The sequence below is a fragment of the Rhizobium sp. 42MFCr.1 genome (assembly GCF_000377185.1).
Classification (GTDB): Bacteria; Pseudomonadota; Alphaproteobacteria; order Rhizobiales; family Rhizobiaceae; genus Rhizobium; species Rhizobium altiplani.
Map to the genome: position 1 here is coordinate 1 of NZ_KB897845.1, position 55397 is coordinate 55397.

57 protein-coding genes and 1 other RNA gene (1 of these 58 running past the window's edge) are annotated in these 55397 nt (G+C 60.8%); 32 read left to right on the top strand and 26 right to left on the bottom strand.

What is annotated here, in order from left to right:
* Both C934_RS32380 and C934_RS0122425 read left to right on the top strand, forming a co-directional pair.
* Nucleotides 1-254: integrase core domain-containing protein (locus C934_RS32380; RefSeq protein ID WP_018858833.1), on the top strand; the 254-nt coding region annotated here is incomplete at its 5' end.
* Nucleotides 255-368: 114 nt separating this feature from the next.
* Nucleotides 369-1205 (top strand): MBL fold metallo-hydrolase, encoded by an 837-nt coding sequence (locus C934_RS0122425; protein WP_018858834.1) that lies wholly within the window; start codon nt 369-371, stop codon nt 1203-1205.
* Between the two features lie 30 nt (nt 1206-1235).
* On the opposite strand, the gene C934_RS0122430 is transcribed toward C934_RS0122425, so the two are convergent.
* Nucleotides 1236-1739 carry a pyridoxamine 5'-phosphate oxidase family protein gene (locus tag C934_RS0122430; protein ID WP_018858835.1) on the bottom strand — a complete coding sequence of 168 codons (504 nt, stop codon included), beginning with the start codon at nt 1737-1739 and terminating at the stop codon, nt 1236-1238.
* Between the two features lie 174 nt (nt 1740-1913).
* Here C934_RS0122430 and C934_RS0122435 point away from each other — a divergent pair, with 174 nt between their 5' ends.
* Nucleotides 1914-2660, top strand: coding sequence for a YebC/PmpR family DNA-binding transcriptional regulator (locus tag C934_RS0122435; protein ID WP_018858836.1), 747 nt, complete (start codon nt 1914-1916; stop codon nt 2658-2660).
* 61 nt (nt 2661-2721) lie between these two features.
* Here C934_RS0122435 and C934_RS0122440 read toward each other — a convergent pair whose 3' ends face one another.
* Complete coding sequence (locus C934_RS0122440) at nt 2722-3543, bottom strand: anti-sigma factor family protein (RefSeq protein WP_018858837.1); 822 nt, start codon at nt 3541-3543, stop codon at nt 2722-2724.
* Nucleotides 3540-4295, bottom strand: a complete 756-nt coding sequence (locus C934_RS0122445; protein ID WP_113472030.1) for a sigma-70 family RNA polymerase sigma factor — start codon at nt 4293-4295, stop codon at nt 3540-3542. Before C934_RS0122445 ends, C934_RS0122440 begins: the two co-directional genes overlap by 4 nt.
* 292 nt (nt 4296-4587) lie before the next feature.
* Between C934_RS0122445 and C934_RS0122450 the strand changes: the two genes are divergently transcribed.
* The 4 genes from C934_RS0122450 to C934_RS32385 all read left to right on the top strand — a co-directional run bounded on the left by C934_RS0122450 (nt 4588) and on the right by C934_RS32385 (nt 7151).
* Nucleotides 4588-5562: an MBL fold metallo-hydrolase gene (locus C934_RS0122450; protein WP_018858839.1), complete on the top strand. Its 975-nt coding sequence runs from the start codon at nt 4588-4590 to the stop codon at nt 5560-5562.
* A gap of 21 nt (nt 5563-5583) precedes the next feature.
* Complete coding sequence (locus C934_RS0122455; RefSeq protein ID WP_018858840.1) at nt 5584-6060, top strand: tetratricopeptide repeat protein; 477 nt, start codon at nt 5584-5586, stop codon at nt 6058-6060.
* A gap of 236 nt (nt 6061-6296) precedes the next feature.
* The gene (locus C934_RS0122465; protein WP_018858842.1) at nt 6297-6785 is read left to right on the top strand and encodes an invasion associated locus B family protein; all 489 of its coding nucleotides are present in this window, start codon (nt 6297-6299) and stop codon (nt 6783-6785) included.
* Between the two features lie 3 nt (nt 6786-6788).
* Nucleotides 6789-7151, top strand: a complete 363-nt coding sequence (locus C934_RS32385) for an SH3 domain-containing protein (RefSeq protein WP_018858843.1) — start codon at nt 6789-6791, stop codon at nt 7149-7151.
* Between the two features lie 16 nt (nt 7152-7167).
* Here C934_RS32385 and C934_RS0122475 read toward each other — a convergent pair whose 3' ends face one another.
* The 8 genes from C934_RS0122475 to C934_RS0122510 all read right to left on the bottom strand — a co-directional run bounded on the left by C934_RS0122475 (nt 7168) and on the right by C934_RS0122510 (nt 15759).
* Nucleotides 7168-7503: a cytochrome C oxidase subunit IV family protein gene (locus C934_RS0122475; protein WP_018858844.1), complete on the bottom strand. Its 336-nt coding sequence runs from the start codon at nt 7501-7503 to the stop codon at nt 7168-7170.
* 10 nt (nt 7504-7513) lie between these two features.
* A complete protein-coding gene (locus C934_RS0122480; RefSeq protein ID WP_018858845.1) occupies nt 7514-8239 on the bottom strand; it encodes a heme-copper oxidase subunit III family protein in 726 nt (241 codons plus the stop codon).
* Between the two features lie 10 nt (nt 8240-8249).
* Nucleotides 8250-8960 carry a cytochrome c oxidase subunit 3 gene (locus C934_RS0122485; protein ID WP_018858846.1) on the bottom strand — a complete coding sequence of 237 codons (711 nt, stop codon included), beginning with the start codon at nt 8958-8960 and terminating at the stop codon, nt 8250-8252.
* On the bottom strand, nt 8957-10732 hold the full coding sequence (ctaD, locus tag C934_RS0122490; RefSeq protein WP_018858847.1) for a cytochrome c oxidase subunit I: 1776 nt from the start codon (nt 10730-10732) through the stop codon (nt 8957-8959). Before ctaD ends, C934_RS0122485 begins: the two co-directional genes overlap by 4 nt.
* Before the next feature lie 55 nt (nt 10733-10787).
* Nucleotides 10788-11597 carry a cytochrome c oxidase subunit II gene (locus C934_RS0122495; protein ID WP_018858848.1) on the bottom strand — a complete coding sequence of 270 codons (810 nt, stop codon included), beginning with the start codon at nt 11595-11597 and terminating at the stop codon, nt 10788-10790.
* Nucleotides 11598-11742: 145 nt separating this feature from the next.
* Nucleotides 11743-12129 carry a c-type cytochrome gene (locus C934_RS0122500; RefSeq protein WP_026372005.1) on the bottom strand — a complete coding sequence of 129 codons (387 nt, stop codon included), beginning with the start codon at nt 12127-12129 and terminating at the stop codon, nt 11743-11745.
* Between the two features lie 192 nt (nt 12130-12321).
* On the bottom strand, nt 12322-13323 hold the full coding sequence (locus C934_RS0122505) for an LLM class flavin-dependent oxidoreductase (protein WP_026372006.1): 1002 nt from the start codon (nt 13321-13323) through the stop codon (nt 12322-12324).
* Nucleotides 13324-13443: 120 nt separating this feature from the next.
* Nucleotides 13444-15759 carry a methyl-accepting chemotaxis protein gene (locus C934_RS0122510; RefSeq protein WP_018858851.1) on the bottom strand — a complete coding sequence of 772 codons (2316 nt, stop codon included), beginning with the start codon at nt 15757-15759 and terminating at the stop codon, nt 13444-13446.
* Between the two features lie 241 nt (nt 15760-16000).
* Between C934_RS0122510 and ruvC the strand changes: the two genes are divergently transcribed.
* The 4 genes from ruvC (at nt 16001) to C934_RS0122530 (ending at nt 18885) form a co-directional block, all read left to right on the top strand.
* Nucleotides 16001-16513, top strand: coding sequence for a crossover junction endodeoxyribonuclease RuvC (gene ruvC / locus C934_RS0122515; RefSeq protein WP_018858852.1), 513 nt, complete (start codon nt 16001-16003; stop codon nt 16511-16513).
* Nucleotides 16514-16547: 34 nt separating this feature from the next.
* Nucleotides 16548-17165 (top strand): Holliday junction branch migration protein RuvA, encoded by a 618-nt coding sequence (gene ruvA, locus C934_RS0122520; protein WP_018858853.1) that lies wholly within the window; start codon nt 16548-16550, stop codon nt 17163-17165.
* 79 nt (nt 17166-17244) lie between these two features.
* Nucleotides 17245-18285, top strand: a complete 1041-nt coding sequence (ruvB, locus tag C934_RS0122525; RefSeq protein ID WP_007527359.1) for a Holliday junction branch migration DNA helicase RuvB — start codon at nt 17245-17247, stop codon at nt 18283-18285.
* A gap of 36 nt (nt 18286-18321) precedes the next feature.
* Nucleotides 18322-18885: a DinB family protein gene (locus tag C934_RS0122530; RefSeq protein ID WP_018858854.1), complete on the top strand. Its 564-nt coding sequence runs from the start codon at nt 18322-18324 to the stop codon at nt 18883-18885.
* Between the two features lie 20 nt (nt 18886-18905).
* On the opposite strand, the gene C934_RS0122535 is transcribed toward C934_RS0122530, so the two are convergent.
* From C934_RS0122535 to gnd, 4 genes are all read right to left on the bottom strand, one after another.
* Nucleotides 18906-20288: a virulence factor family protein gene (locus C934_RS0122535; protein ID WP_025660890.1), complete on the bottom strand. Its 1383-nt coding sequence runs from the start codon at nt 20286-20288 to the stop codon at nt 18906-18908.
* The gene (gene mprF, locus C934_RS0122540) at nt 20285-22888 is read right to left on the bottom strand and encodes a bifunctional lysylphosphatidylglycerol flippase/synthetase MprF (RefSeq protein ID WP_018858856.1); all 2604 of its coding nucleotides are present in this window, start codon (nt 22886-22888) and stop codon (nt 20285-20287) included. The genes C934_RS0122535 and mprF overlap by 4 nt, the downstream gene beginning before the upstream one ends.
* Before the next feature lie 251 nt (nt 22889-23139).
* The gene (locus tag C934_RS0122545) at nt 23140-25248 is read right to left on the bottom strand and encodes a mechanosensitive ion channel domain-containing protein (protein ID WP_018858857.1); all 2109 of its coding nucleotides are present in this window, start codon (nt 25246-25248) and stop codon (nt 23140-23142) included.
* Nucleotides 25249-25401: 153 nt separating this feature from the next.
* Entirely contained in the window at nt 25402-26421 is a 1020-nt protein-coding gene (gene gnd, locus C934_RS0122550) for a phosphogluconate dehydrogenase (NAD(+)-dependent, decarboxylating) (protein WP_018858858.1), read from the bottom strand.
* Between the two features lie 534 nt (nt 26422-26955).
* Between gnd and C934_RS0122555 the strand changes: the two genes are divergently transcribed.
* Nucleotides 26956-27192, top strand: coding sequence for a hypothetical protein (locus tag C934_RS0122555; protein WP_156828784.1), 237 nt, complete (start codon nt 26956-26958; stop codon nt 27190-27192).
* Nucleotides 27193-27670: 478 nt separating this feature from the next.
* Here C934_RS0122555 and ssrS read toward each other — a convergent pair.
* The 3 genes from ssrS to C934_RS0122570 form a co-directional block, all read right to left on the bottom strand.
* Nucleotides 27671-27829: non-coding RNA, 6S RNA (gene ssrS, locus C934_RS33960), on the bottom strand.
* 59 nt (nt 27830-27888) lie between these two features.
* A complete protein-coding gene (locus tag C934_RS0122565) occupies nt 27889-28266 on the bottom strand; it encodes a cell division protein ZapA (protein WP_018858861.1) in 378 nt (125 codons plus the stop codon).
* A gap of 13 nt (nt 28267-28279) precedes the next feature.
* Nucleotides 28280-28552: a DUF4164 domain-containing protein gene (locus C934_RS0122570; protein WP_025660886.1), complete on the bottom strand. Its 273-nt coding sequence runs from the start codon at nt 28550-28552 to the stop codon at nt 28280-28282.
* Between the two features lie 335 nt (nt 28553-28887).
* Between C934_RS0122570 and tkt the strand changes: the two genes are divergently transcribed.
* The 8 genes from tkt (at nt 28888) to C934_RS0122610 (ending at nt 38373) form a co-directional block, all read left to right on the top strand.
* The gene (tkt, locus tag C934_RS0122575; protein WP_018858862.1) at nt 28888-30861 is read left to right on the top strand and encodes a transketolase; all 1974 of its coding nucleotides are present in this window, start codon (nt 28888-28890) and stop codon (nt 30859-30861) included.
* A gap of 61 nt (nt 30862-30922) precedes the next feature.
* The gene (gene gap, locus C934_RS0122580; RefSeq protein ID WP_018858863.1) at nt 30923-31933 is read left to right on the top strand and encodes a type I glyceraldehyde-3-phosphate dehydrogenase; all 1011 of its coding nucleotides are present in this window, start codon (nt 30923-30925) and stop codon (nt 31931-31933) included.
* A gap of 133 nt (nt 31934-32066) precedes the next feature.
* On the top strand, nt 32067-32195 hold the full coding sequence (locus C934_RS36220; protein ID WP_018858864.1) for a hypothetical protein: 129 nt from the start codon (nt 32067-32069) through the stop codon (nt 32193-32195).
* Between the two features lie 92 nt (nt 32196-32287).
* Nucleotides 32288-32608 (top strand): hypothetical protein, encoded by a 321-nt coding sequence (locus tag C934_RS0122590; RefSeq protein WP_018858865.1) that lies wholly within the window; start codon nt 32288-32290, stop codon nt 32606-32608.
* 335 nt (nt 32609-32943) lie between these two features.
* Nucleotides 32944-34794 (top strand): potassium/proton antiporter, encoded by a 1851-nt coding sequence (locus C934_RS0122595; RefSeq protein WP_018858866.1) that lies wholly within the window; start codon nt 32944-32946, stop codon nt 34792-34794.
* Between the two features lie 70 nt (nt 34795-34864).
* Nucleotides 34865-36067 (top strand): phosphoglycerate kinase, encoded by a 1203-nt coding sequence (locus C934_RS0122600; RefSeq protein WP_018858867.1) that lies wholly within the window; start codon nt 34865-34867, stop codon nt 36065-36067.
* A gap of 222 nt (nt 36068-36289) precedes the next feature.
* Nucleotides 36290-37315 (top strand): class I fructose-bisphosphate aldolase, encoded by a 1026-nt coding sequence (locus C934_RS0122605; protein ID WP_018858868.1) that lies wholly within the window; start codon nt 36290-36292, stop codon nt 37313-37315.
* Nucleotides 37316-37455: 140 nt separating this feature from the next.
* Nucleotides 37456-38373, top strand: coding sequence for a PhzF family phenazine biosynthesis protein (locus tag C934_RS0122610; RefSeq protein ID WP_018858869.1), 918 nt, complete (start codon nt 37456-37458; stop codon nt 38371-38373).
* Here the strand turns inward: C934_RS0122610 and C934_RS35240 are convergent.
* A complete protein-coding gene (locus C934_RS35240) occupies nt 38370-38534 on the bottom strand; it encodes a hypothetical protein (RefSeq protein WP_018858870.1) in 165 nt (54 codons plus the stop codon). The genes C934_RS0122610 and C934_RS35240 overlap by 4 nt on opposite strands.
* 170 nt (nt 38535-38704) lie before the next feature.
* Between C934_RS35240 and C934_RS0122620 the strand changes: the two genes are divergently transcribed.
* The 3 genes from C934_RS0122620 (at nt 38705) to rcdA (ending at nt 41092) form a co-directional block, all read left to right on the top strand.
* Nucleotides 38705-39985: an MFS transporter gene (locus tag C934_RS0122620; protein WP_018858871.1), complete on the top strand. Its 1281-nt coding sequence runs from the start codon at nt 38705-38707 to the stop codon at nt 39983-39985.
* 22 nt (nt 39986-40007) lie between these two features.
* Nucleotides 40008-40199, top strand: coding sequence for a DUF1192 domain-containing protein (locus tag C934_RS0122625; RefSeq protein ID WP_018858872.1), 192 nt, complete (start codon nt 40008-40010; stop codon nt 40197-40199).
* Nucleotides 40200-40576: 377 nt separating this feature from the next.
* Nucleotides 40577-41092 carry a protease adaptor protein RcdA gene (rcdA, locus tag C934_RS0122630; RefSeq protein WP_018858873.1) on the top strand — a complete coding sequence of 172 codons (516 nt, stop codon included), beginning with the start codon at nt 40577-40579 and terminating at the stop codon, nt 41090-41092.
* 346 nt (nt 41093-41438) lie between these two features.
* Here rcdA and C934_RS0122635 read toward each other — a convergent pair whose 3' ends face one another.
* Complete coding sequence (locus C934_RS0122635) at nt 41439-41921, bottom strand: RidA family protein (RefSeq protein WP_018858874.1); 483 nt, start codon at nt 41919-41921, stop codon at nt 41439-41441.
* A 19-nt stretch (nt 41922-41940) separates the two neighbouring features.
* On the bottom strand, nt 41941-42375 hold the full coding sequence (locus C934_RS0122640; protein WP_025660882.1) for a cupin domain-containing protein: 435 nt from the start codon (nt 42373-42375) through the stop codon (nt 41941-41943).
* Nucleotides 42376-42493: 118 nt separating this feature from the next.
* Here C934_RS0122640 and C934_RS0122645 point away from each other — a divergent pair, with 118 nt between their 5' ends.
* Nucleotides 42494-44068: a winged helix-turn-helix domain-containing tetratricopeptide repeat protein gene (locus C934_RS0122645; protein WP_018858876.1), complete on the top strand. Its 1575-nt coding sequence runs from the start codon at nt 42494-42496 to the stop codon at nt 44066-44068.
* A 4-nt stretch (nt 44069-44072) separates the two neighbouring features.
* Nucleotides 44073-44312, top strand: coding sequence for a hypothetical protein (locus C934_RS0122650; protein ID WP_018858877.1), 240 nt, complete (start codon nt 44073-44075; stop codon nt 44310-44312).
* 62 nt (nt 44313-44374) lie between these two features.
* Here C934_RS0122650 and rpmE read toward each other — a convergent pair whose 3' ends face one another.
* The gene (rpmE, locus tag C934_RS0122655) at nt 44375-44596 is read right to left on the bottom strand and encodes a 50S ribosomal protein L31 (protein ID WP_007527409.1); all 222 of its coding nucleotides are present in this window, start codon (nt 44594-44596) and stop codon (nt 44375-44377) included.
* A gap of 193 nt (nt 44597-44789) precedes the next feature.
* On the opposite strand from rpmE, the gene C934_RS0122660 reads away from it, so the two are divergent.
* From C934_RS0122660 to C934_RS0122675, 3 genes are all read left to right on the top strand, one after another.
* Nucleotides 44790-46592, top strand: coding sequence for an ABC transporter transmembrane domain-containing protein (locus C934_RS0122660; protein WP_026372007.1), 1803 nt, complete (start codon nt 44790-44792; stop codon nt 46590-46592).
* A gap of 149 nt (nt 46593-46741) precedes the next feature.
* Complete coding sequence (locus tag C934_RS0122665) at nt 46742-47089, top strand: hypothetical protein (protein WP_018858879.1); 348 nt, start codon at nt 46742-46744, stop codon at nt 47087-47089.
* Between the two features lie 245 nt (nt 47090-47334).
* Nucleotides 47335-47523: a YegP family protein gene (locus C934_RS0122675; RefSeq protein ID WP_018858881.1), complete on the top strand. Its 189-nt coding sequence runs from the start codon at nt 47335-47337 to the stop codon at nt 47521-47523.
* A gap of 30 nt (nt 47524-47553) precedes the next feature.
* Here the strand turns inward: C934_RS0122675 and C934_RS0122680 are convergent, their stop codons facing one another.
* The gene (locus tag C934_RS0122680) at nt 47554-49194 is read right to left on the bottom strand and encodes an FAD-binding dehydrogenase (protein ID WP_018858882.1); all 1641 of its coding nucleotides are present in this window, start codon (nt 49192-49194) and stop codon (nt 47554-47556) included.
* A gap of 221 nt (nt 49195-49415) precedes the next feature.
* Between C934_RS0122680 and C934_RS0122685 the strand changes: the two genes are divergently transcribed.
* Both C934_RS0122685 and C934_RS0122690 read left to right on the top strand, forming a co-directional pair.
* Nucleotides 49416-49754, top strand: coding sequence for a YciI family protein (locus tag C934_RS0122685; RefSeq protein WP_018858883.1), 339 nt, complete (start codon nt 49416-49418; stop codon nt 49752-49754).
* Between the two features lie 7 nt (nt 49755-49761).
* Nucleotides 49762-51012 carry an RNA polymerase sigma factor gene (locus tag C934_RS0122690; RefSeq protein WP_018858884.1) on the top strand — a complete coding sequence of 417 codons (1251 nt, stop codon included), beginning with the start codon at nt 49762-49764 and terminating at the stop codon, nt 51010-51012.
* A 2-nt stretch (nt 51013-51014) separates the two neighbouring features.
* Here the strand turns inward: C934_RS0122690 and C934_RS0122695 are convergent, their stop codons facing one another.
* The 3 genes from C934_RS0122695 to C934_RS0122705 form a co-directional block, all read right to left on the bottom strand.
* Nucleotides 51015-52046 carry a peptidoglycan -binding protein gene (locus C934_RS0122695; protein WP_018858885.1) on the bottom strand — a complete coding sequence of 344 codons (1032 nt, stop codon included), beginning with the start codon at nt 52044-52046 and terminating at the stop codon, nt 51015-51017.
* A 3-nt stretch (nt 52047-52049) separates the two neighbouring features.
* Nucleotides 52050-53150 (bottom strand): hypothetical protein, encoded by a 1101-nt coding sequence (locus C934_RS0122700; RefSeq protein ID WP_018858886.1) that lies wholly within the window; start codon nt 53148-53150, stop codon nt 52050-52052.
* Between the two features lie 101 nt (nt 53151-53251).
* Complete coding sequence (locus C934_RS0122705) at nt 53252-54052, bottom strand: inositol monophosphatase family protein (RefSeq protein WP_018858887.1); 801 nt, start codon at nt 54050-54052, stop codon at nt 53252-53254.
* 214 nt (nt 54053-54266) lie between these two features.
* Here C934_RS0122705 and C934_RS0122710 point away from each other — a divergent pair, with 214 nt between their 5' ends.
* Complete coding sequence (locus C934_RS0122710; RefSeq protein ID WP_018858888.1) at nt 54267-54845, top strand: TetR/AcrR family transcriptional regulator; 579 nt, start codon at nt 54267-54269, stop codon at nt 54843-54845.
* 71 nt (nt 54846-54916) lie between these two features.
* Nucleotides 54917-55397, top strand: the 5' portion of a protein-coding gene (locus C934_RS0122715; protein ID WP_018858889.1) for a 3-oxoacyl-ACP reductase family protein. It continues 260 nt past the right edge of the window; only the first 481 of its 741 coding nucleotides appear in the window; the start codon lies at nt 54917-54919; its stop codon lies beyond the right edge, outside the window.

The window sequence follows — 55397 nt, forward strand, 5'->3', positions numbered from 1 at the left end:
ATCCTTGGACGAACGGCCAGGCCGAGCGGATGAATCGAACCATCAAGGACGCCACCGTCAAGGTCTACCATTATGACGACCTGGAAAGTCTCAAGGCCCATGTCTTGGCCTTCGTCACTGCTTACAACTTCGCCAAACACCTCAAGGCGCTCCGATGGCGAACGCCCTATCAAGCAATCTGCAACGCCTGGACAAGGGACCCGTCAATCTTCAAAATCAATCCGCACCATCTCATTCCGGGACCACACACCTAGAGCCTTTCCCGCCATGACGCAAACGTGAGAAGCGACTCCGGATTTCAACTGGACCGCTGCTGCGCCTTGCCGCATCCTCCCGAGCCTATCCGTGAGAGCGCTGGAGGAAGTGGCATGAAGCCGCGTTTTCTTGTTTTCGCAATCGCCTGCCTGATGGTCCTGGTTGCCGCGGAAGCCGCCGCCGCTCAGGAGGAACGGCGAAACGTCAGCCAGTGCCAGGCCATCGCCCAATCGATCCCGCAAGCGACCTTTGCCAGCTTCACAGGCCCGTCACCGATCATCGGTGCCGGCGCCACCGACCAATCGGTTGCGCTGACCTACATCGGGCACTCCACCTTCCTCATTGAAACGCCAGGCGGCGTAACGATCGCGACCGATTACAGCGGCTGGTACTCGCCGCCACAGGCGCCAATGGTCGTCACCATGAACCGCGCCCATTCCTCGCACTATACTCTGGTGACCGACCCGGCCATCAAATATGTACTGCATGGATGGAGCGACGTCCCGGGCGAAAAGGCCAAGATCAACCTCGTGGTCGGAGACACCTACATCCGCAACGTCACAACCGATATCAGGGGCGGCTTCGGCGCGCCGCAGCAAGATGGGAACTCGATCTTCATCTTCGAGGTTGCCGGTCTCTGCATCGGTCATCTCGGCCATCTGCATTACGAACTGACGGAGGCCCACTACACGGACATCGGCCGGCTGGATGTCGTGATGGTGCCGGTGGATGGTGGGCTGACGATGGGTTCCGACAGCATGAGCCGCGTCATCAAGCGCCTGCGCGCCTCGCTGATCCTGCCGATGCATCAGCCGCGCCCACTGCAAAGCTTCCTGTCGATGTTCGGACCCGATTTCGACATCAGCTACGCGCCGACGAACACGATCTCCGTCTCGCTGCGCGCCTTGCCGAAAAAGCCGCTGATCTATGTCGCGAAGGGCATGCAGTAAAAGACCCGGACTGCACCGGGCCTATTCTCCTCAGGCGAACTGCAAGTGCTGCCTGATGCCGACATCGGGCATCTTGTCATCGTCGAGGTTGGCCTTGGCGATCTCCCAGCCGAACTTCAGCTTATTGCCTGTCGAAACCCAGATCTCGGCGTCGTCGACATGCATGGCGAGCATCGTGAGCTTCGGATCCTTCTTGCCGTCGTCATACCAGGCGGCGACGAGCGAGTTCCAATACTCGTCTACCTTTGACTGGTCGGGCCGCACCTCGATCTTGCCGGCAAGGCAGGCATGGTAGTCGTGATCCTTGCCGACCACGCAGAAATGCGCCCGAGTCCCCGGCTTGATCGCACGTACGATCGCCGCATCGGATTTCGTATAGAACCAGATCGTGTTGGTCTTCGGATCGGCGTTCGGCGCCATCGGCTGCATGTGCATGTCGGCCCCGTCCACGCCGAGCATACCGGCATGAATGTCGTTCACCTGGTCCCAGAGCTGGCGTGCCGGGTGTTCTCGCGCCTCGTTGAAACTAGCCATAGCACTTCCTTCCATTTCGAGGGTCCGTGGGTGAAACGTCAACTTCCTGGGGTTTGTTCCGCCATTCCGGATACACGGGCGACCGGCGCGACAGAGCCGTTTTCCCTTGAATGCGGCCAATTTCGCTCTTATAAGGCGGCCCATTCCTAACAATACGACGTGAACAGGGGTGCCATGGCTGGCCATTCACAGTTTAAAAACATCATGCATCGCAAGGGCCGTCAGGATGCCGTGCGATCGAAAATGTTCTCCAAGCTCGCACGTGAAATCACGGTTGCGGCCAAGGCCGGTCTGCCCGACCCTGCGATGAACGCCCGCCTGCGTCTGGCAATCCAGAACGCCAAGGCGCAGTCCATGCCGAAGGATAACATCGACCGCGCCATCAAGAAGGCTGCTGGCGCCGACGCCGAGAACTACGATGAAGTCCGTTACGAAGGTTACGGCCCGGGCGGCACGGCGATCATCGTCGAAGCCCTGACCGACAACCGCAACCGCACTGCCTCCAACGTCCGCTCGATCTTTACGAAGGCCGGCGGCGCACTTGGCGAAACGGGCTCGGTATCCTTCTCCTTCGACCACGTTGGCGAGATCACCTACAAGCTGTCCGCTGGCGATGCCGACAAGATGATGGAAGCGGCGATCGAAGCCGGCGCCGACGACGTCGAGACCGACGGAGAAGGCCACTACATCACCTGCGCCTTTGAGTCTCTTGGCGAAGTCGCCAAGGCCCTCGAGACCTCGCTCGGCGAAGCCGAAACCGTCAAGGCCGTCTGGCGCGCCCAGAACAACGTGCCCGTCGACGAAGAACGTGCCCAGTCGCTGCTGAAGCTGATCGACAGCCTGGAAGACGATGACGATGTCCAGAACGTCTACTCGAATTTCGAAGTCGACGAAGAGGTTCTGGCCAAGCTTTCGGCCTGAGACCTGCAAGGAAGCATCATGTTATCGCGCCGGCCGGATTGTTCCCGCCGGCGCTTTCGTTTCAAGGACGCTCTTCCTCGGGCGCCAAGCCGGCCTGCGCTATAAAATTCTTGCGGAATGCGGCAAGATCTTCGGCGCTGGCATCGGTTATCGCCCAGAACACCAGTCCGCCGCTCGACCATCGACTAATATTGTATCCCTCGCGTTCCGCGCTGCCCGGTGCCGTCGACGTACCCGGCCATATAAAGAGATTAATCACGTGTCCGCGGAGCCGATAGATCAGAGCCGCGACGACCCGTCCGCCAACGTAGTCGACCCTGCCCCCGATCAGGGGAAACCCCTGGGCCGCGAGATCGACGACTGGCGGAGAGAAGTCGATCTTGCCGTTGAACCAGGGCTTGACGGTGTGTCGATCCGAGGTCTGCACATCAGCCAGGTGATCGGCAAGCAGCGAGCGGACATGGCTGGCGACGATCTGATCTTGGATATCTATCCCACGCGGCAGATTGACGAACAGGAAGAGACTTGCGGCCAGCGCAGCAAGCGACGGCACAAGGCTCCATTGCCGGATGAACGCGAAGATCCGCGGCCAGATGCCGTTTTCGGCCGCAGCCGCCTTCTCCGGATCCACGGAGGCGGCAGTCGCGAGGGACAGGCTACTTAGGACCCGAGAACGCACTTCTTCCGGCGCGCGCCATTTGACCCCGTTTCCACCGATGACCTTCCGCATGGCAGTCACCCTTGCCAGCGCGGCGCTGCAGGAGGCGCAACCGGCAAGATGCGCCTCGAATTGCGCCGAATGGACCGAATCGAGCTCACCGTCGACGAAACCGTGCAGCATGTCGCTCCATTCGGGACAGGCTCTATGGCTTTCATCGCTCATGGCGCCACCCCGCTCTTTTCCAGGGCCAGCCAGGCTTTGCCGAACTCCTCCCGTGCCCGCGCGAGCCTGGACATGACGGTGCCGATCGGCGCGTCGATGATTTCGGCGATCTGCCGATAGGACAGGCTCTCGAGTTCCCGCAGCACCAGCACCTCCCGCATCGGGTCGGAAAGATCGCCGATGACCCGCCGTACGCGCTCGGACTCGCTCTTGCGGATCACGGACGCTTCCGGCGTGTCGTCGTCGGACGCGATCTGGCAAGTCGCGATATCCGCTTCACCGGTCGAGACGTCCTCGGCCATCGGCACTTCGAAATGCGCCTTCCGGCGGCCGTCGAGTAGCCAGGCGCGGTAGCAATTTCTGACGATCGAAAACATCCAGGCGCGCGGATCGCCGCCGCGATAGCCTTCGAAGCTCCGATAGGCGCGCAGGAAGGCTTCCTGGACGATATCTCCAGCAGCATCGGGATCGCGACTGAGGAAGCGGGCGAAATTGTAGGCGTCGTCCAGCTGCGGAAGGATGGCCTTCTGGAAGCGTTGCATCGTTTCGGCCGATGCGGCAGGCGTCCTCATCGTGGCCGCTTGCGGGTCGAGCAGCGGCCGCGTCATCGCCAACGACATGCCGATCATGGCGGAGAGGGCTTTCAGAAGGCGAGCCGCCATCCGCCCGGTACCGGCAATCGCCCGATCGGCACCTAATGGCGTGCGCTGGCATTCGAATGAAAGGAAATCCGCGATCTCAGCCTCTGTCATCGTCTTCCCCGGGTTCGGCCGACCGCATCGGATCGCCCTTATGCCTTCCGCAAGATAGATCGCCCTGACCGTCATTTTATTCCGTCCCGGCGCGATTTTTTTTCGAGGAAAGGCGTTCACGGGAAGGGTTCTGGATGCCGTCGCGAAAAATCTCTCATCGGTTTCATCGGCTTAGGAAGATTGCCCGGCATGCCGGGAATAACTGCCGGCCGGCCTCGATCTTGTCTGGCAGCGGCGGCACCCATTGTCGGGTTGCCGCTGCATCATAGCACCCGACAAGAGGAGACTTGCGATGTTCACCATGACACGCCGTACCGTTCTCGGCACCGCCGCCGCAGGCGCCGCCTTCGGCCTTGCCTCGAAACTGGAATTCGTTTCACCCGTCTTTGCCGAAACGCCCGACGAGCCGAGCGTCGGCTTCTACAGATATAGGGTCGGATCGGTCGAGGTCACCGCCATCTATGACGGTATCTGGCGAAAGCCGCACGACCCAGGCTTCATCAAGAACGCCTCAATCGAAGACACCAAGGAGGCGCTTGCCAAGGCCGGCCTGCCGACCGGTTTCATGCCGATCCCCCTCACCGTCGTCGTCCTCAAGATGGGCGACCGGCTGATCATGATGGATGCCGGATCGGGCGTCGGCCAGTGGCAGGCGAATGCGACACACCTACCCGCCAACATGGCGGCGGCGGGCATCGACTACAGGAAGATCAACACGGTCATGCTCTCACATTTCCATCCGGACCACGTCTGGGGCCTGATGGACAAGGGCACCAATGCGGCCGTCTTTCCCGATGCCGAACTGATCGTCAACGCAGCCGAGTATAGCTGGTGGACGGAGTCTGGCCGAGTCGAAAAGCTTGCGGAAAGCCGTAAGGCCGCCGGCCAGCGCATCGCCAATGTTTTCCCGAAATGGCAGAACTGGAAACTCGTCGAGGACGGCGCCGAGGTAGCGCCCGGCATCCGCATGATATCAGCGCCGGGACATACGCCCGGCCACTCCGTCTATCTCGTCGACGGCGGAAACGAACAGCTGATGGTGTCGGCCGACATCATGTACGTGCCCGCCTTGCTCGCCCCGCATCCGGAATGGCAGGGCGCCTACGACCAGGACGGGCCGATGGCGATCGAGACGCGCCGCAAGCTGATCGACCGCGTCATCGCAGACAAGATCGCGATCTGCGGCTCGCATTTTCCGTTCCCGGGCTCCGGCACCTTCGTCAAGGACGGCAACGTCTACGGCTTCACCCCCAAGATCCAGGCATGAGAAACTGAAGGAGAAACGATCATGAAGAGACATGTTCTGGCAGGCACGATCGCCTTGATCGCGGCAACCGCTGCCCTTCCCGCGATCCAAGCCGTTCCGGCCTTCGCCATCGACAATATCGAATCCACCAACGCGCCAGATTTGACGTCGGTGCGCGCCAAGATCGCTGCCGGGGATTATCAGGGGGCGCGGGACGAGCTTCGCGGCCTTGCCGAGGATACGCAGCAGGCAGACGTCTACAATCTGCTTGGCTTTACCCTGCGCAAGACCGGAGACTACCGGACCTCGCTGACCTATTACACCAAGGCGCTGGAGCTCGAGCCCGACCACAAGGCCGCCCGCGAATATCTGGGCGAACTCTACGTCGAGACCGGCGACATGGCCAAGGCGAACGACCAGCTCGCACGACTGACGACGCTTTGCCCGAACGGCTGCGAGGAGCGTGACGATCTTGCCAAGGCGATCGCTCAGAAGACGGTGCGGCAGACAGGCAACTGACATCCGGAACATCAGGCGAAGAGGAGCCTTAGGCCTGCGGGCCGGCCATGGAAGACATGACCGGCCTTTCGTTTTGGCCGTCCATTCACATCAGGCGATCGATCGGTCACACGTTCGTTACCCCCAGCCCGCCATTAAGGTCTCGGTAACCCTCGCCGACTTGAATGCGCCGCGTTCGCTCCAGCCGGTCTTTTCCAAGACCAGCGTCTCTCACACTTTCGGCGGGGAAAATGCCCATGAAAAGAATAGCTCTCGTACTCTCCTTCACTCTTGCCGGTGCAATTGCCGCCCATGCGCAGCCGACAATGGTCAAGCAGTTCGAGGACTGGGGCGTCTATTCCTACAGCAAGGGCGGCGAGAGGGTGTGCTATTTGCTGACAGTGCCGACAAGCAAGCAACCGGCAAGCGTCGATCATGGCAGCAATTACTTCGTGATCGGTCGGGCGCCGGGCGCCGGATATGAGCCGCAAGCGATCATGGGCTACGAACTGAAGCCCGGCTCCCGGGCCAAGATCGCAATCGGCGACAAGACGTTTACGATGTTCACCAGGGGCAAGTCCGCCTGGGTGCTTGAAGAATCGCGCGAGCATGACGTCATCAGCGCCATGCGCTCCGGTAGCGACATGACGGTCGAAGCGGTCTCCCAGCGCGGCACGGCGACCACCTATACTTATTCGCTGAACGGGGTGACCGCTGCCCTGAAGCGCATGGCATCCTGCAACTAGGCCATGGCACGCCGTCGATACCGTGCAGCACACCGGCTGGGCGTGCTGGCTGCCGGCTGCTTGCTCGGCATCGTGCTCTCCAGCCAAATGACATCCGCCGATGGCATCTCCGGCTGCATGCATCGCGCGCTGCTATCCAGCCACCGTACTGCGCTGATCGGCCCCTGGATGGCCTCGCCGGTGCCGATCCGCGCTACACCGCGCGCCTCGGCGAATGCCGTTGCAAAGCTCGCGGCGCGCGTCCGGGTCGCCGTCCGCTCATGTGATGGTACATGGTGCAATGTCGAGGTGACCGGCCATGACGTCGGCGGGTTCGTTCGCCAGTCCGCCCTATCGGGCGTCTATCCGAACGAGAAGATCATGTAGCCCTGCAACGGCCGACTCAGGGACCGGCCCCGCCGAGGAAGGCAAGCCGGGTGAAGATCGTGTAGTGCGACTCCGACGCCATCATCGCCACGAAGACGAGGACGAGCAGCGGCGGCAGCAATATCGCGTAGACGAGCGCCAGCCGTTCCCAGGCCATGTGCATGAAAATGGCAACGATCAGTCCGGCCTTTAGCATCATGAACACGATGATGAGCGTCCAGCGGGGATAGCCCTGGATACCGAGATAATCGACGAGATAGGAGAAGGTGCTGAGGACGAACAGCAATCCCCAGACGACGAGGTAGAGCCTGATCGGATGCTGTTGGCCGGAGTGTGCTTGTGCCTGTGCCATGGATGCGACCTCACCACAAATAGAAGAAGGCAAAGATGAAGACCCAGACGAGGTCGACGAAGTGCCAGTACAGGCCCATGATCTCGACGTTCTCATAGCTGCCCCTGCGGCTTGTGAAGAAGCCGCGCTGGCCCGTATCGAAGTCCCCGCGCCATACCTTGCGCGCGGTAACCAGCAGGAAGATTACGCCGAAGGTCACGTGCGTCCCGTGAAAACCGGTGATCATGAAGAAGGATGATCCGAACTGTGCCGCGCCCCACGGGTTTTCCCAGGGGCGCACGCCTTCGGTGATGAGCTTCGTCCATTCGAAAGCCTGCATTCCGACAAAGGTCGCGCCGAGCGCGGCGGTCAGAAGCAGCAAAGCGGCCGTTTTCCCGCGCTCGCGGCGATAACCGAAATTGACAGCCATGGCCATCGTGCCACTGCTGCTGATCAGGATGAAGGTCATGATCGCGATGAGGATCAGCGGGACCTCCTGGCCGCCGATATTGAGCGCGAAGACCTCGCTCGGATTAGGCCACGGAACCGGCGTCGACATCCGCGCGGTCATATAGGCCAGCAGGAAGCAGCCGAAGATAAAAGTATCGCTGAGGAGAAAGATCCACATCATGGCCTTGCCCCAGGAGACGTTCTTGAACGCCCGCTGGTCCGAGGCAAAGTCGGCCGCCACGCCGCGCAGGCCGGCGGGCGGCCCCATGGCGACGTCGTCGGTTTGCATTCGGGTCAGTTCGGCCATCTTCCACCCCTTAAGAAACGAGTTGGCGGCAGAGATCGACGAAGTCGTTTGCCCAGCCGGTAAAAAGCGCGAAGAGAAGCAGCCACACGACGAGCATGAAGTGCCAGTAGGTGGCGCAGAGCTCGACACCGAGGCGCAGCCTGGCGGAAGCGGCGGTGCCGCCTGCGAGCAAGCGCAATCTGGTTCGCGCAAGCACTGCCAGCCCACCGAGGATATGCAGGCCATGCAATCCCGTCAGCATGTAGAAGAAACTGTTTGCCGGGTTATCGGCAAGGACATATCCGGCCGCGACCAGCTGCAGCCAGGCGACGACCTGCCCGGCAAGAAAGAGCACTGCGGTCGCCAGCGCTATATCAAGCGCAAGCCGCAGGCCGTCACCGGCGCCCCGGCGCGCTTCAACCACCGCCCATTGCAGAGCCGCGCAACTGGCGATCAAGACAGCGCTATTCGCCCAAAGAAGCCGAGGAACGGGCATTGCCCACCAATCCGCACCGCTCATTCGCGAAAGATAAGCACTGGCCAACAGGGAAAAGAGCGCGCCGACCACCGCGAGGAAAATGCCGAGGCCGATCTTGGCGGTCGGGATCGGCGGCTTCGCCGGTCCCGCGATATCATCAAGCGTGCCGACCTCCATCCATGGCTTCGACATCATCCTCTGCCCGGACAGCCACCAGATGACGATTGCGGCTATTCCCGCGAGAAAGACAAGAACCACACTCATGTGTGCGCCCTCGACACTCCGGCCATGGGCGGCTGGTTCTGGGGTATGAAGTCTTCGGGAGCGCCGGGTACACTGTAGTCGTAGGCCCAGCGATAGACGATCGGAAGCTCCTTGCCCCAGTTGCCATGGGCGGGCGGCGTCTGAGGAGTCTGCCACTCGAGCGTCGTCGCTCGCCACGGATTGCCACCGGCCTCGCGACCGCGGAACAGACTCCAAATGATATTGAACAGGAACACCATCTGCGCCGCCCCGACGACAAGCGCCGCGACCGAAATGAACATGTTCAGGTCATGCACCGAAGGCGGAATGAAAACCGTGTCGCCAAGCTCGAAATAGCGCCTCGGCACGCCCACCAGGCCTACATAATGCATGGGGAAGAAGATCGCATAGGCGCCGATGAAGGTAACCCAGAAATGGATCCGACCGAGAACCTCGTCGAGCATCCGCCCGGTAATCTTCGGATACCAGTGATAGATTGCGCCGAAGACCACCATGATGGGCGCGACGCCCATCACCATGTGGAAATGCGCTACCACGAACATCGTATCGGACAGTGGCACGTCCACCACGACGTTGCCGAGGAACAGTCCGGTCAGCCCGCCATTGACGAAGGTCACGATGAAACCGATGGCAAACAGCATCGGCAGCGTCAGGTGGATATCACCCCGCCACAGCGTCAGCACCCAATTGTAGACCTTGATCGCGGTCGGCACGGCGATGATCAACGTTGTCGTGGCGAAGAAGAACCCGAAATTCGGGTTCATGCCGCTGACATACATGTGATGCGCCCATACGATGAAGCTCAGCGCCCCGATAATCACGATCGCCCAGACCATCATGCGGTAGCCGAAGATGTTCTTGCGCGCATGCGTGCTGATAAGATCGGAGACGATGCCGAATGCCGGAAGCGCGACGATGTAGACTTCCGGATGCCCAAAGAACCAGAAGAGGTGCTGGAACAGGATCGGGCTACCGCCATCGGATTTCAGCTGCTCTCCCATTTCGACAATCGCAGGCATGAAGAAGCTGGTGCCGAGCAGCCGGTCAAACAGCATCATGACGGCGGCGACGAAGAGCGCCGGGAAAGCCAGCAACGCCATGACGGTTGCTGTGAAAATGCCCCATACTGTCAATGGCATCCGCATCAGCGTCATGCCGCGCGCCCGCCCTTGCAGCACGGTGACGACATAGTTCAAGCCACCCATCGTGAAGCCGATGATGAAGATGATGAGGGACGAGAGCATCAGGATGATACCCCAGTCGCGCCCGCCTGGCGTACCTGACGTCAGTGCCTGCGGCGGGTAAAGCGTCCAGCCGGCCCCCGTCGGTCCGCCAGGGGCGAAGAAGCCCGCAACAAGCACGATCACGGCCAGCAGATAAAGCCAGTAGCTCAGCATGTTCGCATAGGGGAACACCATATCGCGGGCGCCGACCATCAACGGAATCAGGTAATTGCCGAAGCCGCCGAGGAAAAGCGCGGTCAGGAGATAGATCACCATGATCATCCCGTGCATGGTGATGAACTGGTAATAATGATCCGCATCGATGAAGGAAAAATAGCCGGGAAAACCGAGCTGTAGGCGGATCAGCCACGACAGCACCAGCGCCACCAGACCGATCGAAAAGGCCGTCACCGAATACTGAATGGCAATGACCTTGGCATCCTGACTGAAGACGTATTTCGTCCACCAGCTCCTCGGATGATAGAGCTCAACATCCGCCACCTCGGCGGGTGGGATAACATCGCCGGCACTGGTTGGAATATCAACCATCGCATGCCTTCCTTCCTCCTCCCGTTACGGCCGCTCCCCCGGCCGCAACGCCGGCCTACTTGGCCGGTTCAACCGCTGCCATCAGCTGCGAAAACGTCTGCTGCTGCGCGAGCCACGCCTGGTAGGCGTCCGGCTCGTCGACGACGACAGTCCCTCGCATCTGCGGATGTCCGACGCCACAAAGCTCCGCGCACAGCACTTCGAAGGTGCCCGTCCGCGTCGGCGTGAACCAAAAATAGGTGACCGAACCGGGGATCATGTCCATCTTCGCCCGGAACTCGGGAACGTAGAAATCATGCAGCACATCGATCGAGCGCAGGTGTACGCGGACCGACTTGCCGATCGGCAAGTGCAGTTCGGCGCCTGAGATGATGATGTCGTCGAGGCCAGCCGGATCGTTCCTGATCACGCCGAGCGGATTGTCGGCGGTCACCGCTCGATTGTCTGCCCTGCCGAGCTTGCCATCGGCGCCCGGCAACCGGAAATTCCACAGCCACTGCTGCCCTACGACTTCGATTTCGCCAGCATCCGGCGGCACCGTCACGAACTGGTTCCAGACGACGAGACCAGGCGCCAGCATCGCTGCCACACCAAGGGCCGTGCTGCCGGCAAGCCACCATTCCAGACGCTTGTTCTCGGGCTCGTAGGCGGCACGATTGCCCGGCCGATGGCGGAAACGAAAGATGCAGTAGGCCATGAAGGAGATCACCGCGACGAAGACGATGCCGGTGATCCAGAATGTAATGATGATGGTATTGTCGATGTAGTTCCAGTTCGAAGCGATCGGAGTCCACCACCACGGGCTGAGCAGGTGGAAAACCACCGACCCGATGACGATCAGACCGAGAACCAGCACGACAACCATGCGTTCCTCCCAATGCCCGGCCGGCTGTGGAAATTACCCGCAATCCGCTGGCACTTGCGTTAGGACTATCTCATAAACAAAACATCACGGCAATGGCGCGAAATGACGCCAACGAGCCGTCTGCCTCTACATCAATAAGCTGATTTCATTTCGAGAATTGCTTGAGATAAGCTAGCAGATTGGTGATATCGCCGTCGTCCTTCAGCCCGACGAACACCATCTTCGTACCCTTAACCTTCAACTTTGGGTCGTGAAGATAATCGCGCAGAGTCGCTTCGTCCCAGACCAACCCGGCTGTGCCCGCCGCCTTCATCGCCGCTGAATAGGCAAAATCCGGATGCGTCCCGGCTGTTCGGCCGAACAGGTGGTTCAGCGACGGCCCGACCTTGTTCTTGTCGGTGTCGGCAATATGACAGACCGCGCACTTCTTAAAGACCGTTTCCCCGGCCGCCACGTCGCCCTCTTGGGCGATTGCAGACGAGGCGGAAAGACAGATCAGTGAAATCAAAGCAGCAAGACCGTGGTAACGCATAGCAATCCTCATCCTCCAAAGGTTGCTCGAAACCGGCCGCGCGCGCGATTTGCGGCGTGCGCCGTCCATCACACTTGCGTCGCCACAACGCTGTGCAAACGACATGTGTGATCAAGCAAAGCTATGGTCCGGCTGCGTTAAGTCAATTCGCACAAATGGCTGTAGGCCACGAAGCGCCCGCGATGCGCGGCATTAGGCCGCAGCGCGAAGGAAGTTTCCAAGCCCGGCGAAAAGCTCGACCGATTTCAATCTCGCCTCGATATCGTGGATCGGCATGGAGATGATCACTTCATCCGCCTGCGTCTCGGCAAGGAATTCGGTGAGCTTTGCCTCCGCGGTCTTCGGCGACCCGACGACGGCATAGCGCAGCGTGTGCTCGACCGTCAGCTTCTCCATCGGGGACCAGAAGCTCCCCATATCGGCGACCGGCCGCGGAAACTGGCCACGCACATTGCGGCGCAGATTGACGAACTGCTGCTGGGCCGAGGTGAAATGGTATTGCGCCTCCTCATCCGTTGCGGCAACGGACCCCATGACACCAACCATGACATAGGGCTTGTCGAGCATGGCGGAAGGTGTGAAGCGGCTGCGATAGATGTCAATGGCATCAAGCAGCGAGTCCGGCGCAAAATGCGAGGCGAAGGCATAAGGCAGCCCCAACATCGCGGCGAGCTGCGCGCTGTAGAGGCTGGAACCCAGAAGCCAGATCGGAACGTTGGAATTCATGCCGGGAACCGCAAGGATCGCCTGGTTCTCGATCGGCGTGCCCAGCAACTGCTGCAATTCGACCACGTCGTTCGGAAAGCTCTGGGCCCCCGCATCGAGATTGCGCCGCAGGGCCTGGGCGGTCCGCATGTCGGTGCCGGGCGCACGCCCCAGGCCGAGATCGACGCGGCCCGGAAACAGCGCTTCCAGCGTTCCGAATTGCTCTGCAATGACAAGCGGCGAGTGGTTCGGCAGCATGATGCCGCCCGAGCCGATGCGGATCCGCTTGGTTGCCGCGCCGACGTGGCCGATCACGACCGCCGTAGCCGCGCTGGCAATACCCGGCATGCCGTGATGTTCCGCAAGCCAGAAGCGGTTGTACCCGAACCCTTCGGCCTTCTGCGCCATGCGCGCCGAACTCTCGAGCGACTGGCGGATCGTCCCGCCTTCTGGAACAGGAGAGAGATCGAGAATGGAGAAGGGAACCATGACGAAGCCTGTCGGTAATTGGAAGGACAGGTCTATGTAGGTGGCCGCTCGGCCCATTCCAAACGAGCGGGAAAGAAAAAGGGCCGGTCTCCCGGCCCTCGTTCATCTGCCGATCACGGTTCAAGCCCGACGTCGCAGCAGGTGTACCTCGGCGCCCTGGTGATGTTCCGCCTGCGCCAGCGTGAAATTCGCCAGCTGCCGGTCCATTTCGACCGCTTCGGTCGCGAGCCGATGGATCGCAGCCGTCGTTTCCTCGACCATGGCGGCATTCTGCTGCGTCATCGCATCAAGCTCTGAGACCGCGGAGTTGATTTGACGCAGGGTGTCGGCTTCCTCGCGCGTCGTTTCCATGATCTCGCTGATCTGGCCGTTGATTGCCTCCACATGGCTGCCGATCCCCGTCAGCGCGTCGCCGGCACGCTCAACGAGCGACACGCCCATCTCCACTTCATGCGTGGACTTCTGCAAGAGGCTCGATATTTCCTTTGCGGCACTCGATGAACGCTGTGCCAGTTCGCGCACTTCCATGGCGACCACGGCGAAGCCCTTACCGGACTCGCCTGCCCGTGCAGCCTCGACGCCGGCATTGAGCGCCAGCAGGTTGGTCTGGAAGGCGATCGCATCGATAACGGCGATGATCGAATTGATCTGGCGCGACGACGCCTGGATCGCCTCCATCGCGGCAATTGTCTCGCGCATGATCTGGCTGGAGCCGGTCGTCTCCCGCTTGGCGTCGCGGGCGATGCGTTCGGCCTGCTCCGCACGCTCGATCTGAACGCGGACCGACTGGGTGATCGCATCGATCGCATTCGCGGTCTCGGTGATAGAGGCGGCCTGCCGCTCGGTCCGACCGGCAAGCTCATCGGCACCGGTGCGCATTTCCTCGGAACCCGAACGCACGGCCATGGAGTTGCCGCCGATCGCCGTCATCGTTTCGCTGAGGGTAGCCAGCGCCTCGTTGAAGTTGACCCGGAGGCCTTCGAGTTCGTTCGGGAAGCGGGTCTCGATCTGATGGGCAAGATCGCCGTTGGCAAGGTGATGCAGGCCCTCGTCGATCGCCTGGACGACTTCCTGCAGGGTCCGTGCTTCCGCCTCGCGCTCAGCCATGTGCTGCTGGCGATCCCGCTCCGCGCGAGCCCGCGTTTCGTTGCTGGCAGCTTCCAGGTCGCGGCTCTCGACAAGCGACTGCTTGAACCGCGCCAATGCCTTGGCCATCGTGCCGATTTCGTCGCCGCGGTTCTGGCTGCCGATCTCGACTTCGAGGTTGCCGTCGGCGACGTCACGCGTGACGTCCGCGAGCCGGGCAAGCGGCGAGAACAGCAGCTTGGTGATGGCCCAGGTTGCCACGGCCATGATGATCAGAACACCAAACGCAATCATCGTCAGGAGCGTGGCGATCTCCAGCGAGCCAGCATTGAGTTCGCTGATGCGGACGCTTTCCACGACGAGGAAGCGGGAGCCCTGATAATCGATGCCGCGAACATAGGCTCGTGCCGAGCCATCGGCGCGATCGAAGTCGTCGACCGTCATGCCCTTGGCCGACAGCGCGTCCTTCGCGAAGGTGAAAGGCGTGGTATCGAGCGTTGCCAGCTGGCCGGACGAGTTTACGCCGATCGCCGATCCGTCATCCGAGATGATAGCGGCATGCGCCGTGCTACCGGACACGATGCCCTTGGCGAGAATGCTGGTGATGATGTTGTCGCGGACCTTGAAGAGCATCACGCCCTTCGCCGCGCCGAGCTTGACGATCGGCACGGCATAGAAGATTGCCGACTTGCCGTTCGCCGCGTCGACGCGAAGACCGGAAAAGCCGGTGGGGGCGGAATCGTCAGTCGCCTTTGCGGTGTTGGCGATCGCCTTGGCGAAGGCAAGGCCGGCGCCGGTCGCCTTCCATGCATCGGTCTTCAGGTTCTCCGCGAAATCGTCGTTCTTCTTGTAGGAGTAGAGGACGTTGCCATCGAGATCGGCGATCAGCAGGTCGCTGAAGGCGGTATTCTCCAGGTCGCGGGCCACTTCACCCTGCGTCGTTTCATGGTTGGAGTAGTAGAAGCCGCTTGGTGCCTGCGGCTTCACCAGTTTTTCGCGCTGGTCGGCCGGGTTCGGATTGTTGGTGATGAACACCTTCTTCAATTCGGCGCGCGCATCACCCGACGTCTTCTCGATTGTCTTCCAACCGCTCTTCAGGCTTGTAATCGACATCTGCAACGCTTCGATGCGCGCAATCGAGTTCGCCTGGTTTTCCAACTGCTCAAGCTGATCCTGCAGCATGTCGCCGCGGAAGATCAGGACGCTCTCCTTCGCCTTGAGTGCCTGCTCACCGGAAATGCGGCTGCTGGCGAAGTAAGCAAGCACGTTGATGACCGCAATCGACAGTGCGGTCAGCAGTATAAATGTCGCGATGACCTTGAAGGACAGGGATTTAAATCTCTGAACCATGAACGATGAACCCTTCCGGAACGGCTCATACCGGCAGAGCGTGGAACATCCTGCCGGCTGACCTGAAAACAGAAAACGGGAACCTTGCCTTCCTGAGAAGGGAGTTCCTCTGACATTTTGTGGATCAAAAGTCGGCTATGGAGCTTAAATTGCCGTAAACAGCGTGTGGCAAAAACAAGGAATGTTTTTGTTTTGTTCACATATCGATGGCAGTTATTTGGCGAGTGCAATAGGGTGAAGCATGCAAAATACGATTCGCATCATCGGCGTTGATCCGGGCCTGCGCCGCACGGGCTGGGGAATTATCGACACGCTCGGCAATTCCTTGCGCTTCGTCGCGTCCGGTACGGTCACCTCGGACGGCGACCTGGACCTGGCCTCGCGCCTTTGCCAGCTGCACGATGGCCTGGCGGAAGTCGTGCACAGCTATCAGCCTGATGAGGCTGCCGTCGAACAAACCTTCGTCAACAAGGACGCCGTTGCAACGCTGAAACTCGGGCAGGCACGCGGCATTGCCATGCTGGTCCCTGCCCGCGCCGGTTTGCCCGTCGCCGAATATGCGCCAAACGCTGTCAAGAAGGCGGTCATCGGTGTCGGCCACGGCGAGAAGCAGCAGATCCACATGATGCTGAAAATCCTGATGCCCAAGGTCGAATTCAAGGGCAACGACGCGGCTGATGCGCTGGCCATCGCCATCTGCCACGCTCATAACCGCGGCAGCAGCCGCATGCGGCAGGCGGCGCTTGCCGGCTAATCTTCACTGAAAACCCACCGAACGGACCATTTGCATGATCGGCAAGCTCAAAGGCACCATCGATGAAATCGGCGATGACTACGTCCTCGTCGATGTCCACGGCGTCTGCTACGTCGCCTTCTGCTCGGCGCGCACGCTCTCCCGCCTCGGCTCGGTGGGCGAGGCCTGTGTGCTTTTCATCGAGACCTATGTTCGCGAAGACCAGCTGAAGCTCTTCGGCTTCATGACCGCGCTCGAGAGAGAGTGGTTCATTCTCCTGCAGAGCGTACAGGGCGTTGGTGCAAAGGTGGCGCTCGCCGTCCTTTCGACCCTGCCTCCAAGCGAACTGGCGAACGCCATCGCGCTGCAGGATCGCACGGCAGTCGCCCGCGCTCAGGGCGTTGGTCCCAAGGTTGCCGTGCGCATCGTCACCGAACTGAAGAACAAGGCGCCGGCCTTCGCCGGAGAAGCGTCGGCCACCATCGGCCTCAAGCAGGAGCTCGGTGAAGGTGTTGCCGCTGCCCCTGTCGCCGACGCGGTATCCGCGCTGACGAACCTCGGCTATTCCCGCGACCAGGCTGCCAATGCCGTTGCCGCCGCAATGAAGACCGCCGGTGAAGGCGCCGACAGCGCCAAGCTCATCCGCCTTGGGTTGAAGGAACTGGCTCGCTGATCCAATTGCCCGAGCGGGTGCCAAAAGCGTTCGGCTTGGTGTATTGGTCACGAGCGTTTGAAGATTGGGAAATGCCAGCATGAGTGAAGCCGCGCGCCTGATATCGGCCGAGAAACGAGGCGAAGACCTGGATGTGACGCTGCGGCCGCAGTCGCTGGACGAGTTCACCGGACAGGCGGAAGCGCGCGCAAACCTGAAGGTGTTCATCGAGGCGGCGAAGAACCGTGGTGAGGCGCTGGATCACGTCCTTTTCGTTGGCCCGCCCGGCCTCGGCAAGACGACGCTCGCGCAGATCATGGCGAAGGAACTCGGCGTCAATTTCCGCTCGACGTCCGGTCCGGTTATTGCCAAGGCGGGCGATCTCGCCGCTCTACTGACCAATCTCGAAGAGCGCGACGTGCTCTTCATCGACGAAATTCACCGGCTCAACCCGGCCGTCGAGGAAATCCTCTACCCCGCGATGGAGGATTTCCAGCTCGACCTCATCATCGGCGAGGGACCAGCCGCGCGCTCTGTCAAGATCGACCTGTCGAAATTCACCCTCGTTGCAGCAACGACCCGCCTTGGCCTTTTGACCACGCCGCTTCGCGACCGTTTCGGCATTCCCGTCCGCCTGAGCTTCTATACCGTCGAGGAATTGGAGCTGATCGTTCGACGCGGCGCACGCCTGATGAACCTGCCCATGACCGACGAGGGTGCACGGGAAATCGCCCGGCGCGCTCGTGGAACGCCGCGTATTGCCGGTCGCCTGCTGCGGCGCGTGCGCGATTTCGCGGAAGTGGCGAAGGCTGAAGCCGTCACCCGCGAGATTGCCGATGAGGCGCTGACCCGGCTGCTCGTCGACAACATGGGCCTCGACCAGCTCGACAAGCGCTACCTCAACATGATCGCGGTCAATTTCGGCGGCGGCCCCGTCGGCATCGAAACCATCGCCGCAGGGCTTTCCGAACCACGCGACGCGATCGAGGACATCATCGAGCCCTACATGATTCAGCAGGGTTTCATTCAGCGCACCCCACGCGGCCGCGTCCTGACCGCGACGGCCTGGAAGCACCTCGGCATGCAGCCCCCAAAGGATCTGGAAGCGGCACAGTTTCGCTTGTTCCAGGAGGACGACTGACGCTTGCGGGTTGCCCGTCAAGAAACGGAGTTACCGATGCCGACTTTCGACCCATGCAGGACCACACGGAAGCTTGCCTATAACAATGCGCTTGCGAACCATCGCCTGCATGAAGCCTGCAGCAGGTTGAAGCCGGGAGAGTTCGAGGCGGCACGCGTAAGCTTCTTTCCGTCGATCAAGGCGACGCTCAACCATATTCTGACGGTCGACTGGTTTTACGTTGATGCGCTCGAAGGCGGCACGCTTGGGCCTACCGCCTGGGATGTCGAGGAGCCATTCGACGACATCGCGGCGCTTGCCGCAGAGCAGGCCAAAGTCGATCGTCGGCTAGTCGCGCTTTGCGAGCCGGCAACGCCGGAAAAGCTGGCGTCGACGACCGAGATCCATCGTGCGGGGCGCATTCAGCGCGAGCGGATGGAAGACGTTTTGAACCACCTGTTCCAACACCAGACGCATCATCGCGGCCAGGTTCATGCGATGTTGGCAGGAACGAGCGTACATCCACCGCAGCTCGATGAATTCATCGTTGCCGATGATGGTCGCTTCCGGAGCGGCGATATCGCCGCTCTCGGCTGGAGTGAAGAGCAGTTGATGCGCTAGCCTGGGCGGCGCGACGCAGCCTAGTCCTGAAGCCGCGCCTTCAGCCCGTCGATGATCGTCTTGCTCAAGAGCTCATAGTTCTCATCGAAGTGGTGATCGCCGGCAAGGGCAATCACATCGGCACCGCTGTCCTTGAGATCAGGGCAGGCCACCTCGTCGTCATCTTCCTTTCCGTAGATGCACTGGACGATCTTGGGGTCGACCTTCTTCAGGTCATCAACCGGATCGCCGCCCGCACCTTCCGTCTTCTGGCCGAGCCAGCCCATGACGGAGATCTGGTAATCGACCTCATGCGACAGGGACAGGAGCGACATCTGCGCGACGGTTGCCTTGGCGGCCGGCTTCAGGCGCGTAAACGCGGCAGGCACGACATCGGCGCCGAAGGAATAGCCGATCAGCAGAACGTGCTTCACCTTCCACTGCTTGCGATAAAGCTCGATAATCTTGCCGAGATCGTCCGCCGTCTGCTGCGGCTGGCGCTCCGACCAGAAGTAATGCAGCGAGTCGATGCCGACGACCGGCACACCCTGCTTCTGCAGCGCCGCACCAACCTCCTTGTCGATATCGCGCCACCCGCCATCACCGGAGTAGATGACCGCCATCGTGTCGAAAGCCGGCTTGGCATCGAGAATGGTGAGCGGGAGGCCGAGCGGATTGTCAGCACTGCCGGAGGCGTCGATCAGGTCCGAGAGCGTGTCGGCAAGCGTCGTCTGGGCATCGTCCCCGGAATCGCGGATATCGATGTCCGAGTGCTGCTTCTTGAGTTCTTCGACATGCGCACGGCCCTCCTTTTGTGCTGCCGCCGTAAACGAGGCGATGATCGGGTCCGGCAGCGATGTTTCGCTGAGCCCATAGATCATGCGGTCGCCGACCGTCTGCTTCTTCGCCGGCGTGCACAGTTCCTTGGTAAGCGGAATCCCGGCAACTGGATCGATCGCCAGCGTCTGGCCGATCGTCGCATCCGGGGTCTGCGCCGCGATCGCCAGCGCCAGCGCACCGCCCTCGCCGACGCCGGCAACGATCGGCAGATGGTATGCACTGTTGCCCGCCGCGCGCTGTACCTGCTGGCTCAGCGATTCAAGATCGGAAACCATGTAGATGCAGCCGTCATTCTGGCTGACGTCGTAGTTTCTGAGCGCCTCCATATAGGCCACGAAATCGATGCCAATGACGACGGCTCCCTGCTCGACGAGACGGTTTGCCTCTGCCTTCTCATTATCGCCCCAGCCGGCGCCATCCGAGATCAGCACAACGGCGCCTTTCACGTCGCCTTCGGGCAGGAAAATATGCGGCGAAGGAATGAGCCCGGTCTCGAAGCTCTGTGTCGTCTCGGTCGCCGCCATTGCCGCCGGAACGGACAGCGACAGGGCGCAGACGGCTGCAAGAAGGTGTCTTTTCATCATTTCCTCACTACCCCTCTCAATCCGCCGCCGATCAGGAATGTTGCGTCCATCAGAGCGATCATCGGATTGCCTCCACCCGAAACCGCAAGATACCGCGGATGCCAGTGCGGATGGAACTTTGATTTGAAGGCCCTGAGGCCCTTGAAGTTATAAAACCGCTCGCCGTGTTCGAAGACGGTGCTGCCGACGCGGTCCCAGACCGGCGCCATCTCGCGCTTCGACATGCCCGAAAGCGGCGCCATGCCGAGATTGAAATGCGCAAACCCCTGGTCGCGCAGATATTCCATGATCTGGACAAAGAGGAAGTCCATCGACCCTTTCGGCGCATCCGGGGAGAACCGCATCAGGTCGATGGTCCCCTCGTCCTTCGCGGCGGTGATCAGGATGTTGGCGAAGGCCACGATCCTGCCTTCGCGCTTCAGGATGCCGACGGGTTGGGCAACGATATAGTCTGGATCGAACGCACCGAGCGAGAAACCCTTCTCCTTGGCATTGTGATCCTCGAGCCACGCATTCGAAACCGAGCCAAGCTCATCCATTGCGGCGGGAACGTCTTCCGGCGCGATAACCTCGAATTCAAGGCCGTCGCGTTGCGCGCGGCTCGCGGTTTGCCGCAGGTTTGCCCACTTGCCGCCCTTCATCTCGAAGGTTTTCAAATCGGCAACGGCAAGCTCGCCGAGCTTGAAGGCACGCAGCCCTGCATCGGCACAATGCGAAAGAAGCGCCGGAGAGATCTGGTAAAAGACTGCGCGGCAGCCGGCGGCGCGTGCGGACTCCACGAAACGCCAGACCAGCTCTGGAATGGCGCTGCGCTCCCCGATCGGATCGAAAAGAGCGATCCAGGAGCGCCCCTGCCTTCCATACATGATGAAAGCGTCGCCTTTCTCCGAGAACATGATGCTCTTGTCGCCCATGCGCACCAGATTGGCGTCGGCAAAGCGCTGCTTCTCAACGATACCGACCGCCCGCTGCAACGCGTCGGTGGAAGCAGGTTCCGGCTTGACCGTCGCCGGACGGAGCAGACTGAAGATCGCAATCGCCGAGGAAATGATCGTAAGGCCGAGCACGGCGCGCAGACCGCGCGGGGCCTCGCCGGCAAATTCGAACTGCCACCAGAGCTCGTTGCTGTATTCGACGTCACGATAGACGAAGAGCAGGATCACGATCGCACCGACGCAGATCACGGCGATCGCCGTCAGCCATGAGGCCGTCAGCGTCTGGTTGAGAAGGGACGCATGTCTGCGAAACAGCCGGCGGCTGACGAACAGGCCGAAGATCAGGAAACCGAGGAAACAGGCCTCGACCAGTGCAATCGCCTTCAGCAGCGACAAGGTCAACGCCGCCGCGGCCGACAGGATCGACACCCACCAGGCACCGTCGAGCTTCTGGCCGAGACCGCGTGCCGCAACGACCAGTGTCAGCCCGAGCAGGCTGGAGAGGAAATGCGCCCCCTCGACGAGCGGCAACGGCAGGTAGTTCGCAAGAAACTCGAGATTCTGGTCCGGCGTCGGCGTCACGCTCGAAAAGATCAACATGACGCCGAGGAGGAGCGATAGGGTCGAGAGCAACTGCGGCATCAGCCGGATGCCGATCCGTCGGATGCCTGACGCAACCGGGTGATCGGCAAACCGGCGAAGCTCGGTTGCCGAGACGGCCAGCACAGCGATCAGCAACGGCAGAACGTGATAGATCAGGCGGTAGAGAACCAGCGAACCAAGCACTGCGTCGATGTTCACTGCGCTGCCAAGCGAAGCGATGATAACGGTCTCGAACACACCGAGGCCGGCCGGTACATGGCTCAACACTCCAAGCCCAACCGCAATGGCATAGACAGCCAGGAATACCGGCCAGCTGATCGCGGCCTGTGGCAGCAAGACATAAAGGACGGTCGCCGAGGCGGCGATGTCGAAGGCGGTCACCAGGAACTGCCGCGACCATGTGCGCGAGTCCGGCAATCGGACCGAGACGGGACCGAGGTGGACTGCGCGCCCCTCGCGTCCCAGGAACATGATGACGCCGAGGCCGGCAATGACCATACCGGCCATCAGCCGCAGGGTCAGGCTGCCGACATTGATCAGAGGCGCGATTTCATCGGCGATGATCAGGAGCGAGATAGCGGCAACGCCCGCAAGCCCGAGGCCGAACGACAGCGTCACGAATGCGATGACCCGGCCAATCTCCTCAGGCGTCAGGCCGAGGCGCGAATAGGCGCGATAGCGGATTGCACCGCCGCTCAGCGCCCCGAAGCCCGCCGTATTGCCGACCGCATAGGCGCTGAAGGCGGTCAGCGCCACCTGCGGAAATGGCAGCTTGCGGCCAACATATTCAATGGCATTGACGTCATAGAAAACGAGGGCAAGAAAGCTCATGCCGGTGAACAGGAGGGCCAGAAAAATCGAGCTGACCTTGGTGTCGGCCAGCGCCTGAACGACGTCGTCATATCGCACTTCGTTCGTCAGTTGCACGATTGCGAAGCCGACGAGACAGAACAGCGCGAGCGTCGCCAGTGCTGTCAGGTGCGCACGGTAGCGCCTGAAGAATCCACGTACCGAAGATTCGTCGGCGTCTTCGATTTCTTCTAACTTGCCGTGTCCCGACATCTCGTACCGCCGCAATATTCCAGTTTGGTGGGAATCATGTCCGAAACACGTAACATGCGCGGCACGCAAGCTCTATGAGTGCGCAGCCTGCCCGACCCTGAACCGCCGATCTCGCCTGCTTCATCTCCAATTGGGGCAAATTTGGCGCAGGGCGCGCCGGCGCACATTGCAATTTCGTAACGTTGACAGGGTTGGAGCGGCAAAAAAGCACTGAACGAGGCTAGCCCGTTCCGATAAGCGAGTCCCGGATGCTACGCCGCGGGCTCATCTGAATTCGAGCGTTGCGAAAGATGGCGGGCGGCGGCTGCATGCGCCTCGGACTCGTGCCCTTCGCTCGAAACCTGCACCGTCGGCACAGCAAACTCGATGCCGTTTTCCTTGAAGGCGTTGCGGATCATGGCCAGGGCATTGCGTCGGATGACGAATTGCTCGCCGGGCTTGGTCATCATTGCCAGCCGGATGACAATCGCGAACTCGCCGAACTGTTCCACGCCCTTCATCTTCAGCGTCTCGATGATGTGTGGACTGTAGTCGGGATTATCCAGCAGTTGCTGTCCGATCTGCTTGATCACCTTCTTCGCCTTCACGAGGTCGGTGTCGTAGGTGACGTTCAGGGTAATCTTGTCGATCGTCCAGTCTCGGTTGAGGTTCCTGACCGCGCCGAGTTCGCCGAACGGCACCGTCGTCAGCGGCCCGCGGTGATGCCTCAGCCGCACCGAGCGCAGGCTGAAGGCTTCAACAACGCCCTTGTGGCTACCGCTCTCGATATACTCGCCGACACGGAAGGCATCGTCCCAAAGATAGAACATGCCGCTGATGACATCCTTCACGATGGTCTGTGCGCCGAAGCCCACGGCGACGCCGACCACGCCGGCACCGGCGATCAGCGGGCCAATTTCGACCCCGAGGCCCGACAGCACCATCAGTACAGCAATGACAGCAATGACCACGGCGAGGATATTGCGGAAGATCGGCAACAATGTCTGCAGGCGGGCGCGGCTGGCTTTTTCCTCATCCGTTATCGCGCCTTCGATCCTGGAGTCATCGAGCTTGCCGTTGATGTATGCGCGCGCCAGGTGCCACAACAGATCGGCAGCGAGCAGGATGACGATGCCGCCGATCGCGCCACGGGCAAGCCGATCGAGCATGGTCTCGCCGGCGACCATGCGATCGGCCGCAAGCCCGATCATGCGGCCAAGCCAGAAAGCCGCGGCCGTGATGATAAGGGCTCGAACGCCACGGTCGAGAAGCACAGTCGCAATCCGGCGCCCGGCGAGAAAGCCCGCCTCGGCCTGGTGCAGGGAACGAACGGCCAGCGTTGCAACCGAGAGAGCACGCGGCAGGAGCACGGCATAGATCCCGAGCCAGAGCAGCAGGTTGAAACCTGAAACCCAGAGAAGCCAAAGGAAAGCGAAATAGAGCGTCAGCCCCCAGGAAACGGTGAAGCTGCGATGCTCTCCCTCCTCCACCGGACGGTGCCAGATCGCCTCCACTGCGATGGCGAAGAGCCCGATGCCGAGAATGTAGCCGACAAAGTAGCGCGCGCCCTCGGAAAAGCCGAGCGGCACCATCAGTTGGATCACCGCCCAGCCGAATGCGAAGTAGATCGCGAAGGTCGCGCAACGCCGGAACCAGAAAAGCCCCCTGGCGCGCGAAATCTGGCGCTCGCCATCCGCACGCGGCAAGGTAACGAGGGCGACCAGGAGCCGCCCGAGCGCGACGGTAAAGCGGGCGACGATGAGTGCGACTGCAATCGCGATGGCCATGGACCGCGTGATCGGAGGCCAGTTGAAAGCGAGCAAAGGCACCAGTGTCGCCATCGCAAAAACGATTGCGGGAACGACGCGATAAAGCAGATTTGCCGCAGCGTGGTGGGCAACGGTGACGACCTCGTCGTCGGTCCGTCGGATTCGCGGTTTCGGCACGATAAGACGGAACAGCAGCTCGACAATCGCTCCGGTGAGAAAAAGGGCAATGACCTCCGTCGTAATCAGCAGCCAGCCCGTCGGCGCGACCTCGCGTTCGACGACTTCAGACGCGGTCTCGACTTCGCCGGGAAACTCCATCGCCGCCCCGGAGACCATTTCGATATGGCGGCGCGCATGACCGACGAGTTCGGAGAGCGCCGACATTTCGCCGGCCTCCGTCAGGGTGGCTGTCGGCGCCGCCTTCATTTGCGTCGCCATCCACTCCTTCACCTGTGGCGTTTGCATCAGCTCGAGTATCTGCCGAACTTCCGCCGGCGGTTGAGCCGCACTAGTCGTGGGCGTGGAAGGCGGCGACGGCGGGTTGGCGGTCTGAGCCGCGGCGCTCGTGGCTACGGCGAGGGCGAATGCCATCGATATCAGTAGTTGCATCATGCCACGCGCGCCCCATTGCCAGACCCGTGATCCCTTGCCCTAAATGCAATCTCTCGACAATGTATCCCGTTGTATAGACAATATATCCCGCTGTATAAAAGGAAAGCCCGCACAGGCGGCGCTGCGCGGGCTTGGAAAACGAAAAGTTTCAGCCTAGCCCTTTGGCTTCTCGACGTGACCGCCGAAGCCCGCACGCATGGCCGACAGCACCTTGTTGGCGAACTCGTCGTTGTCGCGCGAGGAGAAGCGACCATGAAGCGCCGCACTCAGCACCGGCGTCGGGACGCTTTCATCGATCGCCGCCATGATCGTCCAGCGGCCCTCGCCGGAATCGGAAACACGGCCGGCATACTTGGTGAGGACCGGATCGACATGCAGCGCGTCGGCCGTCAGGTCGAGCAGCCAGGAGGTGATGACGCTCCCGCGACGCCACACTTCGGCAATATCAGGCAAGTTGAAATCGTAACGATAGTGTTCGGGATGCGCCAAAGGCGCAGTTTCGGCATCGACCGCATGCGTGGCCGCACCGACATTGGCATGTTTCAGAATATTCAGGCCTTCGGCATAGGCGGCCATCAGGCCATACTCGATGCCGTTGTGCACCATCTTGACGAAATGACCGGCGCCATGCGGACCGCAATGAAGATACCCTTGCTCGGCCGTGCTTTCCGGATGAGCAGTGCGCCCCTCTGAAGGAGCAATGACTCCCTGTCCCGGCGCCAGAGACGCGAAGATGGGCGACAGCGACTGGACGATTCCTTTCTCGCCCCCGATCATCAGGCAATAACCGCGTTCCAGGCCGAAAACGCCGCCGCTGGTACCGACGTCAACGTAGTGAATGCCCTTGGTGATGAGCTCGGCACCTCGCCGGATATCGTCGTGATAGTAGGAATTGCCGCCGTCGATGATGATGTCGTCGTCGTGCAGCAACGGCAGAAGCTGGGCGATGACCTTGTCCGTGATCGCCGCCGGCAGCATCAGCCAAACCGCGCGCGGGCGCGACAGCTTCGAAACAAACTCCTCGAGAGAGGCGCTGCCGACAGCGCCCTTGCCGACGAGATCAGCAACGCTTTCAGGCCTCGCGTCGTAGACGACGCATTCATGGCCATCGCGCATCAATCGCTGGACCATGTAGTTGCCCATGCGGCCCAAACCCACCATGCCAAGCTGCATCTCAAGTCTCCTGGAAATTAAATCGATAAGATGCGGAAACTAGCACTCGCAATACAGCAAGCAAGAGAAGTCTCTGTCACATTCGGAGCAACCGACAGGCATTGTCGTCGGCGGACCGCGGTCCGCCTATTCCATCGAGAATCTTCAATAGCGGATCACCGGAAAGCATTTCAGGATAGACAGCGTCTACCACAACCGCATACCATCATAACGGGCAATATTGTAATGTTCGTTCAATAGTTGTGATTCTGCGCTAACTGTGGCAATCTTTACTTTCAAAGTGCTCCTGGGGAATTGTGGGGTCTGAGCGATGAAGTCTGCTGCCTTGCTGATCGGATTATGCCTCTATCCGGACAGCCTCATGGCGCAGTCATGTCCGCCGCTGGTCGTCTACCAGATGCAAATGCAGGGCGTCCCACCGCAGGGTCCGCGCGCGTGCGTCACGCAGTTTGGAATATGCCCGGGCTTCGGTCCGCCCTCCGCCTACTGCACCTGCAACGTCTATGGGCCCGGTCCAGGGAATACTTCAGTGAGGTGAGGGACATCGATCTGATCAAACTAAAGGAACTTATAGATCAACCGGAACACGCGACGATCACTGCCGAGAAATACGGCCCGTTTTTCTTCGCACTCGTCTTCATGTGTGTTATTCCGACCGGTCTCATCTTCTTGTATCGATACCTGTTCTCTTCGACGAGCAACAGCGAGATCAAGAAGGGGCTCTACACCGATTTCGGATCTATTTTCATGTCGCAGTGGCGTGCGGAGTAATCTGCACCGTTCTCAGCACTGCTTGGTGGATCTATGCGAGTTATCGCTACAACGAACAGAGCCGCGAAGCCTTTGAGGGCCTGCGAAGCAACATTACCGCGCAGGAAACAGCTATAAACAATATGAAGAAAGAAGATGCGCTCCAAAGCTAAACCGCGATTGGCAGCATCGAGGATAATCCAGACCCCGATCTGCAATTCGACAACGTTTTGTTCGACCGCAAATCTACTTCACCAAATCGCCTTACGGAAGGAATAGCTGGATTTTTCTGATCATATCGAAAACGCCGCTAGTGGATCAGCAGATCAATAACTTCATGATCAAGCGACAGACGGCGGCCATGACCCCACCTGATTACTTATACGCCAGACTTCGCCTGGGACCTGGGGCCGGGATCGGGATGTACAAGATTGAGAAAGCAGACGGAAAGATATCCATCGTGCCCCAACAGCAGTAAGCGTGTACGGATTTTTGGGAAGTGCGATCCACGACAACCGATGGATGTTTACGATCCTGGGCGCCTACAAACGTAGGTGGGCACCGTGTGTCCAGGCCCACGAGCCTGGTCAGGGACAGCTCCCTTTGGATCGAGTATGGCCCCAGGGATTGTGGTTCCTGTCGAGAGGCGCAGACCGCACTCCGCTATATAAGGCCGATTTGGGCGCTGCGCCAGAGGGCCGGCGACGCCGCCCCTATTTAATTGAGTTCGGCGGGCGCACGGCCGTTCAGCTTGTCGGTGATGCTGCGGATACGGCTCGTCACCTCACCCAAGGCCGCCGCAAGGCCCTCCTCGGTGCGGGCGTTTGCCGCGAGAACGCTATCACTGCTGTTCCGCAACGAATCGAGTTCGGATTCAAGCCCGGCGACGCGGCGGGTGAGCTCCGAAATTTCGTCCATGACCATGATGCCAGCCATGACGGTGATGCGGAGGTCACCGATTTCGCCGAACTGCCCCTTGAGGTGCCCGACATAATTGTCGAAGCGCGTCGCGAGGTCCGTCAGGTGGTCTTCCTGACCCTCCTCGCAGGCCATGCGATAGGCCTTGCCGTCGATCGTTACCGTTACCTGCGCCATGTATCGCGCCTTTCTATCGGTCCAGAACCGCGCGGATCGTCTCCATGGCCGTCACCAGCCGCCGCGAGACCTCGCGATTGACTTCCTCGAGCCGGTTCGCACGGAATTCGGCCTGGTCCAGTTCCTGGGCAAGCTTCGAGCGATCGGCATGAATACGACGTACCTCGCCTTCGATTTCGCCCTGCTCCCGCTGGTGCTCGATGCGCATCTCGACTGCGTTTTCAAGCCCGGAGATGGCTTGCCTGAGCTCGTTGAGTGCTGCTTCCATTTTGCCTGTAGGCGTCATGTCTCTACCGGTTCCCCGCACAAGACCCGCGAATCGGCGCCCGAGACCGATCCAGTATTTCCAAAAGGATACGCACCTCGCCAACGGCACGTCAATAAAGCTGGCCCTGCGGCTGCAGACCTATTCTGTGGATGACGAAAATCAACTGCCGCCTCAGCGCCTATTCAACTTTTGTAAAAATCGATGATCAAATGTCTAAAATCGATTGGAGAGGCCTCCGGAGGGCCTTCCATTTGTTGACTTGGCCGTTCCAACTGCTATGTGTCACCCGCTCTCATTGATGGTCTCCACAGGCTCGAGGCCATCCCCCGACACCCGGAACCCGTGGAATAGCCATGACCTCTCCTGAACAAAACGACCGGATGGCAAATGCGATCCGTTTCCTCGCCATGGATGCAGTCGAAAAGGCAAATTCGGGGCATCCCGGCATGCCGATGGGCATGGCTGACGTAGCGACGATTCTCTTTACGAAGTATCTGCGGTTCGACCCGAAGAAGCCGCATTGGCCGAACCGCGACCGCTTCGTGCTGTCGGCCGGCCACGGCTCGATGCTGCTTTACTCACTGCTCTATTTGACCGGCTACCCCGACATGACGATCGAGGACCTGAAGCAGTTCCGCCAGCTCGGTTCGAAGACCGCCGGCCATCCCGAATACGGTCATGCGACCGGCATCGAAACGACGACCGGCCCGCTCGGCCAGGGCATTGCCAATGCCGTCGGCATGGCGATCGCCGAACGCAAGCTGCGCGACGAGTTCGGCTCTGAGCTTCAGGACCACTACACCTATGCCATCTGCGGCGACGGCTGCCTGATGGAAGGCATCAGCCACGAGGCGATCGCACTTGCCGGTCATCTGAAGCTGAACAAGCTCGTTCTCTTCTGGGATAACAACTCGATCACCATCGACGGCGCCGTCTCCCTGTCGGATTCCACCGATCAGGTTGCTCGCTTCAAGGCTGTTCATTGGAACACGATCGAAATCGACGGCCACGACCAGGCTGCCATTGCCGCCGCCATCGAAGCCGCTCACAAGTCCGACCGTCCGACCTTCATCGCCTGCAAGACGATCATCGGCTTCGGCGCTCCGAACAAACAGGGCACTCATAAGGTTCACGGCAACCCGCTCGGCGCCGATGAAATCGCGGCGACCCGCAAGGCGCTGAACTGGGAATACGAACCCTTCGTCGTTCCTTCCGACGTTCTCGACGCATGGCGCGCAGCCGGCAGCCGCTCGGTCGAAACAGTCAAGACCTGGGAAGACGGCCTCGCCAAGTCCGCGCACAAGGCTGAGTTCACCCGCCGCTTCGCCGGCGACCTGCCGGAAGGCTTCGACGCCGCGATCAGCGCCTACAAGAAGAAGCTGATCGAAACCAAGCCGACGATTGCCACCCGCAAGGCATCGGAAGACGCGCTTGAGGTCATCAACGGCTTCCTGCCGGAAACGCTGGGCGGCTCCGCCGACCTGACGCCGTCGAACAATACCAAGACCAGCCAGATGCATTCGATCACGCCGACCGATTTCGCCGGGCGCTACATGCACTGGGGAATCCGCGAGCACGGCATGGCTTCGGCCATGAATGGTGTCGCGCTGCACGGCGGCCTTATCCCCTACGGCGGCGGCTTCCTGATCTTCTCGGACTATTGCCGACCGCCGATCCGCCTGGCCGCCCTCATGGGCATCCGCGTTGTCCACGTCCTAACGCACGACTCGATCGGCGTCGGTGAAGACGGCCCGACGCACCAGCCGGTCGAGCAGATCGCCGGCCTGCGCGCCGTTCCGAATCTACGGGTCTTCCGCCCGGCAGACCCGACTGAAACTGCCGAATGCTGGCAGATCGCCGTCAAGTCGAAGACACACCCGTCCGCGCTCGCGCTGACCCGCCAGAACCTGACGCCAGTGCGTACCGAGTACAGCGAAAAGAACCTTTGCGAACTCGGCGCCTACACGCTCGCCGGCAAAGCCGACGCCAAGGTGACGATCTTCGCTTCCGGCTCTGAAGTCGAGCTCGCCGTTGCCGCCCGTGCAACGCTCGAAGCCAAGGGCGTCAGCGTCCGTGTCGTTTCCGTTCCCTGCACCGAACTGTTCTTTGAGCAGCCGGAAGCATACCGCAAGGAAGTCATCGGCAACTCGCCAGTCAAGATCGCCGTGGAAGCCGCCGTCCGCGAAGGCTGGGATGCCTTCATCGGTCCGGAAGGCACGTTCGTCGGCATGAAGGGCTTCGGCGCGTCCGGTCCGGCAAAGAAGGTATTCGAGCATTTCGGCATCACCGCGGACGCCGTGGTCGCTGCCGCAGAAGCAAACCTCTAAGAGAGCGCTTCGGCGCTCTCCAACTCAATCCGCAAGCCCCATCTCTAGGGAGTGAATGCACATGACTGTAAAGGTTGCCATCAACGGCTTCGGCCGCATCGGCCGTAACGTTCTCCGCGCTATCGTCGAATCCGGCCGCACCGACATTGAAGTCGTTGCCATCAACGACCTCGGCCCGGTCGAGACCAACGCCCATCTGCTGCGCTACGACTCCATCCACGGCAAGTTCCCGGCCGAGGTGAAGGTCGAGGGCGACACGATCACTGTTGGCGGCGGCAAGCCGATCAAGGTGACCGCGATCAAGGACCCGGCAACGCTGCCGCACAAGGAACTCGGCGTCGACATCGCGATGGAATGCACCGGCATCTTCACCGCCCGCGACAAGGCTGCCGCGCATCTGACGGCCGGCGCAAAGCGCGTCATCGTTTCGGCTCCTGCCGACGGCGCCGACCTGACCGTCGTTTTCGGCGTCAACCATGACCAGCTCACCAAGGAGCATCTAGTCATCTCCAACGCATCCTGCACGACGAACTGCCTCGTGCCTGTTGTGAAGGTTCTCGATGACGCGGTCGGCATCGACCACGGCTTCATGACCACCATCCACTCCTACACCGGCGACCAGCCGACCCTCGACACCATGCACAAGGACCTGTACCGTGCCCGCGCCGCAGCCCTGTCCATGATCCCGACGTCGACGGGCGCCGCCAAGGCCGTTGGCCTCGTCCTTCCGCATCTGAAGGGCAAGCTTGACGGTACGTCGATCCGCGTTCCGACCCCGAACGTCTCGGTCGTCGACTTCAAATTCGTTGCCAAGAAGGCCACGACCGTCGGCGAAATCAACGAAGCGATCAAGGCTGCCGCAAACGGCAAGCTGAAGGGCATCCTCGGCTACACTGACGAGCCGCTCGTTTCCCGTGACTTCAACCACGACAGCCACTCCTCGATCTTCGCAACGGATCAGACGAAGGTCATGGAAGGCAACTTCGTGCGCGTCCTGTCCTGGTACGACAACGAGTGGGGCTTCTCCAGCCGCATGTCTGATACGGCTGTCGCTTTCGCAAAGCTCATCTAAGAGCGTCCCGACATGAATCGTCGAAAGCGGCTCGGGCGACCGGGCCGCTTTTCTTTTGAAGCCAAACTGACTAGCGTCATAGAGACAAGATAATGCCGGATGTTGGCTGGCGGACTCATCCATGAGAATTCTCATGACAATCATCGTTCTGCTCATGATTGCGAGCGTGCTGAGTCTCAGCCTTGTTGGCGGGCGCAACTCGAAGCAGATCGCCGAAGGGCAGCCGTTAATGGCGTCCACACGCGTCATGGGACCTCGATAGTCCGTTTGCCCGAACGATTAGACTGGCGCGCCGCAGCCGATCACCGTACTGTCCATCGAAGCTGGACGGCACAGAAGCGAAAGAGAATTTTGATGGACTACTTTACGATCGAGATCGGCGGACAGGCGATCGCAAGCTTTCGCTCCGAGAATGCCGATGATGCCGAGAATTTCTTCGAGGCCGAGGATTTCCGCGAGGATCTGACGGTTCTGCAATCGCAGGGCAAGCCGGTCTGGGACGGCGTCACGGAACTCAAGCTGCGCAAGGCGACCGCCGAAGAGGCAAGCGAAGTCGAGCACGCCTATGAGTTCGACGATGATCCGGAGCGAACGATTGACGATGAATTTGTCGTCTTTCTGATCCCGATTTCCGACATCGTCGATGACGAGGACGATGAGGACGAAGACGCCTGAGCAGCGCGATCGGGCAAGAAGCCGACGGTGCGCTTCTCCATGACCGCTCATTGATTGAGAGGAAACGCGCGAGAGCGCAACTTCTGCCCTCCTATCGCCCGATTTGCTCATACACTCGATTCATGCTCCTTCGTGAGCACTCACCCGGTTTTGCCGTCAGGCACGCCAAAACAGCAGCATGAAGCCGCAAAACAGCACGGGGTCGACCGCAAGGCCTACCCATCCTGTTTGTTTTGCCGTTTACTCATAGCGGGCTTGAGTGACCACGAAAGGGCGATTGGATGGACTGCGGGACCGGGGGCGGTCTGCATTGAATTGCGGGTAAGGGGACAGGCATGGAAGCGTTTTATATCGTCGTACTGGTATCGACGACGCTCGTGCTTCTCGCCGCATTCTCCAGCCTGCTCGCCTTCCGCTTCGGCGCCCCCCTCCTCCTGCTCTTCCTCGCGATCGGCCTGCTTGCTGGATCTGATGGCCTCGGGATCCAGTTCAGCAACAATTATCTGGCCTACTTCCTCGGCTCCATCGCGCTTGCCGTCATCCTGTTCGACTCCGGTTTCGGAACGCCGGTCCAAGCCTTCAAGCTTGCGGCGATACCCTCTCTGACGCTCGCCTCGGTCGGCGTTCTGATAACAGCGGCACTCATTGGTGTTGCCGCCATGTGGCTGCTGAACTTCACGTGGCTGGAAGGCCTGCTGCTCGGCTCGATCGTCTCCTCCACCGACGCTGCCGCCGTCTTCTTCCTGCTGCGCATCGGCGGCATCAATATTCGTGACAAGGTGCGCTCGACACTGGAGGTTGAATCGGGAACCAACGACCCGATGGCGATCTTCCTGACCATCGCCCTCGTAGAGATCCTTGCCAGCGGCGAGCGCTATCACGGCATCAACATCGGTATGCTCGCCATGTTCGTGCAGGAGATGGGCCTCGGCGTCATCCTCGGTCTGCTCGGCGGCATGATGATCTCGCTGATCGTCAGCCAGCTGGAAACCGATCGCGGCCTGACCCCGATATTCGTGCTGGCCCTGGCGCTGCTGGTCTTTTCGGCGACGGGCGCGGTCGGCGGCAGCGGCTTCCTTGCCGTCTATGTCGCCGGCATCTACGCGGGCAATCGCAAGCTGCAAGGCCATGCCTCTATCAAGCGCTTCCAGAGCGGCATGACCTGGCTTGCCCAGATCATTATGTTCCTGGTCTTGGGACTGCTTGCGATGCCGTCGCAGTTTCCGGCGATTGCCGTTCCCGCCGTGCTGCTCGCCCTGTTCCTGATCTTCATCGCGCGCCCGCTCGCCATCTGGCTCTCGTTGCTCCCCTTCGACTATACGCAGCGGGAGATCGGCTTTGTCGCGTGGGTCGGCTTGCGCGGCGCCGTTTCGATCCTGCTCGCCATCATGCCCATTCTCGGCGGCTTGGAGAACAGCCAGATCTATTTCAACACCGCCTTCATCATCGTGCTCGTCTCGCTTCTCGTACAGGGCTGGACGATCAAGCCGGTCGCCAAGAAGCTGGGGCTCATCATCCCGCCGCGCATGGGTGCCGTCGACAAGGTCGAAGTCGATCTGCCGGGTGCGGCAAACCACGAGCTCCTCTCCTACCGCGTTATCAAGGACAGCCCGGTGCTTCGCGGCGAACGCATCCCGCGCTGGGCGACGCCGTCGCTCGTCATCCGCGACGGCAAGTCGATGCGTTATCAATATGCGGGCCGGCTACGCGAGAACGACCTCGTCTATCTGTTCGTCGTGCCGTCCTACTCGCGGCTGCTCGACAAGCTCTTTGCCAGCCGCGCGCCGGTGGAAGAGGATGACGCCGATTTCTTCGGCGCATTCGCGCTGTCGCCCGCCCGGCCAGCGGCCGATCTCGACGCCGCCTATGGCCCCGGCCTGCTGAACGAATCCGAGAAAGGGCTGACGATCGCCGAACTGATGAAGCATCGTCTGGGCGGCAAGGCGGATTATGCGGACCGGGTCCGTCTCGGCTCGATCATTCTCATCGTCCGCGATCTCGATGATCAGGACCACATCACCTCGGTCGGCATGTCGCTGGAGGCTGTAGAGCCCGCCACCACCCTGCCGATCTTCCTCAATTTGCACGACATCATCGATCGCATCCGCGACCGCATCAAAGGTCGCAGAAGCCGGGAAGCAGCGGCTGCGGCGGCATCAGCCAAGGGCGATCAAAACCCGCAATGAGCGCCTTGCGTCTGCGATCATCCTTGCTATGGTCGCCGCATCTTTTGGGCAATAACGAACGGATTTTTCCATGCCTTCCTTCAAGACCCTCGACGACCTCAACGATGTTGCCGGCAAGCGCGTCCTCGTTCGCGTTGACCTCAATGTTCCGGTCAAAGACGGCAAAGTAACCGACACCACACGCATCGAGCGTGTTGCCCCGACGATCCTGGAGCTCTCCAACAAAGGTGCCAAGGTCATCCTGCTGGCGCACTTCGGCCGCCCTAAGGATGGCCCGTCGCAGGACCTTTCGCTGTCGCTGATCGCTCCGTCCGTCGAGGAGGTGCTGGACCACTCCGTGGCAACCGCCGGCGACTGCATCGGCGCAGCAGCAGCGGAGGCAGTTGGTGCGATGAAGAACGGTGACATCCTGCTCATGGAAAACACCCGCTTCCACAAGGGCGAAGAGAAGAACGACCCCGATTTCGTCAAGGCGCTTGCGGCGAACGGCGACATCTACGTCAACGACGCCTTCTCTGCTGCCCACCGCGCACATGCCTCGACGGAAGGCCTCGCCCATCATCTTCCCGCCCATGCGGGCCGCACCATGCAGGCCGAGCTTGAGGCCCTTGAGAGTGGTCTCGGCAACCCGGCCCGTCCTGTCGTCGCCATCGTCGGCGGCGCCAAGGTTTCGACCAAGATCGACCTCTTGATGAACCTTGTGAAGAAAGTCGATGCGCTGGTGATCGGCGGCGGCATGGCAAACACCTTCATTGCCGCCCGCGGCACGAATGTCGGCAAGTCGCTCTGCGAGCACGATCTTGCAGACACCGCCAAGCAGATCATGATCGAAGCGGCCACGGCCGGCTGCGCCATCATTCTGCCGGAAGACGGCGTCGTTGCCCGCGAATTCAAGGCAAACGCCGCCAACGAAACGGTCGCAATCGACGCGATCCCCAATGACGCTATGGTGCTGGACGTCGGCCCGAAGTCGGTCGAGGCGATCAAGGCATGGATCGAGCGCGCCAATACGCTGGTCTGGAATGGCCCGCTCGGCGCGTTCGAGATCGAGCCTTTCGACAAGGCAACCGTCGCGGCAGCGAAATTTGCGGCCGAGCGCACGAAGGCCGGCAAGCTCACCTCGGTGGCCGGCGGTGGCGATACGGTCTCGGCGTTGAACCACGCCGGCGTGGCCGACGATTTCAGCTATGTGTCGACGGCCGGCGGCGCCTTCCTTGAGTGGATGGAAGGCAAAGTGCTCCCCGGTGTCGCTGTGCTCAACAAGCACAAATAATTCAAGCGAACGAATTTAACAAATTTTACATGTAGATAGACCGCGGCGCGAAAGCTCCGCGGTCTTTTGCTCATTTGGAGTACAAAAGCCCAAACTTTCAAACGATTAAAAAAAATTCAAACGTTTCAGACAATTTTGCTGCCGTTTTCCCACCCATAAACTTCTGTTATCCGCGACCTATATCTACTGGTTGACGATTTTTTTGCTGTGGAGAGAAACGATATGAGCGAACGTTTGGAAGACATTGCCGTGCGTATGGTGGCTGGTGGCCGCGGGCTGCTTGCAGCAGATGAATCGACAGCCACAATCGGGAAGCGGTTCGACACGATCGGACTTGAATCGACGGAAACGAGCCGTCGCGACTACCGCGAAATGCTGTTCCGCACCGAAGACGCGATGCGTCAGTATATCTCCGGCGTGATCCTCTACGAAGAGACCCTCCACCAGAAGGCAGCAGACGGCACGCCCCTTGTCGACGTCATCCGTGCGGCCGACAGCATCCCGGGCATCAAGGTCGATATCGGCGCAAAGCCGATGGCAGCCTATCCCGGCGAAACCATCACCGAAGGCCTCGACGGCCTCGCAGACCGTCTTGCGAAGTATTATGAAGCCGGCGCCCGCTTCGCCAAGTGGCGCGGCGTTATCGCAATCTCCTCCACGCTGCCCACCTGGGGCTCCATGAAAGCCAACGCCCACGCCCTCGCCCGCTATGCCGCGCTGTGCCAGCAGGCCAACATCGTGCCGATCGTCGAACCGGAATGCCTGATGGACGGCAAGCCAGGCGACCACAACATCGATCGCTGCGCCGAGGTCACCGAATGGACGCTGCGCACCGTCTTCAAGGAATTGGCAGACGCCCGCGTCAGCCTCGAAGGCATGATCCTCAAGCCGAACATGGTCATCGACGGCAAGAACGCCCGCAAGGCTTCCGTCGCCGAGGTCGCCGAGCGCACGGTCGAGGTGCTGAAGCGCACCGTTCCGTCGGCCGTTCCCGGCATTGCCTTCCTCTCGGGTGGCCAGTCCACCGAAGAAGCGTCGGCGCATCTTTCCGCGATCAACTCCGGTTATGACCTGCCGTGGACTGTGACCTTCTCCTACGGCCGCGCACTGCAGGATACGGCACTGAAGGCTTGGGGCGGCAAGCAGGAAAACATTGCCGCCGGCCAGCGTGCCTTTGCCCACCGCGCCGAAATGAACAGCCTCGCCGCCAAGGGCAGCTGGAAGAAGGATCTGGAGAAGGCGGCCTAAGCCATCTTCTGATCGACAAGAAAAGCAAAACCGGTCGTCGCAGACGGCCGGTTTCTGCATTGTAAGGGCGACAACTTTCCGGCTTCTGCAGCCGGCGGATCGCCGGTAGAGATCGTGGTATCAGCCCTCTCGGAGCCGCCATGAGAACCGTTGCCTTCACGACAGTCGATGTCTTCACCTCTACTCGCTTCGAAGGCAACCCGCTCGCCGTGATGACGGACGCGCGTGGCCTGACGGACGCAGACATGCAGAATATTGCCGCCGAGTTCGGCTATTCGGAAGTCACCTTCGTGCTGCCGCCAGAAGATCCGGTAAATACCGCCCGTGTCCGCATCTTCACACCCACCATGGAGGTTCCCTTTGCGGGGCATCCGAACGTCGGGACGGCTTATGTGCTCGGCCAACAGCGCGAGGTCTTCGGACGGCCGGTCGGCGACAGCCTGCGCTTCGAAGAGAAGGCGGGTCTCGTCGAGGTCAACCTGAAGCGTGACGACGGTGAGGTGCTGTCGGCATCGATTCGTGCGCCGAAGCCGCTCACCATCGGCAACACGATATCCGAGGAAACCGTTGCGCGCTGTATAGTGATCGAGCCGCAGGAAATCCGGGTGGCGAAGCACCGACCGGTTGTCGCCTCCGTTGGACTGAGTTTCGCCGTCGCGGAACTGGCAGACCTTGCCGCCCTCGGTCGCGCCCGCCCGAACCTCACCTATTTCCAGGATGCCGCCGGCCCGACTGCCGAAGGCAATCACGATTTCTCGCTGTTCGTCTATGTGCGCTCCCAGGAAGAGCCGTGGACGATCCGCGCCCGGATGTTCGCGCCGCTCGACAACGTTCCGGAGGATCCGGCGACCGGCAGCGCCTCGGCAGCCCTCGGCGCCTACCTCGTTTCGCTGGAGCCGGATGCGGACATGAACGTTTCGCTCACCATCGAGCAAGGCGTCGAGATGGGACGCCGCAGCATCATCGGCATCGAAGCCGTCAAGAAGGACGGCATCGTTTCCGATGTGACGATCTCGGGCAGCTGCGCGCCGGTCATGCGCGGCGAAATCACGTACTAAACGAACAGATCGCGGCCAAGCAGCGCCACCGCCCAGACCCCAAACGCGATCAGGGCGATCTTCCAGAAATCCATGCGCCGCCGCAGCCCCGGAACGCCCAGCGGCTTGATCAGCTGAATCGCCATCGCCAAGATGAGCAGCAGAGCGATCAGCTTCGTCATGTCTTTATTTTTCCATCTCTTCTGAATGTCACAGGACGGACATTTTTTCACGTCACGACTGCATTTATTCATGCCGTAAAGGCATTTGGGGGCACAATCAATCATCTCGAGGCTGGGCGACACTCCGTGTTGCCATCTGTCTTTGCAATCAACGCATAGAGTCTGGCTATATGAAAAGAAATCTGCTGTCCGTCGCCTCGCTTCTCTTCGGGACGCTGTTTCTCTTCATGGGCAATGGGTTGCAGGGCATCCTGCTTCCGGTTCGCGGCAACCTGGAAGGCTACGCGACAACCACGCTCGGCCTGCTCGGCACGTCCTGGGCTGCCGGCTTCGTCATCGGTTGCCTCGTCGCGCCGAAATTGGTGCGCCGCGTTGGCCATGTCCGTGCCTTCTCCGGCTTCATTGCGATTATCGCGATCATCGCCCTGGTCAGCGGCATTATCATCCACCCCGTCTGGTGGGTGCTGCTGCGCGCCGTCACCGGTTTTGCGACCGCCGGCACCTCGATGATCATCGAGAGCTGGCTGAACGAGCGCGCCACAAACGAGAGCCGCGGCGCAATCTTCTCGCTGTATATCGCCATCACGCTCTTCGGCGTCGTGGCGGGTCAGATGATGATCCCGCTCGAGGATGTTCGCACGCCTGTCCTGTTCATGGTCTGCGGCATCTTCTACTGCATCGCGATGCTGCCGACGACGCTCTCGACCGCAGCCTCGCCGCAGCCGCTGAAGGCCGTGAAGCTGGATCTTCCGGCCCTTTACCGCAACTCCCCGGTCTCCTGCCTTGGCATTCTCCTCGTCGGCATCGCCAACGGCGCATACGGAACGCTGGGCGCTGTCTTCGGCGCAGGCTCCGGCCTGTCCGACACCAGCATCGCCATCATGATGAGCTCCACCATCTTCGCGGGCGCCGTGATGCAGCTGCCGGCAGGGCGGCTTTCCGACCGCATCGACCGGCGCTATGTGCTGGCAGCCATGTCGGCCATCGCGGCCTTCGCCGGCCTGTTGATCGCCATCCTGCAACCATCGTCACCGGCCTTCATCATCGGCCTCGTCGTCCTTTACGGCGCCGTTGCCAACACCCTCTATCCGATCGCGGTTGCGCACGCCAACGACTTTGCCTCGGCAGAGGATTTCGTAAAGGTTTCGGGCGGCTTGTTGCTCCTCTACGGCATCGGCACCATCATCGGCCCGACCATCGGCGGCCCCGTCATGTCGATGATCAATCCGCACGCCCTCTTCCTGGTGACGGCAATCGCCCATGTGTTGATCACCGCCTATGCCATCATCCGCAGCCGCATGCGCGCCGCCGTTCCCGCCGGCGATCGCGACGCCTTTACCACCATTCCGACGGCTACATCGCAGACGCTGACGCCCGAAAGCATGTCGCTTGCCGACCGCGGAACCGGCAAGACTCCCGAAACCGGCGATCCTGCCCTAAAATATAGCTGAGGCATACAAGGGAGGATAGCATATGAGCTTCATCGACGATGACCGGCCGCAGAAGAAGGTTGCCCACGAGATCGGGGCCGACCTCTCCACCCTATCGGTCGACGAGTTGAGAGCGCGCGTGGAGCTGCTCAAGGCGGAAATCGTAAGACTCGAGGCGGAAGCTGCCAGCAAGACATCGACAAGATCAGCGGCGGAGAGCCTCTTCCGCTCGTAATTCGTCGGCTGACTATTGCAGAAAGCTAACGACCGAAGAGTGTTAATCCGAGACAGGTTTAAGCGGCCATTAAGCTTTATAAGGTATTACTGTACTCATCCAGTTCTTCTCTGGATCTCAGACAGTTTTCCATGCGGTGAATTGGTCTGATTTTTCTCCCTGTTTTACCTTGAGAGCCGCTTTTGCGGCTCTTCTTTTTTTATTGCGCTGGGGACCATTTCCATGAAACTGTGGAAGTTAACCCTTTCTTAAGAAACGCCTTGCGCAATTCGGCTAAAGCTACCATCTTAAACGCATAAAGACTGGCCGAGGAAACTTTTTCCCTTCGACTGGCGTTACCTGACCATAAGTAGATGCGTGCAACAGGGACTGTTTAAATGTCAGAGCTTGGATTGAACACGATCAGTTTTGCAGGTCGCGCTGCCGCATCCTCGCAGTTCAAGACACTATATTCGGAAGGCATGTCGCTGGTTGAAGAAACCGCCGCCTATCTCGATGGCCAGGGCCGCGCTGCCTCCAAGGTTCTGCCGCGCATGGCATCCGTCCTCTATGCCGCTGAATCGATGCGCCTGACCACCCGCCTGATGCAGATGGCCTCCTGGCTACTGCTGCAGCGCGCCGTCAACAATGGCGAGATGTCGCGCGATCAGGTTCTGGCCGAGAAGAACAAGGTTCGCCTCGACGGCTTCAACGTCGACCGCAATGCGCCGGGCTGGGGCGATCTGCCGGAATCCTTCCGCGACCTGATCGAACGCTCGTTGCGCCTGCAGAATCGTGTCGCCCTGCTCGATCGCGAAATCTACCGTCCGGCGGAAGCCCCGATCGTTCCCGACAACCAGAACAGCGTACAGGCTCAGCTGAGCCTGCTGCAGACGGCCTTCGGCAACAACTGAACTGCCGCAACCTGAATTCACGAAACCGGCGGCGTCCCGCGCAGCCGGTTTTTCTTTGTGCGCACAACAACCACGCGACTCAACGTAGTGGCGAGGCAGCAAATGCGTTGACGCAAGGAGGGACACCTCCTGCCTCCTTCCGGCCCTTGCGGACCCGCGGGTTCCTGCATGGGAGGCTTTCGTATGCCTGACGGCACCCGAAACACTAAACCATATCGGTCGTGGAGAACAGCTTTGCCCCGTCCGAAAAGCAGACGTTGGCGGCGACGACAGCTGGAGGTCGCGGTTGCGCCATGAACGTCATTCGCGCCGCACCCCGCAAAGGTCGTGAACCGACCCTAAGGGGTCACCCGTCAATTTCCACTTCCGCTTCGCAGTTTACAGGCGCATTCAAAGGGATGGCCATGCCGATGGACGAGCGGGCGTGGGCGCCAACGTCAGGGCCGTACAGCTCCAGTATCAAATCGGAATAACCGTTTGTGACCAGCGGGGTCTCATTGAAACCCGGAGCAACATTCACCATGGCGAAGACGCGCAGCCACGCCGTAACCCGATCGAGGTTTCCGACTGCCCGCTTGAGGCTCGCGAGATGAGCCAGGGCAACGAGCCGCGCTGACGCGTAACCCTGCTCAGGCGAAACCTCGGTCCCGACCTTGCCGAGGGGTTTCGCCAATGTCCCATCCCGGCTGCACGCGACGTGACCCGATATGTCGGCGCGGTTGCCGCGCACCCGGACCCAGGCGAAAGGCATACGCAGCCCCTCGCGAACTTTCAGAGGCTCGGGCAGTTCCAGACCCATAGCGGCCAGACGTTGTTCGATGATCGCCATAGCGCACCTCTGAGCCTGATTAGGGTACGATGTCGTCAAGTTCCGGCATCAGCACGACACTCTCGTTCGCTGCGGGGTCGTTGCGGGCAGCGAGGAACTCGGCGTTTTCCGTGCTGCGGTTCACGGCAAGATGCGGAACGCCGGCCGGAATGAACAGGTAGTCGCCGGGGAGGACCTTTTCGCATCGTTCAAGCTCGGCCCCCGACCAAATCTCGATCTCTTTGCCCGCGGTCATAAGCAGGGCCGTCTCGTGTCCCTGATGGCGATGGGCGCTGGTTCGTCGTCCTGCGGGTAGCGAGATCATCCCGAGCCACAGCATGCTGGATCCGACGCTCTCCGCCGAGACTCCCGAGCGATAGACAGATCCCTGCTCGGCGACATAGCTGTCACTGCCGCGTACGATTTTCGCGGTTGATGCATGAGCATTCTTCGCTTGCATTGTTTCGTTCTCCATCGTTCCCACCACTTCAACTGCTGCATGGAGCTGAATCTGCGCGCGGAGCCGGCGCAAGTCCTGAACGAAGGCCGAAAAATTCCGAAAACTGCGAAATCGGGCGTATCATTCCCAAGTCATGAACACCCAGCACCTTGTATTCGGCCCCTTCGAGTTCATTACCGAGAACGGATGCCTTCTCCGTGATAACAGGCCTGTCGCCATCGGCGCCCGCGGCGCTTCGCTGCTTGCCGTTCTGCTCGCGGCAGATGGGCGCATCGTCGCCAAGTCGGCGCTGATGGATGCTGTTTGGCCGGGCCTCGCCGTCGAGGAGAGTAATCTTTCCGTTCAGATTGCTGCCCTCCGCAAGCTGCTCGGCCCGGCATCAGACGGCGGCGACTGGATCGTTACGGTCCCACGGGTGGGATACAGATTTTCCGGTCCGGTGGAGAGCCGGACCGACGGACCCGGTAGCGAAGGGCATGCGGAGGCGAGATCCAGCCCCGCGATCGCAGTACTGCCTTTCGAGGATCTTGGCGGAGATGCCGAGAGACAATATCTGGCCGACGGTATCGCCGACGACCTGATCGTGGCGCTCGCCCGGTTCCGATGGTTCCGCGTCGCGTCGCGTGGGGCGAGTTTCGCAATGAGGAATGGCCCGAGGGATCCGAAGTCTATCGCGCACGAACTTGGCGTTGATTTTCTGGTGGATGGAGCCATCCGGCATACCTGCGATCGGATGCGGATATCGGTTTACCTTGCCGACGCAATGAAGGATGTCACTGTCTGGTCCGAACATTACGATCTTCAGGTGGCCGAGGTATTTGCAGTGCAGGACGCCATCGCCGAGCGGATTGCAGCGGCGGTCGAGCCGGAACTGCTGTTGCGGCATGGACTTCAGGTTGCTCCGCACACCGGCAACGTGACCGCATGGGACCTTGTACGGCAAGGTACATTCAATTTTCACAAGGTAACGCAGCCAACCCATCTTCTCGCAAGGAGATTCTTCCGGGAGGCCGCGGAGCTCGATCCCATGCTTCCAGAGGCGCAGATCTGGCGGGCACGGGTCAACGCAGGCCTCATCGCCTATGGCTGGACAGAAAATCCCGCCGCGGACGGGAAGGAAGGTCTCGATGCGGCCTTGCGGGCGATATATCTCGACGCCCGAAATCCGTATGCGCACTATGCGCTGGCGATTGTGTCGGCCTACACAGGCAGGGCTGACCAGGCGATCCTCGCAGCCGAGCGGTCCATCGAACTCGGTCCTAGCTTCGCCTTGGGGTATCTCGTCCTCGGCATGGCCCGCCTTTTCGTGGGCGATGCGGCCGGCGCGCGAAAGCCACTGGCTCGGGGCCTCGAACTCAACCCCCATGATCCGCAGAATGCGGCCTGGTTCAGTTTCTTGATGCTTGCGCTGTTCTTTTCGGGCGACGTCGAGGGCGCACTTGACACGGGACGAATGGCGCTAAAGGCGCGGCCTGACTGGCCGGCGCTGCTCCGCATTCAGGCGTGCTGCCACACGGCGTTGGGACATAGTCAGGAGGCTCGCCGTTTCTCCGCCGCTGTAGGCGATCTCCCGGAGCCTGCCGGCGATGCGCTTGGTCCGTTCAGAGATAGCAACAAGGAATGGGCGACCCGTCTCGAGGGCCTGCTGCAAGAGGCAGAACATCAAACGACCGGTTCCGGTCGTAACGCCATCTTTCCTGAAGACTAGGCAAATGACCGCTTTCCACCCTCTCGCGACGTTCCTGCCGAGCGGCGGCAATAACGAAGCAGGTCAGCTCGAGACCTCAATCCGGATCGTTGAATGTCTGCTATCGCTTTTCCCATGCCAGAAACGCGCAGCGGGTTCGTTCTCCGGCCACAAGTCGGTCGCCCGTCACGAGCGTGTCGAAGTCCACTCACGGCGCAAAGCTGCCGTGGTGGATGCTGGAAATCGGCTTGGTGCTATTTCCTGAGCAATTCCACAAAAAAGCCCCGCCGAAGCGGGGCTCTTTCAAACTCTGCCAAGCGACAGCGACTAGAGGCCGAGGCCGCCGAAACGCTTGTTGAACTTGGAAACGCGACCGCCGCGGTCCATGAGTTGCTGGTTGCCACCAGTCCATGCCGGATGCGACTTGGAGTCGATTTCGAGGTTCATGACTGCGCCTTCAGAACCCCAGGTCGAGCGGGTTTCGTATTCGGTGCCGTCGGTCATGACTACCTTGATCGTGTGGTAGTCGGGATGGATATCTGCCTTCATAACAATCTTCCTGCCATGCAACGTCCAATTTGACGCATATTCGTTGCGACAAGAGGACCGATTGAATAAATGAAGCCGCAGACGCAAAAGGCTACGGCTTCCCATTAGGATGGGCTGCCTATACATGAAGGCCGGCAGGATAACAAGAGCCATCAGCCGCGGATGAGCGGTGTCGAAGGCGATCGGAGACGAATTGGCATACGCAGGGCAACCCGAGGAAAAGAAGTCTCGTTCGCTGAAGCCGCTCGGCAGGTTGACACCCTATGTGATGCACTATCGCGGCATGGTCACAGGGGCGCTTGCCGCCCTGGCACTTGCCGCTGTCACTTCGCTTGCTCTGCCGCTCGCCGTCCGCCGCATGATCGACCATGGCTTCACACAGGCCGACGGCAGTTTCATCAACAGCTATTTCCTGATGCTGATGATCATGGCGATCGTGCTCGCCATCGCGAGCGCCCTTCGCTACTACTTCGTCATCACCCTTGGTGAGCGTGTGGTATCCGATTTGCGCCGCGATGTTTTCAATCACGTCACGCGCCTGTCTCCCTCGTTCTTCGACGTCAACCAGTCCGGCGAGATCGTCTCGCGCCTGACGGCGGACACGACGCAGATCAAGTCGGCTGTCGGCGCGACGGCCTCCGTCGCCCTGCGCAACCTCATTCTCTGTCTCGGCGCGATGGGCATGATGATCGTGACGTCGCCAAAGCTGTCCAGCCTGGTGATCGGTGCGATCCCGTTGATCGTCTTTCCGTTGGTCGGCTTCGGCCGCTCCGTCCGGAAGCGCTCGCGCTCGGCTCAGGATACGCTGGCCGACGCCTCTGCTTTCGCCAACGAAACGATTGCGGCCAGCCGTACCGTCCAGGCCTTCGGGGGCGAGGATGCCGCCGCCTCGCGTTACGGGATGGCCGTCGAAACCGCCTATGACGCTGCCCGGGCCGCAATTCGCTCGCGCGCCCTGCTGACCGGCATCGCCATTACCCTCATCTTCGGCAGCGTCGTCGCCGTTCTCTGGGTCGGCGCCCATAACGTCCTCGCCGGCACGTTGTCGCCAGGCACTCTTGGCCAGTTTCTTCTCTACTCCGTCATTGCCGCAGGCTCGCTCGGCGCACTCTCCGAGGTATGGGGCGAGCTCTCGCAGGCCGCGGGAGCGGCCGATCGGCTGACGGAATTGCTCGACGAGGTTTCCCCGATTTCCGCACCGGCTGCGCCCGTTGCCTTGCCCGCTCCGGCGCAAGGCCGTGTCCAGTTTACCGACGTGCATTTCGCCTATCCCTCACGGCCGGAGCGATCCGCGCTGCATGGCTTGAATTTCGGCGTCGCTCCCGGCGAAACCGTCGCGATCGTTGGCCCCTCCGGCGCCGGAAAAAGCACCGTCTTCTCGCTGCTGCTGCGCTTCTATGACCCGCAGAAGGGCGCCGTGATGATCGACGGAGTGGATGCACGCAGCAGCGACCCCGACGAACTGCGCAAGCGCCTAGCGATCGTGCCCCAGGACGTCACGATCTTTGCGGCTTCCATTCACGACAACATCGCCTTCGGCCGTCCCGAGGCAAGCCGCGAAGAGGTGCGGGCCGCCGCGATCGCTGCACAGGCCGACGAATTCATCGCTCGTTTGGAGAAGGGATACGACACCGAGGTGGGAGAGCGCGGCATCACGCTTTCCGGCGGTCAACGCCAGCGCATCGCCATCGCCCGCGCCATCCTCAAGGACGCACCGGTCCTGCTTCTCGACGAAGCGACGTCGGCCCTGGACGCCGAAAGCGAAACGCTTGTGCAGAAGGCCCTCGACGGGTTGATGACCGGCCGCACCACGCTCGTCATCGCCCATCGCCTCGCGACCGTGCTGAAGGCCGACCGTATCCTCGTCATGGATCAGGGACGCGTTGTCGAAGAGGGAACACATCAGAGCCTCATCAGGGAGGGCGGCATATACGCCAAGCTTGCGAGGCTGCAGTTCGAAACCGGCGCCGGGGACTTTCTCGCCGCTGCAAGATGATTGCCTGACCACACGCTCTTCCTCGACCCCCGGCCTCCGCCGGTTGCAACGGCGTGTAATCTTTGCGTGTATATTGACATAATGCACGCAAAGATTACACCCGATTTATGGGTGAACGCCATGTCGTCGCGTTCTGAGGGGAGGCTCAGTTGAACTCGATAAGCTTTGCCCAGATGCTAGTCGTTCTCGTCGCCGTAGCCGTCGTCATATCGATGCTGCTGTGCTATCGCTCGCTGCGGGAGGCCCGGGATTGGTCGCTCACCGATGCCTTGTCGGAGGAAGTCGCCTTGACTAAGACTGATACGGCCGGAAACGCCATTGATGCCGCCGGCAATGCGCTCGCAGCAGGGCAAGTCCCTCTCACCGTCACGATGATGAAGGCGAGCTCGAGCCGCTTTATCGCGCTTGTCGGAACCGTCGCGATCCTGATGCTCTATGTCGGCTTTGGCCTTGCCTCCTCCATCGCTTCGCCAGCGGCAACGAGATCCCCGATATGACGAAGGGCGCCAACTTCTTCTATTCCGGCCTGGTGCTCTTTGCGCCCTACCTGATCAACAAGTTTTCGTCGGTCTTCTCGATCTTCAAACCGTAAGACCTATACATCAGGGGCGTATGTCGTCCCTGACGGCCCGTCAGTCGCGTCGGTTGCAAAGCGCGCAAATATCCCGATGGAATAGTTGCGTTTTTTGTTCTAGGCTGCACCTGCAGATAGGACAACATCCTGATTCCGGGAGAAAAATCGATGTATAAGTTCGAAGTTTACAAGGACAAGGCTGGCGAGTTCCGTTTCCGTTTCAAAGCTCCGAATGGCGAAGCCATGTTCGGCTCCGAAGGCTATAAAGCCAAGGCATCGGCGCTCAGCGCCATCGAATCCATCAAGAAGAATTCTCCCGGCGCAGAAGTCGTCGACACGACGAAGGCTGAGGCCTGATCACATAAGGCGGCGCCACAAACGCCGCCTTTAAACTGCCCGCCCGGCTACCCTGGCGGAAAAGATGCAGCCGCCGAGGAAGGTTCCCTCGAGCGCATTGTATCCGTGCATACCTCCACCACCAAAACCCGCCACTTCACCCGCCGCATAAAGCCCCGGAACCGGATCGCCACCATGGCCGATCACGCGCGCGGATAGATCCGTCTCCAGACCACCGAGCGACTTGCGTGTCAGGATGTGCAGCCGCACGGCAATGAGCGGCCCGGCCCTGGGGTCAAGCAGTGCATGCGGCCTGGCCGTCCGCATCAAGCGATCCCCGAGATAGCGCCGCGCCCCTCGAATGGCGACCACCTGTGCGTCCTTGGCAAAGGGATTGGCGATCTCCCTGTCGCGCGCCTCGATCTGCGTCCTGAGGCGGCTCGCATCCACACGTTTTTCACCCGTCAACCCGTTCATGCCGTCGACAAGCGATTCCAGCGTGTCGCGAACGACGAAATCCTCGCCTTTGTCCATGAACGCACGAACCGGCCCCGGCGGCTCCTTGCCCAACCGCTTGAGAAGCAGGCGGATATCCTTGCCCGTGATATCGGGATTCTGCTCGGAACCGGAAAGGGCAAACTCCTTCTTGATGATTGCCTTGGTCAGGATGAACCAGCTGTGGTCCTGCCCGGTTGCGCAGATCGCCTTCAGAGTCCCCAGCGTATCGAAGCCGGGCATCGCTGGCGGAGTAAAGCGGTTACCCCAGGCGTCGCACCAGAAGGAGGAGGGACCCGGCAGGATGCGTATGCCGTGATTGCGCCAGATCGGGTCCCAATTCCTCACGCCCTCCGTGTAGTGCCACATCCGATCCGAATTGATCTCCCGCCCGCCAGCACGCTCGGCGATCTCGATCATTCGACCGTCTACATGGGCGGGCACGCCGGCGACCATTTCGGCCGGGGGCCGCCCCAACCTATCGACCGGCCATCTCCGGCGCACCGCGTCGTGATTACCCCCGATACCCCCTGATGTGACGATCGTCGCGCCGGCCCGAACCTCGAAGAGCGCCGAAAACATACGGTTTGTCTCCCGCCCTCGCACGGAAGCATCGGGCTGAAGGACCGAGCCGCGGGCGCCGCAGACGACGCCGTCCTGAACGAGAAGATCATCCACCTGATGCCGGAACAGAAGCGTAACAAGGCCCTTCGCTTCCGCTTCGCGCACGCGGCGAACAAAGGGGGCAAGCACAGCCGGCCCGGTTCCCCAGGTCACATGAAAGCGCGGTACGGAGTTTCCGTGGCCGTGCGCCAAGCCGCCTCCCCGCTCGGCCCAACCGACCACCGGGAACCAGCGCATTCCCTGCTGATAAAGCCATGAACGCTTTTCGCCTGCGGCGAACTCCAGATAGGCCTCTGCCCAGCGACGCGGCCAATAGTCTTCCGGCCTGTCGAATGACGCGGACCCCATCCAGTCCTGTCGCGCCAGGCCGAGGTTGTCGCGAATGCCCAGCAGCCGCTGTTCAGGGCTGTCGACGAAGAACAGCCCGCCCAGAGACCAGAATGCCTGCCCACCGACGCTCTGTTCGCCCTCCTGCTCGACGATGCAGACCTTCCGTCCGCGCTCCGCTGCCTCCGCCGCCGCCACAAGCCCGGCAAGTCCTGCGCCGATGACCAGCACATCACATTCAATCAAAGCATTCTCCCCCAAACGACACGAGCCTACGCGGAGCCCCGCCCGGCGACAACGCCACTTTTCCGCCGTGAAATTTTTTTGGCCGGATGTCGAAATGAGCCAACGCCGAGTCTCATTCTCTCGGAACGGTCTACCGCCGATCCCCCAAGCGTTGCAGCATTCTGCTTTTGGTTCTTAGATGCCTGCACGCCGGTCAACACAACCATTCTGGAGGAATACACATGCAATACGCGCTCATCGTTCGCGAATCGTCGCGGGATTTTTCCCGCCGCGCCGATCCCACCTACCGCGACGGCTGGATCGCCTACACGCAGGCTCTGATCCAAGCCGGCATCATGACCGGCGGCGCCGGCCTGACCGCGCCCGAAACCGGCACGGTGGTGCGGCGCAAGGGCGAGGACCACGACGTGCAGGATGGTCCATACCCTGAGGGCAAGGAGCAGTTGGGAGGCTTCTATCTGATCGACGTACCGGACTTCGATACGGCGCTCGAATGGGCGACCCGGGTTCCGGTCTCCGCAGAAGGTTCGGTCGAAGTGCGCCCTCGCCTTCAGATGTGAGGCGGACATGACGGTCGAAGCCGAACGCGTCGCCGAAAGGGTGGCGCGTCAATCCTATGGCAAGCTGGTCGCCTTCCTGGCGGCCCGCTCCCGCGATCTGCCGGCCGCCGAGGATGCGTTGTCACAAGCGCTCGTCGATGCTCTGCGGGTCTGGCCGGAACGCGGCATCCCCGACAGGCCGGAGGCGTGGGTGCTGGTCGCTGCGCGGCGCAACCTCATGCGAGCTGCACGCCATCGATCCGTTCGCGAGAATGCGCGACCAACGATCGTCCTGGTCTTCGAGGAGGCCGAGGCGAGGATGAATGAAGTGGCCACCGACGCGTTGCCCGACGAACGCCTGAAGCTGCTTTTCGCCTGCACTCATCCGCAAATCGACAAAGGCATTCACACGCCGCTGATGCTGCAAGTCGTGTTGGGCATCGACGCAAAAGCAATCGCGCAGGCCTTCGTGGTTTCGCCTGCCGCCATGGGCCAGCGGTTGGTCCGGGCCAAGGCGAACATTCGCGATACCGGCATCGGGTTTGCCATACCCGATCGACACTCGCTGCCCGAGCGTCTGTCCGCCGTTCTTTCCGCAATCTACGCGGCCTACGGGCTTGGTTGGGACAATCTCGATGGCGCCGATGGCGGTCGCAGTGGCCTTTCCAGCGAAGCCATCTGGCTCTGCCGGGCGCTGCTTTCAATGCTTCCCGAAGAGCCAGAGGTGATCGGTTTGCTTGCCCTGATGCTCTATTGCGAGGGTCGACGTGCCGCGCGGCACAATGCCGAGGGCGAGTACATCGCGCTCGACAAGCAGTCGACGGATCGCTGGAATGCGATCATGCTCGCCGAAGCCGACACGCTGCTCCGCAAGGCCGGCGCCGCCAACCGCTTCGGTCCGTTCCAGTGCATGGCCGCCATTCAATCCGTTCATGCCGCCCGCCGGCTGACAGGCCTGACGGACTGGGACGCTCTCGTGGTCTTGTATGATGCGCTGCTGATGATGCAGCCGACGATCGGCGCCCGCGTCAGCCGTGCCGCCGTCCTCGGTCGCACGAAGGGACCCAAAGCTGGGCTGGCGTCTCTCGACGCCATGGACGCAAAGGAAATCAGAGCCTACCAGCCCTATTGGGCCGTTCGCGCGCACTTGCTGACGGAAGTTGGAGACTATCCGGCGGCAGAGGCCGCCTACCTTTCGGCAATCGGCCTCAGCGACAGCCCGGCGGTGCGCTGTTTCCTGATGGATCGCCTCACCGACGTTCGGTCGGGCGTCGCGTAACCCTACTTCTCGGTCAGCTTGAGCTCGATACGACGGTTGGTTGCGCGCGCCTCGGGCGTGTCGCCTGGTGCGATCGGCTGGAACTCGCCGAAGCCGGCGGCGACGAGACGGTCGGCCGGCACGCCGTGGGAAATCAGGAACTTGACGACCGAGATCGCACGTGCGGACGACAGCTGCCAGTTATCGACATATCGTCCGGTGCCCGCGAGCGGCACATTGTCCGTATGCCCATCGACACGCAGTACCCAGTTGATCTCAGGCGGAATTTCCTTGGCAACGTCGAGGAGCGCCGTCGCAAGCTTTGCCATCTCGACCTGCCCGTCCGGATTGAGATCCGCACTGCCCGAGGGAAACAGCACTTCCGACTGGAAGACGAAGCGGTCGCCGACAATCCTGATATTCTCGCGGTCGGACAGGATCTCGCGCAGGCGCCCGAAGAAGTCTGACCGGTAGCGGTTGAGCTCCTGCACGCGTTGCGCAAGAGCGACGTTCAGGCGCCGTCCGAGATCGGCGATCTTCGCCTGCGAACTCTGATCCTTCTGCTCGGAAGCCTGCAGAGCAGCTTCGACAGCGGCGATCTGGCTGCGCAAGGCGGCGATCTGCTGGTTGAGAAGCTCGACCTGGCTCATCGCCCGGTCACTCATCTGCTTCTGTTCGTCGAGTTCCTTCGTCAGGTTGCCGACACGTGCTTCCGCAGCGCTTTGTCCGCCCGACCCAGCATCAAGGAGCGACTTCAGGCGGGATCTTTCGCTCTCGGCGGACGCTAGGGAGGCCTGCAGATTGGCGACGCTATCCTCGAGGTCCTGCTTGCTTCCCTTCTCCAGGGCGAGAAGCTGCGTCAATTCGTTGATCTGGCTGTTCAGCCGATTCAACACCTCGTCCCGGCCCGTAATCTCACGGCTCAGGATATATTGTCCGACCACGAAGACGGTCAGCACGAACATGATGGAGATCAGCAGTGTCGATAGTGCATCAACGAAACCTGGCCAGTAGTCCACCGCGCGTTGGGGGCGACGATTGCGGGCAAGAGCCATGGCTTACTTGCCCTCGGTCTTTTCGGGTTGCTGCATGCGTTGAGAGCGTTCGCCTGAGCCGTGCTTTTCCTGCGAGCCGATCCTCTCAGCCAGGCGATCGAGCGTGCGCCGCATCGCCTTCGTCTCGTCCTGCTGCGCCTCGATCCAGTCGCGAAGCATCTGCTGTTCATTGCGCATGTTCTTGACTAGGCCCTGAATGCCTTCGGCAAGGTTTGCCATTGCCGCAACCGACCTCTGGGTGCCGCCGCTGCCTTCCTCTGAGATCCGGCGCATATATTCGGAGAGCGCCCGAACGTCGTCCGGTGAGACCGCCGAGTTGGGATTGATGGTCGGGATCGCCACATCGGAGCCGACGTCGGTCACTGACGAAAGCCAGTTCTCCAGCTCCATGTAGAAGCGGTTCTGAGCACGGCCTGCCTGCAGATCAAGGAAACCCAAGATGAGCGAGCCGGACAAGCCAAGCAGCGACGACGAGAATGCCTGGCCCATGCCCGAAAGCGGCATCGAAAGCCCCTCCTTCAGCGCTCCGAGAACATCGGTCGAACCGTTCGAACCCGCGTCGAGCGTCTGAATAACCGAGCTGATCGAACCGATCGTGCCGATAAGACCCCAGAACGTACCAAGCAGGCCGAGAAAGACGAGGAGGCCGATCAGGTAGCGCGACACGTCGCGCGATTCATCGAGGCGGTTGGCAATGGAATCGAGAATGGACCGAAACGCCGCCGTCGAGATTCCCGCCGAAGCGCTGCGGCTGCCGATCAGAGTCCGCATCGGAGCAAGCAGCTTCGGATTGCGGCCGACCTTGTCGGCGCTGCCTGCAGCGCGGAACGAATTGAACCACCGTACTTCCGGGCGCAACGACAGCACATGGCTGAAGACGAGGATGATACCGACCGCCAATACGCCGAGGATCAAACCGTTAAGGCCCGGATTGTGCATGAAAGCGGTCTGCGTCTGCCGGAAAAGAATGGCTGCGATGAACCCGACGATGATCAGAAACAGCACCATCGTCCAAAGAAACGGCATCGGACTGGAAAGTTTATAGCTGTAATTACCCGTGGTTTTTTCGGTCGAGCCGAACTCAGCCACATTCACATTTTCCATAGGTTCCGCAGCCTCCGGATTCATTTCAGCCGGAGACTAGAGCAACATTGTGCCGAATTGAAGTATGCGCGGAACGAAAACCGTGCCTTTACAACAGCGATTTACCGAGCCGGGATCGGGCGCTTGGCGACTTCAAGCAATGCCTTCTGGATATACTCGTTGCCTGCAACCACCGAGCCCGTCTCGAGAATGGACGAGCCGCCTTCCCAATCGGACACGTAGCCGCCGGCTTCGCGGATGAGCAGGATGCCCGCAGCGATATCCCAGGCCGACAACGCAGTTTCCCAATAGCCATCAAACCGACCGGCAGCCACATAGGCGAGATCGAGCGACGCCGCGCCCATGCGACGAATCCCGGCAACTTCGCCCATGACGTGCCGGAGTTCAACGAGGAACTTGCCGTGGTTTCCGCGGCCGAGGTGCGGTACGCCGCAGGCAATGACGGAATCAGACAGCACGCGGCGTGCGCCGACACGCAGACGGCGATCGTTCAGGAAGGCGCCGCCGCCGCGTTCAGCGGTGTAGAGTTCGTCCGTCGCAGGATTGAAGACGACACCAGCCACGATTTCATTGTTGCGCTCGAGCGCGATCGATACCGCAAACATCGGGATGCCGTGCAGGAAGTTTGTCGTGCCGTCGAGCGGATCGACGATCCAGCGATGCGCTCCGTCCGTGCCCTTGATTTCCTCGCTCTCTTCGCCGAGGAAGCCATAGGTCGGGCGGGCCTTCAGCAGTTCGTCCTTAACGATCTTTTCGGCCTTGCGGTCGGCATTCGAGACGAAATCGCCCGGGCCTTTCACCGAGACCTGCAGGTTCTGCACTTCCCCGAAATCACGTCCCAGCGACTTGCCTGCCTTGATGGCAGCCTGAACCATGACATTGAGGAGAGCTGAACGAGCCATGTGAGCACTTTTCCTTGAGCGGTAAACGGTATGCGCTGTCAGGGTGGGAAAGGTCCCTGATCGCCGGAGAAGGCGGCGCTCGATAAGATTGGCGGCCTCAAGACCACAAAATCGGGAAAATTTCAAGAGGAGACCGTAGAACCACGACGCCGACGGAGAAATGCGACTCAAATATTTCTGGACAGATTGATCCGGAATTGCTATTTGCGTGTCCATGGCAAGGCACAAGGAATTCGACAAAGACAATGCTCTCGACGCTGCGATCGGCGTCTTCTCCCAGCATGGCTATGAGGGCAGCTCCACCGACACCCTGCTTGCGGCGATGAAGATCAGCCGGCAGAGCATGTATGATACCTTCGGCGACAAGCGCAGTCTCTACCTCCAGGCTCTGAAGCGTTACAATACCGACAGTATTCTGCGCATCATCGCGGACATGCAAAACGGCGCGCAACCGCTTGATGCCCTGGAGGCTGCCCTGTTCGCCTTCGCATCTCGACCTGCCTCGGAGGCGTCGAAGGGCTGCCTCGGCGTCAGCGCGATTTGCGAGTTTGGCCGCACCGACGCAGATGTGGCGACCTTGACTGACAGCGCCTCGGCAATGCTTGCCAAGGCAATCTTCACGCTGCTGAAGGATGGCCAGAGGAAAGGCCAGCTATCGGCGGAAATCGATCCCGAAACCGCCACCCAGTTTCTCGGTGCCACCCTATCCGGCATGAAAGTCAGCGCCCGCAACGGCGCAAGCCCCGAAACCCTGCGCACCATCGCCAGTCTCGCAATCCGCAGCCTTCGATAACAGCCCAATCGAAGAGCGCTGATTTTCCGCACCCTATTCTAGATTAAACAGTCCAATAAGGAGAAATGAAAATGACGAAACCACTTGAAGGAAAGGTCGCAATCGTGACCGGCGGCTCACGCGGCATCGGCGCGGCGATCGTTCGCAGGCTGGCGATGGATGGCGCCACAGTCGCCTTCACCTTTGCCAATTCCAAGGAGAAAGCTGAAGCAATCAAAGCTGAGATCGAGTTGAAGGACGGCAGGGCACTTGCCATTCAAGCCGACAGCGCGGATGCCGCAGCACTGCAGCGAGCCATCGACAAGGCTGCCGATCACTTTGGCTCCATCGACATTCTCGTCAACAACGCAGGAATCCTGTTGCTGAATAACTTGGAAACCTTCCCTCTGGAGGACTTCGACCGCATGTTCGCCGTCAATGTGCGGGCCGTCTTTGCCGGCACGCAGGCCGCAGCGAAACATATGCATGAAGGCGGTCGGATCATCACCATCGGCAGCGTGACCGCGGAACGCAGCGGCTTTCCGACATCCGCTGTCTACAGCATGACCAAGG

What these genes read in the sequence shown, in the direction of transcription:
- C934_RS0122640 (WP_025660882.1), bottom strand. Translation starts at nt 42,375, where the DNA reads ATGGAGAACGAAACAATGCAAGCGAAGAATGCTCATGCATCAACCGCG.
- C934_RS35240 (WP_018858870.1), bottom strand. Translation starts at nt 38,534, where the DNA reads ATGACGAAGCTGATCGCTCTGCTGCTCATCTTGGCGATGGCGATTCAG.
- C934_RS0122645 (WP_018858876.1), top strand. Translation starts at nt 42,494, where the DNA reads ATGAACACCCAGCACCTTGTATTCGGCCCCTTCGAGTTCATTACCGAG.
- C934_RS0122705 (WP_018858887.1), bottom strand. Translation starts at nt 54,052, where the DNA reads ATGGCTCGTTCAGCTCTCCTCAATGTCATGGTTCAGGCTGCCATCAAG.
- C934_RS0122605 (WP_018858868.1), top strand. Translation starts at nt 36,290, where the DNA reads ATGAGCGAACGTTTGGAAGACATTGCCGTGCGTATGGTGGCTGGTGGC.
- gnd (WP_018858858.1), bottom strand. Translation starts at nt 26,421, where the DNA reads ATGCAGCTTGGCATGGTGGGTTTGGGCCGCATGGGCAACTACATGGTC.
- C934_RS0122425 (WP_018858834.1), top strand. Translation starts at nt 369, where the DNA reads ATGAAGCCGCGTTTTCTTGTTTTCGCAATCGCCTGCCTGATGGTCCTG.
- tkt (WP_018858862.1), top strand. Translation starts at nt 28,888, where the DNA reads ATGACCTCTCCTGAACAAAACGACCGGATGGCAAATGCGATCCGTTTC.
- C934_RS0122565 (WP_018858861.1), bottom strand. Translation starts at nt 28,266, where the DNA reads ATGGCGCAGGTAACGGTAACGATCGACGGCAAGGCCTATCGCATGGCC.
- C934_RS0122695 (WP_018858885.1), bottom strand. Translation starts at nt 52,046, where the DNA reads ATGGCTCTTGCCCGCAATCGTCGCCCCCAACGCGCGGTGGACTACTGG.
- C934_RS0122480 (WP_018858845.1), bottom strand. Translation starts at nt 8,239, where the DNA reads ATGGCCGAACTGACCCGAATGCAAACCGACGACGTCGCCATGGGGCCG.
- ruvC (WP_018858852.1), top strand. Translation starts at nt 16,001, where the DNA reads ATGCAAAATACGATTCGCATCATCGGCGTTGATCCGGGCCTGCGCCGC.
- C934_RS0122635 (WP_018858874.1), bottom strand. Translation starts at nt 41,921, where the DNA reads ATGGCGATCATCGAACAACGTCTGGCCGCTATGGGTCTGGAACTGCCC.
- C934_RS0122600 (WP_018858867.1), top strand. Translation starts at nt 34,865, where the DNA reads ATGCCTTCCTTCAAGACCCTCGACGACCTCAACGATGTTGCCGGCAAG.
- rpmE (WP_007527409.1), bottom strand. Translation starts at nt 44,596, where the DNA reads ATGAAGGCAGATATCCATCCCGACTACCACACGATCAAGGTAGTCATG.
- C934_RS0122545 (WP_018858857.1), bottom strand. Translation starts at nt 25,248, where the DNA reads ATGATGCAACTACTGATATCGATGGCATTCGCCCTCGCCGTAGCCACG.
- C934_RS0122455 (WP_018858840.1), top strand. Translation starts at nt 5,584, where the DNA reads ATGAAGAGACATGTTCTGGCAGGCACGATCGCCTTGATCGCGGCAACC.
- C934_RS0122440 (WP_018858837.1), bottom strand. Translation starts at nt 3,543, where the DNA reads ATGAGCGATGAAAGCCATAGAGCCTGTCCCGAATGGAGCGACATGCTG.
- C934_RS0122450 (WP_018858839.1), top strand. Translation starts at nt 4,588, where the DNA reads ATGTTCACCATGACACGCCGTACCGTTCTCGGCACCGCCGCCGCAGGC.
- C934_RS0122485 (WP_018858846.1), bottom strand. Translation starts at nt 8,960, where the DNA reads ATGAGTGTGGTTCTTGTCTTTCTCGCGGGAATAGCCGCAATCGTCATC.
- C934_RS0122570 (WP_025660886.1), bottom strand. Translation starts at nt 28,552, where the DNA reads ATGACGCCTACAGGCAAAATGGAAGCAGCACTCAACGAGCTCAGGCAA.
- C934_RS0122530 (WP_018858854.1), top strand. Translation starts at nt 18,322, where the DNA reads ATGCCGACTTTCGACCCATGCAGGACCACACGGAAGCTTGCCTATAAC.
- C934_RS0122710 (WP_018858888.1), top strand. Translation starts at nt 54,267, where the DNA reads ATGGCAAGGCACAAGGAATTCGACAAAGACAATGCTCTCGACGCTGCG.
- C934_RS0122700 (WP_018858886.1), bottom strand. Translation starts at nt 53,150, where the DNA reads ATGGAAAATGTGAATGTGGCTGAGTTCGGCTCGACCGAAAAAACCACG.
- C934_RS0122620 (WP_018858871.1), top strand. Translation starts at nt 38,705, where the DNA reads ATGAAAAGAAATCTGCTGTCCGTCGCCTCGCTTCTCTTCGGGACGCTG.
- C934_RS0122430 (WP_018858835.1), bottom strand. Translation starts at nt 1,739, where the DNA reads ATGGCTAGTTTCAACGAGGCGCGAGAACACCCGGCACGCCAGCTCTGG.
- ctaD (WP_018858847.1), bottom strand. Translation starts at nt 10,732, where the DNA reads ATGGTTGATATTCCAACCAGTGCCGGCGATGTTATCCCACCCGCCGAG.
- ruvA (WP_018858853.1), top strand. Translation starts at nt 16,548, where the DNA reads ATGATCGGCAAGCTCAAAGGCACCATCGATGAAATCGGCGATGACTAC.
- C934_RS0122675 (WP_018858881.1), top strand. Translation starts at nt 47,335, where the DNA reads ATGTATAAGTTCGAAGTTTACAAGGACAAGGCTGGCGAGTTCCGTTTC.
- C934_RS0122650 (WP_018858877.1), top strand. Translation starts at nt 44,073, where the DNA reads ATGACCGCTTTCCACCCTCTCGCGACGTTCCTGCCGAGCGGCGGCAAT.
- C934_RS0122510 (WP_018858851.1), bottom strand. Translation starts at nt 15,759, where the DNA reads ATGGTTCAGAGATTTAAATCCCTGTCCTTCAAGGTCATCGCGACATTT.
- C934_RS0122465 (WP_018858842.1), top strand. Translation starts at nt 6,297, where the DNA reads ATGAAAAGAATAGCTCTCGTACTCTCCTTCACTCTTGCCGGTGCAATT.
- C934_RS0122435 (WP_018858836.1), top strand. Translation starts at nt 1,914, where the DNA reads ATGGCTGGCCATTCACAGTTTAAAAACATCATGCATCGCAAGGGCCGT.
- mprF (WP_018858856.1), bottom strand. Translation starts at nt 22,888, where the DNA reads ATGTCGGGACACGGCAAGTTAGAAGAAATCGAAGACGCCGACGAATCT.
- C934_RS0122590 (WP_018858865.1), top strand. Translation starts at nt 32,288, where the DNA reads ATGGACTACTTTACGATCGAGATCGGCGGACAGGCGATCGCAAGCTTT.
- ruvB (WP_007527359.1), top strand. Translation starts at nt 17,245, where the DNA reads ATGAGTGAAGCCGCGCGCCTGATATCGGCCGAGAAACGAGGCGAAGAC.
- C934_RS0122690 (WP_018858884.1), top strand. Translation starts at nt 49,762, where the DNA reads ATGACGGTCGAAGCCGAACGCGTCGCCGAAAGGGTGGCGCGTCAATCC.
- C934_RS0122500 (WP_026372005.1), bottom strand. Translation starts at nt 12,129, where the DNA reads ATGCGTTACCACGGTCTTGCTGCTTTGATTTCACTGATCTGTCTTTCC.
- C934_RS0122475 (WP_018858844.1), bottom strand. Translation starts at nt 7,503, where the DNA reads ATGGCACAGGCACAAGCACACTCCGGCCAACAGCATCCGATCAGGCTC.
- rcdA (WP_018858873.1), top strand. Translation starts at nt 40,577, where the DNA reads ATGTCAGAGCTTGGATTGAACACGATCAGTTTTGCAGGTCGCGCTGCC.
- C934_RS36220 (WP_018858864.1), top strand. Translation starts at nt 32,067, where the DNA reads ATGACAATCATCGTTCTGCTCATGATTGCGAGCGTGCTGAGTCTCAGC.
- C934_RS0122535 (WP_025660890.1), bottom strand. Translation starts at nt 20,288, where the DNA reads ATGATGAAAAGACACCTTCTTGCAGCCGTCTGCGCCCTGTCGCTGTCC.
- C934_RS0122495 (WP_018858848.1), bottom strand. Translation starts at nt 11,597, where the DNA reads ATGGTTGTCGTGCTGGTTCTCGGTCTGATCGTCATCGGGTCGGTGGTT.
- C934_RS32385 (WP_018858843.1), top strand. Translation starts at nt 6,789, where the DNA reads ATGGCACGCCGTCGATACCGTGCAGCACACCGGCTGGGCGTGCTGGCT.
- C934_RS0122610 (WP_018858869.1), top strand. Translation starts at nt 37,456, where the DNA reads ATGAGAACCGTTGCCTTCACGACAGTCGATGTCTTCACCTCTACTCGC.
- C934_RS0122445 (WP_113472030.1), bottom strand. Translation starts at nt 4,295, where the DNA reads ATGACAGAGGCTGAGATCGCGGATTTCCTTTCATTCGAATGCCAGCGC.
- C934_RS0122505 (WP_026372006.1), bottom strand. Translation starts at nt 13,323, where the DNA reads ATGGTTCCCTTCTCCATTCTCGATCTCTCTCCTGTTCCAGAAGGCGGG.
- C934_RS0122685 (WP_018858883.1), top strand. Translation starts at nt 49,416, where the DNA reads ATGCAATACGCGCTCATCGTTCGCGAATCGTCGCGGGATTTTTCCCGC.
- gap (WP_018858863.1), top strand. Translation starts at nt 30,923, where the DNA reads ATGACTGTAAAGGTTGCCATCAACGGCTTCGGCCGCATCGGCCGTAAC.
- C934_RS0122595 (WP_018858866.1), top strand. Translation starts at nt 32,944, where the DNA reads ATGGAAGCGTTTTATATCGTCGTACTGGTATCGACGACGCTCGTGCTT.
- C934_RS0122625 (WP_018858872.1), top strand. Translation starts at nt 40,008, where the DNA reads ATGAGCTTCATCGACGATGACCGGCCGCAGAAGAAGGTTGCCCACGAG.